General features: G+C 68.3%; 48 protein-coding genes, 2 tRNA genes and 1 pseudogene (1 of these 51 cut by a window edge). 32 read left to right on the top strand and 19 right to left on the bottom strand.

Going from position 1 to position 57,493, the window contains the following annotated elements; genetic code table 11:
* Window positions 1-1,585 carry the final stretch of a DNA repair ATPase gene (locus D7X30_RS28395; protein WP_120566109.1) on the top strand. 3,956 nt of this gene lie to the left of the window's left edge, so the window shows 1,585 of its 5,541 coding nt (coding positions 3,957-5,541); its start codon lies off the left edge, out of view; the stop codon is at window positions 1,583-1,585.
* Between the two features lie 82 nt (window positions 1,586-1,667).
* Window positions 1,668-2,267, top strand: a complete 600-nt coding sequence (locus tag D7X30_RS28390; protein ID WP_120566108.1) for a hypothetical protein — start codon at window positions 1,668-1,670, stop codon at window positions 2,265-2,267.
* A gap of 32 nt (window positions 2,268-2,299) precedes the next feature.
* Here D7X30_RS28390 and D7X30_RS28385 read toward each other — a convergent pair whose 3' ends face one another.
* Window positions 2,300-2,902: an expansin EXLX1 family cellulose-binding protein gene (locus tag D7X30_RS28385; protein WP_120566107.1), complete on the bottom strand. Its 603-nt coding sequence runs from the start codon at window positions 2,900-2,902 to the stop codon at window positions 2,300-2,302.
* A gap of 215 nt (window positions 2,903-3,117) precedes the next feature.
* Here D7X30_RS28385 and D7X30_RS28380 point away from each other — a divergent pair, with 215 nt between their 5' ends.
* Window positions 3,118-3,714, top strand: a complete 597-nt coding sequence (locus D7X30_RS28380) for a hypothetical protein (RefSeq protein ID WP_120566106.1) — start codon at window positions 3,118-3,120, stop codon at window positions 3,712-3,714.
* A 102-nt stretch (window positions 3,715-3,816) separates the two neighbouring features.
* On the opposite strand, the gene D7X30_RS28375 is transcribed toward D7X30_RS28380, so the two are convergent.
* Window positions 3,817-5,646: a von Willebrand factor type A domain-containing protein gene (locus D7X30_RS28375; protein ID WP_120566105.1), complete on the bottom strand. Its 1,830-nt coding sequence runs from the start codon at window positions 5,644-5,646 to the stop codon at window positions 3,817-3,819.
* Between the two features lie 144 nt (window positions 5,647-5,790).
* Between D7X30_RS28375 and D7X30_RS28370 the strand changes: the two genes are divergently transcribed.
* Window positions 5,791-6,282, top strand: coding sequence for a VOC family protein (locus D7X30_RS28370; protein ID WP_120566104.1), 492 nt, complete (start codon window positions 5,791-5,793; stop codon window positions 6,280-6,282).
* Here the strand turns inward: D7X30_RS28370 and D7X30_RS28365 are convergent.
* From D7X30_RS28365 to D7X30_RS28350, 4 genes are all read right to left on the bottom strand, one after another.
* Entirely contained in the window at window positions 6,239-7,366 is a 1,128-nt protein-coding gene (locus tag D7X30_RS28365; protein WP_120566103.1) for a heparan-alpha-glucosaminide N-acetyltransferase domain-containing protein, read from the bottom strand. The genes D7X30_RS28370 and D7X30_RS28365 overlap by 44 nt on opposite strands.
* 68 nt (window positions 7,367-7,434) lie before the next feature.
* Entirely contained in the window at window positions 7,435-9,276 is a 1,842-nt protein-coding gene (locus tag D7X30_RS28360; protein WP_120566102.1) for a hypothetical protein, read from the bottom strand.
* A gap of 154 nt (window positions 9,277-9,430) precedes the next feature.
* Window positions 9,431-9,973, bottom strand: a complete 543-nt coding sequence (locus D7X30_RS28355; RefSeq protein WP_120566101.1) for a DUF3105 domain-containing protein — start codon at window positions 9,971-9,973, stop codon at window positions 9,431-9,433.
* Between the two features lie 33 nt (window positions 9,974-10,006).
* Window positions 10,007-11,107 carry a DHH family phosphoesterase gene (locus tag D7X30_RS28350; RefSeq protein WP_120566100.1) on the bottom strand — a complete coding sequence of 367 codons (1,101 nt, stop codon included), beginning with the start codon at window positions 11,105-11,107 and terminating at the stop codon, window positions 10,007-10,009.
* 117 nt (window positions 11,108-11,224) lie between these two features.
* Between D7X30_RS28350 and uvsE the strand changes: the two genes are divergently transcribed.
* From uvsE to D7X30_RS28320, 6 genes are all read left to right on the top strand, one after another.
* Window positions 11,225-12,160, top strand: a complete 936-nt coding sequence (gene uvsE, locus D7X30_RS28345) for a UV DNA damage repair endonuclease UvsE (RefSeq protein ID WP_233591826.1) — start codon at window positions 11,225-11,227, stop codon at window positions 12,158-12,160.
* 45 nt (window positions 12,161-12,205) lie between these two features.
* Window positions 12,206-14,089, top strand: coding sequence for a M2 family metallopeptidase (locus tag D7X30_RS28340; protein ID WP_120566098.1), 1,884 nt, complete (start codon window positions 12,206-12,208; stop codon window positions 14,087-14,089).
* Between the two features lie 134 nt (window positions 14,090-14,223).
* Window positions 14,224-14,427, top strand: coding sequence for a cold-shock protein (locus D7X30_RS28335; RefSeq protein WP_014397260.1), 204 nt, complete (start codon window positions 14,224-14,226; stop codon window positions 14,425-14,427).
* 76 nt (window positions 14,428-14,503) lie between these two features.
* Complete coding sequence (locus tag D7X30_RS28330; protein ID WP_120566097.1) at window positions 14,504-16,594, top strand: hypothetical protein; 2,091 nt, start codon at window positions 14,504-14,506, stop codon at window positions 16,592-16,594.
* Window positions 16,595-16,636: 42 nt separating this feature from the next.
* Complete coding sequence (locus D7X30_RS28325) at window positions 16,637-17,287, top strand: hypothetical protein (RefSeq protein WP_120566096.1); 651 nt, start codon at window positions 16,637-16,639, stop codon at window positions 17,285-17,287.
* Window positions 17,284-17,529 (top strand): hypothetical protein, encoded by a 246-nt coding sequence (locus D7X30_RS28320; protein ID WP_120566095.1) that lies wholly within the window; start codon window positions 17,284-17,286, stop codon window positions 17,527-17,529. The genes D7X30_RS28325 and D7X30_RS28320 overlap by 4 nt, the downstream gene beginning before the upstream one ends.
* A 46-nt stretch (window positions 17,530-17,575) precedes the next feature.
* On the opposite strand, the gene D7X30_RS28315 is transcribed toward D7X30_RS28320, so the two are convergent.
* Window positions 17,576-18,319 (bottom strand): FKBP-type peptidyl-prolyl cis-trans isomerase, encoded by a 744-nt coding sequence (locus tag D7X30_RS28315; protein WP_120566094.1) that lies wholly within the window; start codon window positions 18,317-18,319, stop codon window positions 17,576-17,578.
* A gap of 236 nt (window positions 18,320-18,555) precedes the next feature.
* On the opposite strand from D7X30_RS28315, the gene D7X30_RS28310 reads away from it, so the two are divergent.
* The 15 genes and pseudogenes from D7X30_RS28310 (at window position 18,556) to D7X30_RS43860 (ending at window position 31,109) form a co-directional block, all read left to right on the top strand.
* Window positions 18,556-18,888 carry a PilZ domain-containing protein gene (locus tag D7X30_RS28310; protein WP_120566093.1) on the top strand — a complete coding sequence of 111 codons (333 nt, stop codon included), beginning with the start codon at window positions 18,556-18,558 and terminating at the stop codon, window positions 18,886-18,888.
* A 203-nt stretch (window positions 18,889-19,091) separates the two neighbouring features.
* Window positions 19,092-19,898, top strand: coding sequence for an LPP20 family lipoprotein (locus tag D7X30_RS28305; RefSeq protein ID WP_120566092.1), 807 nt, complete (start codon window positions 19,092-19,094; stop codon window positions 19,896-19,898).
* Window positions 19,898-20,287, top strand: coding sequence for a hypothetical protein (locus D7X30_RS28300; protein WP_120566091.1), 390 nt, complete (start codon window positions 19,898-19,900; stop codon window positions 20,285-20,287). The genes D7X30_RS28305 and D7X30_RS28300 overlap by 1 nt, the downstream gene beginning before the upstream one ends.
* A 200-nt stretch (window positions 20,288-20,487) precedes the next feature.
* A complete protein-coding gene (locus D7X30_RS28295; protein WP_370038073.1) occupies window positions 20,488-21,627 on the top strand; it encodes an AI-2E family transporter in 1,140 nt (379 codons plus the stop codon).
* On the top strand, window positions 21,624-22,304 hold the full coding sequence (locus D7X30_RS28290; protein WP_120566090.1) for a uracil-DNA glycosylase: 681 nt from the start codon (window positions 21,624-21,626) through the stop codon (window positions 22,302-22,304). The genes D7X30_RS28295 and D7X30_RS28290 overlap by 4 nt, the downstream gene beginning before the upstream one ends.
* 83 nt (window positions 22,305-22,387) lie before the next feature.
* Window positions 22,388-22,459, top strand: a tRNA-Val gene (locus tag D7X30_RS28285).
* A gap of 88 nt (window positions 22,460-22,547) precedes the next feature.
* Window positions 22,548-24,476, top strand: a complete 1,929-nt coding sequence (gene thrS, locus D7X30_RS28280) for a threonine--tRNA ligase (RefSeq protein WP_120566089.1) — start codon at window positions 22,548-22,550, stop codon at window positions 24,474-24,476.
* 101 nt (window positions 24,477-24,577) lie between these two features.
* A complete protein-coding gene (gene infC / locus D7X30_RS28275; protein ID WP_120566088.1) occupies window positions 24,578-25,240 on the top strand; it encodes a translation initiation factor IF-3 in 663 nt (220 codons plus the stop codon).
* A 97-nt stretch (window positions 25,241-25,337) separates the two neighbouring features.
* Window positions 25,338-25,544, top strand: coding sequence for a 50S ribosomal protein L35 (rpmI, locus tag D7X30_RS28270; RefSeq protein ID WP_120566087.1), 207 nt, complete (start codon window positions 25,338-25,340; stop codon window positions 25,542-25,544).
* Window positions 25,545-25,635: 91 nt separating this feature from the next.
* Entirely contained in the window at window positions 25,636-25,983 is a 348-nt protein-coding gene (gene rplT, locus D7X30_RS28265) for a 50S ribosomal protein L20 (protein WP_014397247.1), read from the top strand.
* A 123-nt stretch (window positions 25,984-26,106) separates the two neighbouring features.
* On the top strand, window positions 26,107-27,156 hold the full coding sequence (pheS, locus tag D7X30_RS28260; protein ID WP_120566086.1) for a phenylalanine--tRNA ligase subunit alpha: 1,050 nt from the start codon (window positions 26,107-26,109) through the stop codon (window positions 27,154-27,156).
* Window positions 27,157-27,186: 30 nt separating this feature from the next.
* Window positions 27,187-29,601: a phenylalanine--tRNA ligase subunit beta gene (gene pheT, locus D7X30_RS28255; RefSeq protein WP_120566085.1), complete on the top strand. Its 2,415-nt coding sequence runs from the start codon at window positions 27,187-27,189 to the stop codon at window positions 29,599-29,601.
* A 94-nt stretch (window positions 29,602-29,695) separates the two neighbouring features.
* A pseudogene (locus tag D7X30_RS28250) lies at window positions 29,696-29,974 on the top strand (integration host factor subunit alpha); the annotation flags it as partial.
* Window positions 29,975-30,169: 195 nt separating this feature from the next.
* Window positions 30,170-30,246, top strand: a tRNA-Pro gene (locus D7X30_RS28245).
* 479 nt (window positions 30,247-30,725) lie between these two features.
* A complete protein-coding gene (locus tag D7X30_RS43860) occupies window positions 30,726-31,109 on the top strand; it encodes a hypothetical protein (RefSeq protein WP_147443342.1) in 384 nt (127 codons plus the stop codon).
* Here D7X30_RS43860 and D7X30_RS43120 read toward each other — a convergent pair.
* On the bottom strand, window positions 31,052-31,333 hold the full coding sequence (locus D7X30_RS43120) for a hypothetical protein (protein WP_233591825.1): 282 nt from the start codon (window positions 31,331-31,333) through the stop codon (window positions 31,052-31,054). The two genes, D7X30_RS43860 and D7X30_RS43120, sit on opposite strands and share 58 nt — an antisense overlap.
* Here D7X30_RS43120 and D7X30_RS43855 point away from each other — a divergent pair.
* On the top strand, window positions 31,226-31,480 hold the full coding sequence (locus D7X30_RS43855) for an N-6 DNA methylase (RefSeq protein ID WP_370051754.1): 255 nt from the start codon (window positions 31,226-31,228) through the stop codon (window positions 31,478-31,480). The genes D7X30_RS43120 and D7X30_RS43855 overlap by 108 nt on opposite strands.
* Window positions 31,481-31,582: 102 nt before the next feature.
* On the opposite strand, the gene D7X30_RS28235 is transcribed toward D7X30_RS43855, so the two are convergent.
* Window positions 31,583-36,535 (bottom strand): protein kinase, encoded by a 4,953-nt coding sequence (locus D7X30_RS28235; RefSeq protein ID WP_120566083.1) that lies wholly within the window; start codon window positions 36,533-36,535, stop codon window positions 31,583-31,585.
* A 1,013-nt stretch (window positions 36,536-37,548) separates the two neighbouring features.
* Between D7X30_RS28235 and D7X30_RS28230 the strand changes: the two genes are divergently transcribed.
* A complete protein-coding gene (locus D7X30_RS28230; protein ID WP_147443341.1) occupies window positions 37,549-39,201 on the top strand; it encodes a cyclic peptide export ABC transporter in 1,653 nt (550 codons plus the stop codon).
* A 1-nt stretch (window position 39,202) separates the two neighbouring features.
* On the opposite strand, the gene D7X30_RS28225 is transcribed toward D7X30_RS28230, so the two are convergent.
* Entirely contained in the window at window positions 39,203-40,528 is a 1,326-nt protein-coding gene (locus D7X30_RS28225; protein WP_158619412.1) for a glycosyltransferase, read from the bottom strand.
* Window positions 40,529-40,589: 61 nt separating this feature from the next.
* Between D7X30_RS28225 and D7X30_RS28220 the strand changes: the two genes are divergently transcribed.
* Window positions 40,590-41,528: a glycosyltransferase family 2 protein gene (locus D7X30_RS28220; protein ID WP_158619411.1), complete on the top strand. Its 939-nt coding sequence runs from the start codon at window positions 40,590-40,592 to the stop codon at window positions 41,526-41,528.
* A gap of 38 nt (window positions 41,529-41,566) precedes the next feature.
* Window positions 41,567-43,051, top strand: coding sequence for a GMC oxidoreductase (locus tag D7X30_RS28215; RefSeq protein ID WP_147443340.1), 1,485 nt, complete (start codon window positions 41,567-41,569; stop codon window positions 43,049-43,051).
* A gap of 9 nt (window positions 43,052-43,060) precedes the next feature.
* On the opposite strand, the gene D7X30_RS28210 is transcribed toward D7X30_RS28215, so the two are convergent.
* Window positions 43,061-44,359, bottom strand: coding sequence for a glycosyltransferase (locus D7X30_RS28210; protein ID WP_120566079.1), 1,299 nt, complete (start codon window positions 44,357-44,359; stop codon window positions 43,061-43,063).
* A 249-nt stretch (window positions 44,360-44,608) separates the two neighbouring features.
* Entirely contained in the window at window positions 44,609-45,508 is a 900-nt protein-coding gene (locus D7X30_RS28205) for an MBL fold metallo-hydrolase (RefSeq protein ID WP_120566078.1), read from the bottom strand.
* 193 nt (window positions 45,509-45,701) lie between these two features.
* On the opposite strand from D7X30_RS28205, the gene D7X30_RS28200 reads away from it, so the two are divergent.
* Window positions 45,702-46,682: a LysR substrate-binding domain-containing protein gene (locus tag D7X30_RS28200; protein ID WP_233591824.1), complete on the top strand. Its 981-nt coding sequence runs from the start codon at window positions 45,702-45,704 to the stop codon at window positions 46,680-46,682.
* A 652-nt stretch (window positions 46,683-47,334) separates the two neighbouring features.
* On the opposite strand, the gene D7X30_RS28190 is transcribed toward D7X30_RS28200, so the two are convergent.
* The 4 genes from D7X30_RS28190 to D7X30_RS28175 all read right to left on the bottom strand — a co-directional run bounded on the left by D7X30_RS28190 (window position 47,335) and on the right by D7X30_RS28175 (window position 53,941).
* Complete coding sequence (locus D7X30_RS28190; RefSeq protein ID WP_158619410.1) at window positions 47,335-48,675, bottom strand: polysaccharide deacetylase family protein; 1,341 nt, start codon at window positions 48,673-48,675, stop codon at window positions 47,335-47,337.
* Between the two features lie 152 nt (window positions 48,676-48,827).
* Window positions 48,828-50,171: a nicotinate phosphoribosyltransferase gene (locus D7X30_RS28185; RefSeq protein WP_120566075.1), complete on the bottom strand. Its 1,344-nt coding sequence runs from the start codon at window positions 50,169-50,171 to the stop codon at window positions 48,828-48,830.
* Between the two features lie 155 nt (window positions 50,172-50,326).
* Window positions 50,327-52,585 (bottom strand): kelch repeat-containing protein, encoded by a 2,259-nt coding sequence (locus D7X30_RS28180; RefSeq protein ID WP_120566074.1) that lies wholly within the window; start codon window positions 52,583-52,585, stop codon window positions 50,327-50,329.
* 219 nt (window positions 52,586-52,804) lie between these two features.
* A complete protein-coding gene (locus D7X30_RS28175) occupies window positions 52,805-53,941 on the bottom strand; it encodes a right-handed parallel beta-helix repeat-containing protein (protein WP_120566073.1) in 1,137 nt (378 codons plus the stop codon).
* A gap of 311 nt (window positions 53,942-54,252) precedes the next feature.
* Between D7X30_RS28175 and D7X30_RS28170 the strand changes: the two genes are divergently transcribed.
* Together D7X30_RS28170 and D7X30_RS28165 are read left to right on the top strand one after the other, a co-directional pair.
* Entirely contained in the window at window positions 54,253-54,615 is a 363-nt protein-coding gene (locus tag D7X30_RS28170) for a cation-transporting P-type ATPase (RefSeq protein ID WP_158619409.1), read from the top strand.
* 138 nt (window positions 54,616-54,753) lie between these two features.
* Complete coding sequence (locus tag D7X30_RS28165) at window positions 54,754-55,176, top strand: CBS domain-containing protein (protein ID WP_120566071.1); 423 nt, start codon at window positions 54,754-54,756, stop codon at window positions 55,174-55,176.
* A 106-nt stretch (window positions 55,177-55,282) separates the two neighbouring features.
* On the opposite strand, the gene D7X30_RS28160 is transcribed toward D7X30_RS28165, so the two are convergent.
* The 3 genes from D7X30_RS28160 to D7X30_RS28150 all read right to left on the bottom strand — a co-directional run bounded on the left by D7X30_RS28160 (window position 55,283) and on the right by D7X30_RS28150 (window position 57,392).
* A complete protein-coding gene (locus D7X30_RS28160) occupies window positions 55,283-56,419 on the bottom strand; it encodes a CapA family protein (RefSeq protein ID WP_120566070.1) in 1,137 nt (378 codons plus the stop codon).
* A complete protein-coding gene (locus tag D7X30_RS28155) occupies window positions 56,419-56,595 on the bottom strand; it encodes a zinc ribbon domain-containing protein (protein WP_014397215.1) in 177 nt (58 codons plus the stop codon). The genes D7X30_RS28160 and D7X30_RS28155 overlap by 1 nt, the downstream gene beginning before the upstream one ends.
* 422 nt (window positions 56,596-57,017) lie before the next feature.
* Window positions 57,018-57,392 (bottom strand): transposase, encoded by a 375-nt coding sequence (locus tag D7X30_RS28150; RefSeq protein ID WP_120566069.1) that lies wholly within the window; start codon window positions 57,390-57,392, stop codon window positions 57,018-57,020.
* Window positions 57,393-57,493: the final 101 nt, after the last annotated feature.

The raw sequence follows: 57,493 nt of genomic DNA, 5'->3' as shown, positions 1-57,493 counted from the left end.
GAAGGTGAACGGGCCGGCGCTGGGCCACTCCGTGAAGTCGCTGGATCCGTCGGAGGCGCCCAACGCCACCGCGCGGCAGGAGGTGGAGCGCATCAACCTGTCCTTCGAGATGGGCAACAACGTGATGCTCTACCTCGACGACATCCAGCACACGGACCCGGAGCTGCTCCAGAAGTTCATCTCCCTGTGCGACGGCCAGCGCCGCGTGGAGGGTGTCTGGAATGGCCAGACGCGCACGTATGATCTGCGCGGCAAGAAGTTCTGCGTGGTGATGGCGGGCAACCCGTACACGGAGACGGGCGAGCGCTTCCGCATCCCGGACATGCTCGCCAACCGCGCGGACACCTACAACCTGGGTGACATCCTGGACGGCAAGGAGGACCTGTTCGCGCTCAGCTACCTGGAGAACGCGCTCACCTCCAACCCGGTGCTCGCGCCGCTGGCCACGCGCGACCCGCAGGACGTGCACCGCCTCATCCGGATGGCCAAGGGCGAGGACGTCCCCTCCGGCGAGCTGAAGCACGGCTACGCGGCGGCGGAGCTGCAAGAGATTGTCGCCGTCTTCCAGCGGCTGTTCCGCGTGCAGCAGGTGCTGCTCAAGGTGAACCTCCAGTACATCGCGTCCGCCGCGCAGGACGAGCGCTTCCGCACGGAGCCGCCGTTCAAGTTGCAGGGCAGCTACCGCAACATGGGCAAGATGGCGGAGAAGGTCGTCTCCGCGATGACGGACGACGAGCTGGAGCGCCGCATCGACGACCACTACCAGGGCGAATCCCAGACGCTCACCACGGCGGCTGAGCAGAACCTGCTCAAGCTCCAGGAGATGCGCGGGCGCCTGACGCCGGAGAAGGCGAAGCGCTGGGAGGAGATCAAGCAGGGCTTCGCCCGCGTGAAGCGCATGGGGGGCAAGGAGGACGACCCCGTGGCGCGCGTCACCGGACAGCTGGGCGCCATCGAGGAACAGCTGGGCTCCGTGCGCGACGCGGTGGTGCAGGCCGCCGCGCAGGCGAACGCCCCCAGCGAGGACACGCCCGTGGCCCCGCACCTGGAGGCCCTGCGCGAGGCCGTGCTGGAGGTGGCCCGCGTCAGCCGCGAGGCCGCCCAGAAGCCGCCGGCCCCGGTGCAGGTGGCCCTCCCGGCGATGCCCGCCCCGGTGGCCCAGGCTCCGGCCACGGACCTGGCCCCGTACCTCAAGCACCTGGCGCACCTGCTCAAGGCCCTCACCGAGCGCGTGGCCGCCCAGGCGGAGGAGGCGCCCACGCTGCGCAACGCGCCCATGCCCCAGGCGCCCGCGCCGGACTTCGGCCCGTACATGGCGCAGCTCTCCAAGGCGATTACTGCCCTGGCGGACCGGCCGGTGTCGGTGTCCCTTCCTTCCCAGGCGGAGTCGCTCCAGCGCGCCGCGAACGGCCCGTCTCCGGCGGAGCTGAGCCGGCAGATCGAGCTGGTGGAGGGGGCGCTGCTGCCCCTGGAGCGCGCCGCCCGCCGCAACGTGCAGGGCGAAGGCGAGCGCATCCAGGCGCTCCAGGTCTGGCAGGGGGTCACTGAAGCCCTGGAGCTGCTGCGCGGCATGCTGCGGCGCTAGGGATTGCGAAAAGGGCTTTCAACGTCTGGCATTGCGCACTAGGACGGGGGGCTGTCTGCCCCCAACCCTGGAGTGCAATCCCATGCTGAACCTCAAGTCTGTTGTCTCTCTTTGCGCCGTCGCGGGCCTCACGGCGTGTGGTGCTGGCGTGGAGGGGGAGGACGGCCTCGCCACCCAGGAGTCCGCGCTGGTGACGGGGACGTCCCAGGGCTGCACCTTCACGGTGTCGTCCGCGACGCGGGCGGGAACCTTTCCTCCCATCTATGACGTCACCGTCACTCGCGCGGCGGATGCCACCTGTGCCTTCGGCGCGGGCAGCGTGGTGGTGGGCTCCTCCACCGGCACTTCGCCCACGCTGTCGCTGGCGGCCAACGACCTGGGCGTGGCCGTGAGCTACACGTACAAGACCAGCGTCAGCGGCAGCTCGCCCCAGTCCCTGGGCCTCAAGCACGTGGATCCGGACACGCTGGCCATCGTCCGCTCCACGGGGCTGTCCATCTTCCTGGGCTCGGGCTCCATCTACTCGGGCAGCCTGTCCATCGCGTCCAACGGGACGACGCTCACCGTGTCCGGCACGAAGAGCGGCACCATCTCCGGCCAGACGGGCTCGGGGAACAACTACGTGGCCAGCTACGTGAACTTCTTCACCAGCACCACGGCCCCGTCCATCATGACGTTCTGATGCCGTGACGGACGGGGCGGCGGAGCGCGCGTCTACTTCTGGGGCGCGAACTGCTCCGCCCCGTCCACGCTGCCGTCGTCCAGCACCTTGTCCACGGAGTCCACCAGCTGCTGGCCGTCCTGTGCGGTGACGCGCAGCTGGAAGCGGCCCTCGCCCACGCCCGAGTCGGTGACGAAGTAGTTGTAGCTCTCTCGCTTCAGCGCCTTCCAATCACCGTCGCGCTTCCACTCCAGCTTCTGGATGGGCAGCCGGTGGTTGCGCACCTGGATGGCCGTCCACCAGGGATTGCTGCCGTCCTTGAAGTGGTACTTCACCGGGCCGGCCACGTCGCAGGACACCGGCGTCCAGGTGATGCTCACCCGGCCGTCCTTCTCCTCCGCGATCTTGTCGAAGGCCTTGCGCGACAGGTCCAGGTGGCCCTTATCGCAATCCGGGCACTGGTCCACGATGCGCACGCGCACGTTGCCCTTGGGCCCCACGATGTCCACGCACTGGCCGCAGGCGGCGCTGTTGTCGTACTGCTCGCGGTTCATCGCGGCCACCATCAGGTCGCCGCCCTTGTCGTAGCTGCAGTTGCCGGCACCGGTGGCGTCGTAGAAGGTCGCAATCCCTTTCTGCTCGGAGCCCAGGGCCACGCCCCCGCCAGAGGCGGAGTCCCCGCATGCCCCACAGGCAAGCGAGGTCAGGGCCAACACCAACGCATTTTGCAACGAAGCGGGTCGGTTCATACCGCGCATTATACACGCGTCGCTCCGCGTCAAGGACAGACAGGACTCCGTGTGTTGGTTCTGTCAGACGGGCTTGTTAGCGTCCGGGCCTTCCCCCTCCCCAAAAAAGGAAAGGAATTCCCATGATGAACAAGCTGACGTCCGTGGTGTGTCTGGGCTCCGCCCTCGTGCTCTCCGCCTGTGGTGGTCCGGAGCAGGAGGACGGCGCGGAGCTCGCGCAGCAGCGCGCGCGGCTGACCACGGCGACCTCGCAGGGCTGTGACTACTCCGTGTCCACGGTGCAGATCACCACCTCGCCGCCGCAGTACGAAGTCGTGTTGACCCGCACGGGCGGCACCAGCTGCACCCTGACGACCGGCGCTTCGCAGGTCATCCAGAGCGTCCCGCTGAGCGCGCCGGGCACCGTGTCGCTCGTCGGCTCGAACCTGGGGCTCGCGGTGGGCTTCGTGATGAAGAACGGATGGAGCGGCTCGGCGGCCCACATCATGGCCGTGCGCGCCGTGGACCCCACGACGCTCTCCACCACGCGCAACGCGGACATCTACTGCGACTACATGACGGGCAGCATCAGCACGGGCAGCATCAGCACCACCGGGACCAACCTGAGCGTCTCCGGCACCAAGGCGTGCAAGATCAACAACAAGTCGGGCACCTACTGGTTCGCGAGCTTCACCGACTTCTTCACCACCACCACGCCCCCCGTCATCACCGTCATCTGAAGCACCCCTGAAAAAAGCCCTGCCCGCCACCGGTGCATCCCCGGTGGCGGGCAGAGCCCCCCTTGCTGCGCGTTCCCCGGTGCGTCGTGCTGGGTGCTGCTTTCAGCGGCCGCTGGCCGACGCGGTCGTCAGCGCGCGGGCCTGGCCGATGAGACGGACGAATTCGGTGCGGTCGGAGTCACCGCCCACGGCGCCCTCCGCCAGCTTCTGCGTGGTGGCCAGGCTCCACCCTTCCGCGGCGGGTGCGGCGCGGAGGATGTCCGCGGTGGCGGCCACGGCGACGGCGAAGCGGAAGTCACTGGACGCGGCCTCCATGGACGGCTTCAGCTTGGCGCGGGTGAGCGGGAAGGCCTGCTCCTTGGCCTCCGTGCCGTTGGGCGCCTTGGCGCGGATGCGCACGGTGGCCAGGTCCTGCGCCTCGCCGGTGAGCTCCACCTCGTAGAGCGCCGTCACGGTGTGGCCCGCGCCAATCTCGCCCGCGTCCACCTTGTCGTCGCGGAAGTCCTTGTCCGCGATGTCGCGGTTCTCGTAGCCCATCAGGCGGTAGCGGGTGACGGCCTTCGGGTTGAACTCCACCTGGAACTTCACGTCCTTCGCGATGACCTCCAGCGTGCCGGTGAGCTGCGTCTCGAAGACCTTGCGCGCCTCCTTCATGCTGTCCACGTAGAAGCTGTTGCCGTTGCCCTTGTCGGCCAACTGCTCCATCAGCGAGTCGTGGTAGTTGCCCATGCCGAAGCCCACCGTGGTGAGGGTGACGCCCTCGGCCACGTACTTCTCGATGCTGGCCAGCATGGCCTTGGGGGTGAGGTTGGGGCCGATGTTGGCGTCGCCGTCCGTGAGCACCACCACGCGGGACACCACGCCGCCCGCGGCCTTCTTCACCGCGTGTTTGTAGGCCGTCTCCATGCCGGAGCCCATGGCCGTGCCACCGCCCGCGACCAGCGTGTCCAGCGCCGCGTGGATCTTCTTCACGTCCGTGGCGGGCGTGGGCGCCAGCACGTCCCGCGTGGAGCCCGCGTAGGTGACGAGCGCCACGGTGTCGTTCTCGTTGAGGTTCTTCACCGCGACCTTGATGGATTCAATGGCCAGCGGCAGCTTGTCCGACGACGCCATGGAGCCGCTGGTGTCCACCAGGAACACCAGGTGCGCGGGCTTGCGCTGCGAGCGGGAGACGACCTTGCCCTGCACGCCCACGCGCACGAACTGGCGGCGCGCGTTGAAGGGCGAGGGCGCGCCCTCCAGGTGCACCGTGAAGGCGCCTTCCTCCGGCGGCGTGTAGCGGTACTTGAAGTAGTTGACGAACTCCTCCACGCGCACCGCGTGGGTGGGGGGCAGCTGGCCCTGCTGCAGGTAGCGCCGCGCCATGGAGTAGGAGGCCGTGTCCACGTCCGCCGCGAAGGTGGACAGGTTGTCCTTGTCCGTCTCGGTGAAGGCGTTGGCCTTGTAGGTCTCGAAGACGTTGCCGCCCTCGGCGACGCCCTTGTCACCGTCCATCTCCATCTTGCGCTTTTCCAGGGGCTGCTGGGGCTGAGCCGGGGCGCCACCCAGGGCGCCCGTCGCCGCGCCCATGGTCATGGCGGCCTTGGCCTCCTTCGCCGGAGGGGCGCGCCGCATGGCGGGCTCCGGTGCAGCCAGGGCGTCGGAAGCCTCACGCTCCTCGACCATCAAGGGCGCGGGCGCGGCGGCGACGTCACCGCGCTTCTTGGCGGCCGGGGCCGCGGCCGGGGTGGAGGGCGGCGGAGGCGCCATCCGGGCGGTGAAGTTCTCGTCCTTGGGGGCGCTCTGGGTGGTCGCCGTGGCCTGGGGCTTGAGCTCGTTGCGCGCCGACACGCCCTGCGCCGGCTCCATCGAGGAGCACGCGCTCACGAGGCTGGCACAGAGGAGGGCACCACTGACGAAGGACACGCGGCGCTTCGAGAAGAAGGGGGACATGGGCGGCTCCGGGACGACGGGAGGAAGTCAGCGTGCCCCTGGAAACGGCCGACCTCCGGAATGGGTTTATCCGGTGAATTTTTCCCGGGTCCGGACGTGGGCCGCGCTTGCGTGGGGGGACCCCTTTTGCGACGGTCCCCGGCCATGGAGACGACACGACCGTTCCGGATTCTGGGCATCCAGCAGATCGCCATCGGGGGGCTGGACAAGGGCGCCCTGCGCAAGCTGTGGGTGGACACGCTGGGCCTGACGGCCCACGGCACCTACCGCAGCGAGAAGGAGAACGTGGACGAGGACATCGTCGTGGCGGGCGCGGGCCCCTTCAAGGTGGAGGTGGACTTGATGCAGCCCGTCAACCCCGACGGCCGTCCCAAGGTGCACGACCCGGCGCTCAACCACGTGGGCCTGTGGGTGGACGACCTGGCGGTGGCCGTCAAGTGGCTGGAAGGGCAGGGCATGCGCTTCACGCCCGGCGGCATCCGCAAGGGCGCGGCGGGCTTCGACGTGTGCTTCATCCACCCGAAGGCCAGTGATCAGTTCCCGCTGAGCGGCGAGGGCGTGCTGATTGAGCTGGTGCAGGCCCCGCCGGAGATCATCCGCGCCTTCGAGCAGGCCGCAGCCAACGCGGCGCACTGAGCAGCCACTGGGTGGCGCGCGCGAAGGCCTTCTTCACCGCGCGCTCCACCGGATCCCACGCGACGCACAGCACGAACGTGCACGCGATGAGCAGCGCGAGCAGGCCGGCGTACTTCAGCCACCCGCTGGAGTCGCCCCACAGCTTCTGGAACGAGAAGACGCCGAAGACGCGGTAGTACAGCAGCATCTCGTGGAAGAAGTACGCGGACAGCGACGCGGTGCCAAAGACTTCCAGGAAGCGGCGCGCGCGCGAGGGCTTCGCGTCCGGCGCCATCCGTCCCTCCACCCACAGCATCACGAGCAGCACCGCGCAGACCCACATGAAGCGGGTGGCGGAGTTGGACGGGTTGGTGACGAAGAAGCGGTGCGGTGGGTAGAGGTTGGTGAGCACGCCCGGCATCAGCGTGCCCAGAAGCCCCAGCGCGATGAGGAAGCCCAGGGCTCGCGCCAGGCCCTTGCGGCCCCACGCGCCCGCGATGCAGCCCGCGAAGGCGCCCAGCCACGCGAAGCCCACCCATGGCACCAGCGGGAAGGGGGCCCAGTTGGACTTGCGCAGGAACGACGCCCAGGGCTCGCCCGCGGAGTCGCTGAAGGGCGCCAGCGCGAACGCCACCATCGCCAGGACGAAGGCGGTGCCCGCGAGCACGCGCGGTCGTGAGGCCAGCAGCGCGGCCATGGGCAGGGTGAGCAGCAGGCACAGCCCCACGCAGTGGAGGATGTCCAGGCGCAGCAGCCACACGGGTTCGGAGCGGATGGGGAACCACACCCAGTTGACGAGCGCGGCGACGGCGAACACCTCCGCGATGCGGCGCAGGTTGCGGGGGACACGTTCGTGCAGCGCGCCCGCGGCGGCGCTGCGGACCATGAGCAGCGCCAGCGCGAACCCGGCGGAGAAGATGAACGCGGGGGCCACCAGCCCGTCCACCTTGAGCAGCCGTCCGGTCCACACGCTCTTGCGCAGCTCGGGGGTGAGCAGCACGAGCGCATGGGTCTGGATCATGAAGAGGACGGAGAGGCCGCGCAGCCAGTCGATGGCGCGCACGCGCTCGCGGGAGGCGGGAACGGCGGAGGGCAGGGTGCTCACGGGGGGCGCTACCCTACGTCGGTCCCGCGGGCGGTTGCACGCGCTCGCGGGACCGGGAACTGGTTGGACTACCAGCTGACGGCGTCGAGGTAGACCGTGCCCTTCCACGTGCCCGTCGTCTGGAGCTCCACGCCCAGTTGGTACAGCGGGGTGCTGGAGCCGGAGGGCAGCTTCACGGTGATGGCGTTCCACGTGCCGGCCTTGAGGCTGCTGACGGCGATCCAGTTGCCCGTCCAGCGCCAGTTCGCGGAGGCGCCTTCCAGGGTGTAGGGCTGGACGCCGGTGATCTTGCTGCCAGTGGGCAGCCACAGCTGGAACGTCACCGTCTTCCCGGACGGCACGGCCGCGTTGGACACGGCCACCGTGCCCTTGCCGGACGTGCCGTTGAAGGGCACGGCCAGCGAACGGGTGCCCGCGAAGGCCTTGGCCGTCGTGTTGCTCACGGCGGACAGCGCGGCGCCGCTGGCGGTCCAGCCCTGCGCGCCGGACTCGAAGCCGTACTTCGACGGGTCGGCCGGAGTGCCCGCGTCGGAGGAACCGGTGCCGCCGTCCACGCCGCCGTCGGTGCCACCATCGGGACGAGTGCCGCCGTCGGGGGGGCCCGCGTCGACCGGCGGGGTGCCGGCGTCCACGGTGCCACCATCGGTGGATCCGCCGCCGCCCGGGGGCGGAAGCGTGGTGCCGGCCGCGGGCAGGATCAGTCCACCCGCGTTGAGGAACGTGCCCGCGCGCTGCTTCAGGTAGGGCTGACCGTCGGTGCCCTGGTCGTTCTGGTAGGAACTCTGGCCGCCCGCGCCCGCGCCGTACATCAGGGCGACGACGCCCACGTTGGCGAACTTGCGCCGGTGCGCATCACCGCTCGCGCCGAAGAAGTACTCGGTGCGGTTGTCCTTGTAGCCCTGGCGCGCCCCGCCGCTGTTGTTGATGTTGAGGTGGTTGGAGTTGCCCAGCGGGATCTGCCACAGCATCCAGCGCTTGCCGGAGGTCTGGTTCCAGAGGCGCAGCCACTCCGCGTAGCGGTTGTACGAGCGCGACGTGAGCGACGCCGCATCGCTCATGTCCCACGTGTGATCCGCGCCCTGCGTGAGCCGGTAGAAGTCCGCGTCGCGATCCAGAGGGTCGCCCACGATCACGTCGTAGGTGGCGCCGGTGACGTTGGTGCCCAGGCCCAGCGGCTTGAGGAAGTTGACGACCTTGTCCACCTCCGGCTGGAGCGGATCCGTGAGCGAGTTGAACGCGATGTCCTTGCCGCTGGCCCACGCGGAGATGTGCAGGCCCAGCACGACGTTGTTCGCGCCCACGGCCTTGCGCAGCTGGAGGAACGCCAGGCTCCACCCTGCGACGGTGTTGGGCAGGCCCGCGAGCTCTGGCATCCCCGAGGAGGCGATGGCCGCGGGGGTGTTGGGGTTGGAGGCCGTCTGGAACTGGAGGAAGCCGACCGCGTCCGGCTCCACGTGGAGGATGACCGGGCTGCCAAAGGTCTTCGCGCGCTGGAGGAGCAGCTTCACGTCCTCGAAGTAGGAGCGCATGGTGGAGGCGTTCTTCAGCTTCGCGAGCGTCTCCTGCTCGCCGCCACCCGGCTCACCGAAGAGCTGGTAGTAGGTGACGACGGGGACGTAGCCCTGCGCCTTCGTCTCCGTGAAGAAGCTGGCGGCCCAGCTGCCGTCACGGGCGCCGTAGCCCCAGTTGTCCGCCCAGCCCTTGGTGAAGTAGCGGTAGCGCGCGTCCCACGGCACGTTGCTGTCCCGCATCCAGTTCTGGCCGGCCTCCTCGAAGAGGCCCACCATCAAGCGATTCTGGAATGCCGGGGGCACGGGGCCCTGCACACCCGTGGCGGCCTGGGCGGACAGCGCCCCGAGACACGTCAGCGTCAGCAGCGCCGCGAAGGCGCGTCGAATGGTGTTGGTCATGGAGGCGCTAGTACGCTCAGGCGCCCCCAGTCCTTCCGGTCCTGGCCTGCATCGCCCCTGAGCGGCCGCTCACCCGCCATGCCACCAGTCGCCCCCCGGCCCGCCAGGTGACCGGGCTCCAGGCAGTGGCGTCATCGATGCGTTGCGGGCACGCTCACGGAGGGCAGACCAATCCCGGTTCATTGGCATCCACATCCTGGAGCGCGAGCAGACACGTGAGCGCGTCTGGATCCACGGAGTCCATCAGGTACGTGCGGCGCCACAGCAATGCGGCGAAGCGCTTGGGCAGTTGCGAGTCCGGAGCGACGAGCGCGCGGCGCACGCCATTGCTGCCCACCGCGGCCTTCGCCATCGCGGACTCCAGCTTCGCGACCTCGTCGGCGCAGCCCTCCGGGCAGTTGTAGAGGAACACCGCGTGGCCGTGCTCCAGGTTGTGGATCCACGAACAGGGCGGCTGCTCCGCGGTGTAGCTGCGGCACGACAGCCACGTGGGGCAGTGCAGGCCGGAGTTGGGCGGGTTCTCACCGTTGCCGCACGCGGTGCTGCCGCACGAACTCACGTGATTGGCCGGTGACATGTCTGACAGCGGAAACGAATACCGCTCGCAGGCTTCGCCACCGGGGTTGGGCGGATCATCGTTCGTCGAACCGCAGGCGAGACACAGCGAGAAGAGGAGGGCGGAGAGGGCGCGAGGCATTCACTCCGTCATATCGCAACGGCCCTGAGCGCCTCATCCCGGCGCCACGCCACGCCGCTCCACGTCCCGGCCGCTCAGCCCCCGGAAGCCCAGGGCATCCATCAGGCGCAGGAAGTCCGCGGGAGGCAGGCTGCCACCCGTGGCCCGCGAATGGCCGTGCGCGAACGAGCCCCCCATCGACGGCAGCTCCAGGCCCCGCAGCATCGCGAGCAGGTCCACCGGCTCGCGGCTTCGCAGCACGAAGTTCACGCGGCCGGGCAGGTAGCCCGTGTTGGCGGCGACGACGATTTGGTCCGGCAACCGCTGCACCCAGCGCATGGCCACCAGCGGGTGCACCTGCGCCTCGGAGCTGAACAGCAGGAGCGCCAGGTTGCCCGCGAAGCGCGGCGGCGTCTTCGCGCACCGGGCCACCTCGCGCTGCACCTCCAGGCGGCAGTCGCGCAGCGCGTCCACGCCGGGCACGCGCCCCTCCGCGATGTCCGTCGCGCTGCCCGCGCGCAAGAGCACCTGCATCGCCAGCGGCGCCGCGAACCGGCTGGAGCGGCGGGCCGCGTTGAGCAGCGCCACCGCCTCCGTGACGGACGAGCGCTTCGCCCGCCGCAGCGCGTCCTTGAGGAACGGCATCGGCGCGTCCGCGCCCAGGTCCGCCACCGTCCCCAGCACCGCCAGCCACTCCAGCGGGCCGGGTACGACGAACGAGGACGTGAGCACGTACGTGAGCAGGCTCGTGTTCGCCACGGGCCCATGGCCGTAGGCGGTGAGCACCTGCGCACCGGAGGGGAATGCCTCCGACGCGTGGTGATCCACCACCAGGGTGGGCACGCCGGGAAGCAGCGGCTCCGCGCGGCTGCCCATGTCCAGCACCACCAGTGCCTCGGTGGAGGAGGCTCCCAGCCGCTCTAGGAAGCCCGGGTGGTGGACGTCCTCTCCCTTGCCTGGCAGGCGCGCTGTCGGCCGGGCCCCCAGGGACTGGAGTGCCCGCAGCATCAGCACTCCAGACGTGAGCCCGTCCACGTCCGTGTGCGGGGCCACGAGTACGTGCTTGTCCCGGCACGCTTCCAGGAACTCGCGCGCCTGGTCCATCGCCGCCTCTGGAGCCGGCCAGTGCGCGTCTTTCGTGTGTCCCAGAAGCATGAAGCAAAGCTGTCACTGCCTGTAGCGGCACGGCAGGGCGCGTCCGTCGTGGCTGGTTGCCCTCCGGACGGGCCCCCGCGTCCAGTCGCACGCGCGAGCGTGGCGACCTTTGCAGGCATGGAAGGCCTTTCGACCTATCGGCTGGGCTACGTGGCCCAATCCCTGACGCTGGGCGTGAGCGCCAGCCACACCTGCCGTCTCGCCACCGCGACGCCGCAGCGCCTGGAGGCGCTCGCCGCACAGAACCTGGAGGAGCTGGAGCAGCTGCTGCGCTTCAACGCGGAGCACGGCATCCACCCGTTTCGCATCGGCTCGTCGCTCATCCCGTTCGGCTCGCACCCGGTGAACACGCTGCCGTGGTGGAAGACCTTCGCGGGGACCTTCGCCACGCTGGCCCGCATCGCGCGCCAGTCCCACCAGCGCCTGTCCCTGCATCCGTCTCCGGCCGGCGCGTCGCAGTCCTCGCGCCACGAACGCGTGCGCGACGCCGCCATCGCGGAACTGCGCTACAGCGCGCGCGTGTTGGACCTTTTGGAGGCGGGCCCCGAGTGCCGCGTCGTCATCCACGTGGGCGGTGCCGCCCCCAGCCGCCCGGAAGCGCTGGACGCCGCGCACCGCATGCTGGACACGCTGCCGGAGGACCTGCGTCAGCGGATCACCATCGAACACGATGACAAGGTCTGGACCGATCGCGAGGTGCTGCCGCTGGCTCGCGAGCACGGCGTACCCATGGTGGGGGACAACCTGCACAACGCGGTGCTGCCGTCGGATCCACCCATGTCCGTCGAGGAGCTGGTGCGTGAAGCGTCAGCCACCTGGCGCGCACTGGACCTGCGGCCCAAATTCCACCTGGCGTCACAGAAGGCAGGCGGGCGGCCCGGCGCGCACTCGGACCTCATCGTCCCGGCGGACTTCCGCGCCATGGTGGCCGCGCTCGACGGGCCCGCGGACTTCATGCTGGAGGCGAAGGAGAAGGACCGCGCGGTTTTCGCACTGCGTCGGGAGGCGATGTCTCAGCGTCCACCCAGGGGACAGGGCGCGCGGGCCCCGTGACTTCGCGGGTGCGAGGGCAGGGCACTTCCCATAGTGTCCGCGCCCATGACCCGCACTCCCCAGTCCTTGATGCGCGCGGCCCTGGCCGCCCTGTCGCTCGCGGCGCCCGCCGCCAGCGCGCAGACGACGCCCGCTCCGGTCGCGAAGGCCACGCCCGCTCCGGCCGCGAAGGCCACGCCCGCTCCGGCCGCGAAGGCCACGCCCGCGGAGGCGAAGCAGTTCGCCGAAAAGCTCAACGCGGACCTGAAGCAGCTCTGGACCCGCCAGGCCACCGCCGAGTGGATCAAGAGCACGTACATCACCGACGACACGGAGCGGAACGCCGCCTCCGTCAACGAAGAGGTGATGGCCTACGTCAACAACGCCATCAAGGACTCGCGCCGCTTCGACGGGCTGAAGCTGGACGCGGACACCGCGCGCATGCTGCACCTGTTGCGCGTGTCCCAGACGCTGCCCGCCCCGGCCGACCCCAAGCAGCGCGCGGAGCTGGCCGCCACCGCCGCGAAGCTGGAGGGCCTCTATGGCAAGGGCAAGTACTGCGGCAAGGACGGCAAGGGGAAGTGCCGCGACCTGGAGGAGCTGTCCGACGTCATCGCGGAGAGCCGCAACGCGGACGAGCTCCTGGACGCGTGGACCGGCTGGCACGCCATCAGCCGCCCCATGCGCCCGCTCTACACGCAGCTGGTGAACCTCTCCAACTCGGGCGCGAAGGACATCGGCTTCAACGACCTGGGCACGCTGTGGCGGTCGTCCTACGACATGACCCCGGCGGAGTTCGAGAAGGAGGCGCAGCGCCTCTGGGGCCAGGTCAAGCCCATGTACGACGAGCTGCACTGCTACGTGCGCGGCCGGCTCGCGAAGCAGTACGGCGAAGCGGCCGTGCCCGCCGGCAAGCCCATCCCCGCGCACCTGTTGGGCAACATGTGGGCGCAGGAGTGGAACAACATCTACCCGCTGGTGGAGCCGTTCCCCGGCCAGGCCAGCCTGGATGTGGGCAGCGCCCTGGTGAAGCAGGGCTACGACTCGCAGAAGATGGTGAAGCTGGGTGAGAAGTTCTTCACCTCGCTGGACCTCAAGCCGCTGCCGCAGACCTTCTGGGAGCGCTCGCAGTTCACCAAGCCGAAGGACCGCGACGTCGTCTGCCACGCGTCCGCCTGGGACGTGACGTACGACAACGACCTGCGCATCAAGATGTGCATCAAGCCCACCGAGGAGGACCTGGTCACCATCCACCACGAGCTGGGCCACAACTACTACTACACGTACTACTACAAGCTCCCCGTCCTCTTTCAGGCCGGCGCCAACGACGGCTTCCACGAGGCCATTGGCGACGCGCTCACGCTCTCCATCACCCCGGCCTACCTCCAGCAGGCGGGCCTGCTCAACGCGGTGGAGAAGAACGACAAGAACGTCATCAACCTCCAGCTGAAGGACGCGCTGGAGAAGGTGGCCTTCCTGCCCTTCGGCCTGCTGGTGGACCAGTGGCGCTGGGACGTGTTCAGCGGGAAGGTGAAGCCGGCGGACTACAACAAGAGCTGGTGGGCGATGCGCACGAAGTACCAGGGCATCGCCGCGCCGGTGGCCCGCACGGAGCAGGACTTCGACGCGGGCGCCAAGTACCACGTGCCCGCCAACGTGCCGTACACGCGCTACTTCCTCGCGCGGATCCTCCAGTTCCAGTTCCACAAGGCGCTGTGCGAGGCCGCCGGCATCAAGGGCCCCCTCAACGAGTGCTCCATCTACGGCAACAAGGCCGCGGGCGCGCGCCTGCAGGCCATGCTGGAGCTGGGCGCGAGCAAGCCGTGGCCGGACGCGCTGTCCGCCATGACGGGCACCCGCCAGATGGATGCCACGCCGATGCTGGAGTACTTCGCCCCGCTGCGTCGCTGGCTCCAGGAGCAGAACAAGGGCCAGAAGTGCGGCTGGTGACGTTTGCCTGGTGATGTTTCCTGGGAGTGGACTTCGCCCGGGACGGGCGCTTAGGCTTGTGCCCGTCTTGTAGGGTCGAACTCTGTAGGACCGGACGGCGACTCTTCCTGTCCGCGATGAAAGAAGAACAGCAAATGGCGACTGGTACCGTGAAGTGGTTCAACGACGCGAAGGGCTTCGGCTTCATCACGCAGGACGGCGGCGGCGAGGACGTGTTCTGCCACCACACCGCCATCAACATGGACGGCTTCCGCACCCTGGCCGAGGGCCAGAAGGTGGAGTTCGAAGTCACCAAGGGCCCCAAGGGCCTGCAGGCGCAGAACGTTCGCGCCGCCTGAGCCTGACCGTTTCCTGATTCACCCAAGAAGGTCCGACTCTCACCGGGTCGGGCCTTCTGTATTTTCCGGAGCCCGCATGTCCGCCTTCCGTCTGCGCTTCCTTCCCCTGGTGGCCGCCCTCGGGTGCGCCACGTCCTCCACCTCCACGGCCCCCACGCCGCCAGCCCCTGCCACCGCGTCGGCGACGTCCGCGCCCGTGTCGAAGGCGTCGCTGGCCGCGCTCAAGCAGGAGCTGGTGAATCAGCACGGCGAACCGCAGCGCGCCCGCATCGAGCGCGGCGTGGATCAGGTGGCCGCGCTCTGGCGCCCGGAGGACGGGGACCTGACGGCCTTCGCGCGCGAGCAGTTCCTGCCCACCGGCCCCCAACTGGACGCGACGTTCACGCGCTTCGAAGGGTTGTTCGAACAGTTCGACGGCCACATGAACGAGCTGGGCCGCGAACTCCAGTGGTTCACGGACCTGGACCTGGGCCCGCTGTTGCCGGTGGAGCCGTTGCTCGCGGCGTATGACCCGTCCGCCAACGTCACGTCGGACCTGTTCAACGCGAAGCCGGGCTTCGTCGTGCTGCTCAACTTCCCGCTCACCACGCTGGCCGAGCGCGTGAAGGAGGGCCCGTCGTGGACGCGGCGCCAGTGGGCGGAGGCGAAGCTCGCGTCGCGCTTCAACCGGCGCGTGCCCGCGGCGGTGGAGCAGAAGGTGTCGCAGGCCATCGCGGACGCGAACCTCTACATCGCCGAGTACAACGTCTGGATGCACCACCTGGTGGACGCGAAGGGCCAGCGCCTCTTCCCCCAGGGGCTGCGCCTCATCAGCCACTGGAACCTGCGCGACGAGCTGAAGGCGGACTACACGGATCCGCAAGGGCTGGCGAAGCAGCGGATGATCGTCCAGGTGATGGAGCGCATCGTCACGCAGAGCATCCCCGCCGCCGTCATCGACAACCCGCGCGTGGACTGGGATCCGTTCACCAACAAGGTCACGGTGGCGCCGCCGGAGACGGTGGAGGCGAACGCGCCCCAGCGAGCCACGAAGGCGGACGCCGCGCCGGAGCCGGACACGCGCTACGCGCGGCTGCTCGCCACGTTCAATGCATCGCGGAAGGTGGACCCGTATTCGCCGGTGGCGCCCACGCGCATCGCCCGCGCCTTCGAACTGGACCGGGGCCTGCCGGAGGAGCGCGTGCGCGCGCTGCTCACCCAGATATTGGAGTCACCGCTGGTGCCTCGCGTGGCGAAGCTCATCGAGTCCCGCCTGGGCCGCCCGCTGGAGCCGCAGGACCTGTGGTACCCGGGCTTCCGTCCGGGCTCGAAGGTGCCGGAGGCACAGCTGGATGCGCTGACGCGCAAGCGCTACCCCACGGCGGACGCCTTCGCGCGCGACATCCCGCGCATCCTCCAGGGCCTGGGCTTCACGCGGGAGAAGGCGGACGTGCTCGCGTCGTACATCCGCGTGGACGCCTCCCGAGGCGCGGGCCATGCCCAGCAGGCGCTGCGCCGGGGCGACTTCCCCCGCCTGCGCACGCGCGTGGAGAAGGGGGGCATGGACTACAAGGGCTACAACATCGCGGTGCACGAGCTGGGGCACAACGTGGAGCAGGTCTTCAGCCTGTACCAGGTGGACCACACGCTCCTGTCCGGCGTCCCCAACAACGCCTTCACGGAGGCACTGGCCTTCGTCTTCCAGGCGCGCGACTTGGAGCTGCTGGGCCTGGGCCAGCCGGACGCGGCCAGCGAGCGCGAGCGGGTGCTCAACGACTTCTGGCAGACGTGGGAGATCGCCGGCGTGGCGCTGGTGGACATGGCCACGTGGCACTGGATGTACGAACACCCGGACGCCACGCCCGCCCAGCTGCGCGACGCGGTGGCCGGCCTGTCGCGCGACGTGTGGAACCGCTACTACGCGCCGGTGCTGGGGCGGAAGGACAGCCCGGTGCTGGGCATCTACAGCCACATGATCAGCTACCCGCTGTACCTGCCGGACTACCCGCTCGGGCACCTCATCGCCTTCCAGATTGAAGGGCACCTGAAGCAGCACGGCCCGCTGGGCGCGGAGTTCGAGCGCATGGCCACCTTCGGCTCCGTCACCCCGGACGAATGGATGCGCCACGCCACCGGCGCCCCCGTCAGCGCGGACGCATTGTTGCGCGCCACCGAAGCCGCACTGTGATAGTTCGGGCATTCCCCATTTCACTCATCTGGAGGATTGACCTTGAATTTCATCTCTCGTGCGCTGGTGCTGGGTTCCCTGTCGGCGATGGTCGGCTGTGCCACGACGAAGGGCGGCACGAAGACCCCGGACACGACGGAGCCGACGCCCGGTACCGCGTCGCTGGTCGACTACTGCGACGACACGCAGAAGGCGATCTCCAAGGAGGCGGACACGCTGGCCAGCCCCTACGGGATTGATCAGCACCTGGACAAGAACTTCCCGGACCGCAAGGTGTCGTGGCTGATGACGGACAGCGCGTACCAGAAGTTCGTGGTGCAGACGGGCGCGAAGAACTTCGGCCGCTGCAACGACGTGGGCTGCTACCTGTTCGCGGCGCCGTCCGCGTCCATCCACGGCGCGGTGGAGAAGGCGAAGACGGCGGACGGCAAGCATGACCCGGCGGTGCTGGGCCAGGCGCTGGGCCTGCCGGCGAAGAACTTCGAAGGCCCCCTGCGGATGATGACGCTGGACCTGGGCGCGCAGAAGGTCTGCACGCGCCTGCCGGTGGACGCGGATCCGGGCGTGTGGAAGTGCCAGACGCCGGAGGACACCGACTGCTTCAAGTTCGGCGGCTACACGTCCGGCGGCGCGCCTGAGGTGATGGTCATCAACGCGCCGGTGGCGGACACTCAGGTGGCGGAGATTCCGTGAGCGACGAGGAGGTGCTCCTCCAGAGCCCCCTCCTGTACCGCGTGCTGCGCGAACGGGACGGGGCGCTGTCCATCGAGGTCGTGGTGGGCGGCATCGTCCAGTTCGAGGTGCGCGTGCGCCTGAACGCGGAGGAGACGGAGTCCTTCCATAAGGAGGGACGCGCCTTCGCGGACCGCATGGCCCAGGCCATCATGGCCAATCCGCCCTTCGGTGGCCGGTCCGTGAAGCTGTCCGCACCGTGACGCCTTCGCGGGGACCCGCCGCATGCGGGTCCCCGTCGCAAGGACGCTACGGTGTGGCGGCGGTGTTGCCGGGGATCTCCACCAGCTCCACCTCGAAGGTGAGCACGGCGTTGGGCGGGATGCGCGAGCCCGTGGGCGGGCGCTCTCCGTACGCGGTGCTCGCGGGGCAGGTGAGCTTCGCCTTGCCGCCGACCTTCATCTTCTGCACGCCCTGGGTCCAGCAGGGGATGACGCCGTTGAGCGGGAACTCCACCGCCATGCCGCGCTTGTAGGAGCTGTCGAACTCCGAGCCGTCCACCAGCGTGCCCTGGTAGTGCACCTTCACGGTGTCGATGGCGCGGGGCGACTTGCCGGTGCCGGCCTTGAGCTCGCGGTAGATGACGCCGGAGGGCAGCCGGGTGGCCCCGGGCTCCTTGGACGCGCGATCCAGCGTGGCGACGTTGACCTGGGCCATGCGCGCCTTGGCGAGCGTCTGGAGCTTCGCCGCGTACTCCTTCGGATCCACCGCGGGCGGAGTGCCGGCGACCGCGTCCTGGATGCCGCGCTGGAGCAGCGCCAGCTCCTCGGGGGTGAGGGCGAGCGCCGTCACGCTCTGGCCCAGCGAGAGGCCGAGCGAATAGATGGTCTTCTGATCATCCGTCTTGAGCTCCAGGGGCGCCTGGGCGGGGGCGGCCTTCGCGGCGGCCTCGGGCGCGGCGGCCGGCTTGGAGTTCTTCGTCGGGGCCTGGGCCAGGGCGAGGCCCGGAGCACCGAGCATCAGGACCAGGGCTGCCTTCCACTGCATACGCATGCTTCCGCCTTTCACGAGAATGGGGGCGACTATAGGGCCGCTCGAGCGCCGTGGGTCATCCGTGCGCACAGGCCAACGCGAAGAATCCAGCGAGCGGAAAACCACGGCGCACGCAGGCCTGCCTGGGGCGCGGGAAGGCCGCCGTTTTCTTGCGCGCATGGCGTCTGAACGTACTGTGCCTTCAGGTCGCTGCACCCCCGCAGCAGCCTGTTGCACCAGCTGGAGGTCATGAGCCAATGAGCGAGAAGCGGAAGGCCAATCGGGCGCCCCTGGACATCTACCTCAACAAGTACATGGGCGGCGTGCCGTACATGACCCGGGCCGCGGACATCAGCCAGGAAGGCGTCAGCCTCTCCCGCCTCATCGAGCCCCAGCACGACGCGCGCCGCGTGGGCCTCCAGTTCCAGCTCCCCGGCTCCGAGGAGATCATCTACGCCGAGGGTGAAGTCGTACGCGAGTGGAAGGAACTGGGCCGCAAGGAGCAGTCCGGCGTGCGCTTCACGCTGCTCACCGAGCGGCACCGCAAGATGATCGACGCCTACGTCGACCGTCACACCGAAGGCAACTGACACGAGGCGTTACCCTCCGCGTGCGTCACCGCGATTGCGCGGTGCCACCGGCGGTTCGCGGTACCCCGCGCCGGGCTCATCAGGCGGATCCGACTGTCTCCGGGTCGCCTTGACTTCGCGCGAAGCGCCCCCCTTGAATGACCGGAGAGGTTCCCTGTGCGCTCGCCGATTTTTCGCGGCGGCGACAACGGGAGGAGTGCTCCGTGAGGCGTTCGCTGTGGGGATTGTTGCTGGTCGTGCCGCTGACGGCGCTGGGCCAGGGCAAGGACGCGAAGGTCGCCGCACCCGACGCTGGACCCGCGCGTGGCGCGGGCAAGCCGGGCATCAACTGGGAGGGCCAGATCCTGCGCGCCACGGGCGCCGGAGCTCCCGACCTCAAGGCCGCCAACCCCGGGCAGGCGCGCCTGGGCGCCGAGCGCGCCGCGAAGCAGGACGCGTTCCGCAACCTGCTGGAGCAGGCCAAGAGCATCCAGGTGAGCGCGGGTCGCACGGTGGGCGACGAGCTGGCGCGCGACGACGTGAAGGGCCGCGTCGAGGGCGCCATCCGCGGCTACAAGGTCGTGGCCACGCGCTACTTCTCCGACAGCGGCGTGGAGATGGACGTGGAGCTGCCGCTCGCGGCGCTCTCCGCGGCGCTGACGCCCGCGCAGGATCCGGCCATCGTGCTCAACGCCGATGGCGCGGCGAAGTACACGGGGCTCGTGGTGGACGCGAGAGGGCTGGGCGCGAAGCCGGTGCTCGCGCCCCGGTTGGTGGACGCGACGGGCAAGGCGCTCTACGGCGCGACGGTGCTCACGGAAGAGGCGCGCGGCACCGCTGGCGTCGCGGCCTGGTTCAACAGCCTGGACGAGGCCCGGAAGGCCTCGCGCGTGGGAGACAAGCCCCTGGTGGTGAAGGCCGCGCAGCTTCAGGGCTCCGACCTGGTCCTGAGCGCCGAAGGCATCCGCGCGCTCACCGAGGCGAACACGCGCTTCCTGGCCGAGGGCCGGGTCGTCATCGTCACGCAGTGATGTCCGTGAGCTCCTTCCGGACGACGGTCGTGCTCGCGTTGGCGGCGATGCTGACGGGCGGCTGCGCGGCGAAGCAGGAGCAGCCCGCGACGGTGGCCCGCGCGGAGCAGTTGATGGCGTCCAATGCCGCCAAGCGCGGCGACCTGGTGCTCCGGTGCGAGCCCTCGGACGCGCAGATCCTGCTGGACGGTGTGGAGCAGGGGACGTGCAGCGACTTCGCCGGGGTGTCGCGGAGCCTGCGGATGGCGGACGCGAGCTTCCACCAGGTGGAGGTGAAGAAGCGCGGGTTCTATCCCTACACGACCTACTACCAGCCCAGTGGAGCGCGGGTGACGTTGAAGGTGAAGCTCCGGCCCCTGGCGCCCGAAAGCGGCGGCGTCCCTCCCTGAGCGGGGCCGTCAAGGCTGGCGCCCTGCACCACGAGGTGGCGGGCGACGCCCCGGGCGCACTCAAGGACCGCAATCAGGGGCCGAAGACGCCGTAGGATGGGCGGGGACAGGAGGCGGTCATCGGACGTCGCAAGAGAGGCAGTGAGCGCGCGGTGAAGGGGGCCCCCCAGCCCATCGCGACCCCGGAGGTGTCCCCGGTCCTGCACGTCGTGCACCCGGAGCCCGTGCCCCCGCCCGGCGACCCCGCGGCCTTGGACGAAACGGAGGCCCGCAGGGTCGACTTCGTCTGGTCCGGCGTGATGGTGGGCTCGCTGGCGCTGGTGTTCGCGCTGCTGTCCGTGTTCGGCGGGGTGGCGGTGCCGGTGCTGCTGGCGCTGACGGGCGCGTACGCGTTCAACCCGTTGGTGACGCTGATGGAGAAGCGCGGCGTGGACCGCACCTGGGGCACGTCCATCCTCTTCTTCGCGGGCACGCTCCTGATGGTGGGCGCGGGCCTGTACCTGGTGCCGGTGTTCCGCGACGAGGCGGCGAAGCTGCCCGGCTTCTTCCAGCGGGCCAGCACCCAGGTGGTGCCGCAGGTGGAGTCGCTCTTGGGCGTGTCGCTGCCGGACCTGGTGAGCCAGCGCACCGCGGAGCTGGGAGAGAAGGCCTCCGAGCTGCTCCAGAGCGCGGGCCCCACGGCGGCGCGGCTGGTGGCGAGCTTCGCCGGCAACACCGCGCGCTTCGCGGCCACGCTGCTGGGCCTGTCGGTGGTGCCGGTGCTGGCGTTCTTCTTCCTCCAGGACTACCCGCGGCTCATGGGCCGCATCCAGGACCTCCTGCCGCGCCGGTCCGTGGCGCTGGTGACCCAGCGCTTCCGCGAGGTGGACGAGGTGCTGTCCGCCTTCGTGCAGGGCCAGCTCACCGTGGGCGCCATCCTGTCGGTGCTCTACGCGGTGGGGCTGTCCGTGGCGCGCATCGACCTGGCCATCGCCATTGGCCTCATCGCCGGCTTCGGCAACATGGTGCCCTACCTGGGCACGGGCATCGGCGTGGTGCTGGCCGTGCTGGGCGTCCTCCTGTCGTGGCAGGGGCCGTGGCAGCTGGCGGTGGTGGCGGCGACCTTCATCATCGGGCAGCTGGCCGAGGGCTTCGTCATCACCCCGCGCGTCGTGGGGGAGAAGGTGGGCCTGGCCCCCGTGGCCGTCATCATCGCCGTGCTCGCCTTCGGTGAGCTGTTCGGCTTCGTGGGCATCCTCCTGGCCGTGCCGGCGAGCGCCATCCTCAAGGTCGTCCTGAGCGTCGTCCTCCAGCGCTACCGCCGCACGCAGCTCTACAAGGGGAGCGTGCAGGCGCCGTGACGAAGCTGGAGAAGCTGCACCAGGAGATCATCGCGTGCCGGGCCTGCCCCCGGCTGGTGGAGTGGCGCGAGGAGGTGGCCCGCGTGAAGCGGCGCGCCTACCGCGACTGGGACTACTGGGGGAAGCCCGTCCCCGGCTTCGGCGACCCGAAGGCCCGGCTGATCATCGTGGGTCTGGCGCCCGCCGCGCACGGCGCCAACCGCACGGGGCGGATGTTCACCGGGGACCGCTCCGGGGACTTCCTCTACGCGGGGCTGCAGCGCGCGGGCTTCGCGAACCAGGGCCACAGCGAGCACCGGGACGACGGGCTGAAGCTGACGGACGCCTTCATCGTCGCGGCTGGCCGGTGCGCGCCGCCGGACAACAAGCCGCTGCCGGAGGAGCTGGCCCGCTGCGCGCCGTTCCTGGACCGGGAGATGGCGCTGTTGCCCGGACGGGTGCTGCTCGCCCTGGGGGCCATCGGGTGGAACGCCGCGCTGGCGTCGGCCGCCCGCACGGGCAGTCCGCTCCCCACGCCCCGGCCCGCCTTCGGCCACGGCGCCGAGTTCCGGCTGCCGGACGGCCGGTGGCTCGTGGGCAGCTACCACGTCAGCCAGCAGAACACCCAGACGGGGAGGCTCACCCCCGCCATGTTCGACGCGGTGATGAAACGCGTCCGCGCGTTGTTGGAGACGTGAGCGCGGGGAAGAGAAGGCCCTTTGCTCATGTTCCTTGACAGGTGTGGGAGCCCGCTGTTATTCCCCGCGCCCATCCGCACGACGGGTCGTTAGCTCAGCGGTAGAGCACTACCTTGACACGGTAGGGGTCAGTGGTTCGATCCCACTACGACCCATCATCAGTAAGTGTTCCATCTCGCGGGCGGCAGGCTTTCTCAAAAGCCTGCCGCCCGCGGTTTTTTCCAGCGCAGGGGTTTATCCGCCATGTCCGAATCCATCACGGTGACGCTCCCCGACGGCAGCCAGAAGCAGACCGCCCGGGGCACGACCATCGCGGACTTCGTGAAGGGCAGCATCGGCGTGGGGCTCGCGAAGGCGGCCCTGTTCGCCCGGGTCAACGGTCAGGACATGGACCTGACCCGGACCCTGGACGAGGACGCGAAGCTGCAGATCTTCACGTCCAAGAGCCCGGAAGGCCTGGACCTCATCCGCCACGACGCCGCGCACGTGGTGGCCAGCGCCGTGCAGAAGCTGTTCCCCGGCACGCAGGTGACCATCGGTCCCGCGACGGAGGAGGGCTTCTACTACGACTTCTTCCGCGAGAAGCCCTTCACGCCGGAGGAGCTGGAGAAGATTGAAGCGGCCGCCAACGCGGAGCTCAAGCAGGACGCGCCCTTCGTCCGCACTGAGATCTCCATGGAGGACGCCATCAAGCTCTTCGAGGAGAAGGGCGAGAAGTTCAAGGTGGAGATCGTCAAGGACATCGCCGCCAAGGGCGCCAAGACGCTCACGCTCTACACCCACGGCGACTGGGTGGACTTCTGCCTGGGGCCCCACGCGCCCAGCACGGGGAAGATCGGCGTCATCAAGATCCTCTCCTCCAGCGGCGCGTACTGGCGCGGCGACCACCGCAACCCCATGCTCCAGCGCGTGTACGGCACGGCCTTCTTCGACAAGAAGGCGCTGGAGGCCCACCTCACGCGCATCGAAGAGGCTCGCAAGCGCGACCACCGCAAGCTGGGCAAGGAGCTGGATCTCTTCCACTTCCACCCGTACTCGCCGGGCGCGGCCTTCTGGACGCCCAAGGGCACCGCGCTCTACCAGACGCTGTCGGACTGGATGCGCTCGCTCACGGCCGGTGACGGCTACGTGGAGATCAAGACGCCCCTGATGTTCAACAAGGGCCTCTGGGAGACGAGCGGCCACTGGGGCAAGTACAAGGAGAACATGTTCCTGGTGCTCGACAGCGAGTCCGGCGAGCACGACTTCTCCCTCAAGCCGATGAACTGCCCGTCGCACCACCTGTTCTACGGCTTCAAGAAGCACAGCTACCGCGACCTGCCCCTGCGCCTGCACACCCAGGACGTGCTCCACCGCAACGAGGCCGCGGGCTCCCTGGGCGGCCTCACCCGAGTGCGCCAGTTCGCGCAGGACGACGCGCACATCTACTGCATGGAGAGCCAGATCACCGACGAGGTGCGGCGCTTCGTGCAGTTGTTGGATCGCGTCTACAAGGCGGTGGGCCTCACCTACGCGGTGAAGCTGTCCACGCGCCCCGAGCAGCGCCTGGGCGACGACTCCCTCTGGGACCGCGCGGAAGGCGGCCTCAAGGCGGCGCTGGAGTCGCTGGGCCTGGCGTACGAGCTGGCCCCTGGTGACGGCGCCTTCTACGGCCCGAAGATCGACTTCGCCGTGTCCGACAGCATTGGCCGCAAGTGGCAGCTGGGCACCATGCAGCTGGACTACCTGGCCCCGGAGCGCTTCGACCTCACCTACGTGGGCGAGGACAACGCCGCGCACCGCCCGGTGGTCCTCCACCGCGCCATCTTCGGCTCCTTCGAGCGCTTCACCGCCATCCTCATCGAGCACTTCGCCGGCGCCTTCCCAGCGTGGCTGGCCCCGGTGCAGGCCATCCTCGTCACCGTGGCGGACCGTCAGATGGACTACGCCCGCAAGGTGCGGGACGACCTGCGCGCCAAGGGCTTCCGCGTGGAGCTGGACGAGCGCGGCATCACGCTCAACGCGAAGATCCGCGAAGCCCAGCTGCAGAAGATCCCCTTCACCCTGGTGGTGGGCGACAACGAGGTGGAGGCCGGCGCCGTGGCCCCCCGCCGCTACGGCGGCGAGGACCTGAAGACGATGAAGTACGCGGACTTCGAGGCCCTGCTGGTCAAGGAAGCCACGCTGCCCTGAGTTGTGTAGGGGACTTGACTCCCCGTCCGGGCTGGACTACTTGCGCGACTTCCGGGGATTGAGGCACGCCCTCATCCCCTGAGTCGTCGGAGGGTCCTCCCATCGTTCGCGATCAGAGAACCAATCGCCGTATCCGAGCCCGCGAGGTCCGAGTCGTCGGACCGAACGCCGAGCAGCTCGGAGTCATGTCCCTGGAAGCAGCCCTGGCGCGCGCCCAGGCGGACGGTCTCGACCTCGTCGAGATCTCCCCCATGGCCAAGCCGCCGGTCTGCAAGATCATGGACTACGGCAAGTTCAAGTACGAGGAGAAGAAGAAGGCCTCGGAAACGAAGAAGAAGCAGGTCGTGGTCCACCTCAAAGAGGTGAAGCTCCGCCCCAAGACGGAGGAGCACGACTACGAGTTCAAGGTCCGCAACGTCCGCCGGTTCCTGGAGGAGGGGAACAAGGCGAAGATCACCATCCAGTTCCGGGGTCGTGAAATCACCCACAAGGAGCTGGGGAGCGCGATCCTGGACGATGTGACGAAGGACCTGAAGGAAATCGCGGTGGTGGAGCAGAACCCCCGGATGGAAGGGCGCCAGATGTTCATGATCCTGGCCCCCAACCCGAAGGTGGCGCAGCGTGCCCGCGACCTGGCCCGCCAGCAGGTGGAGGCGGCCGGGAAGAAGCAGGAAGGCAGGCCGGCGGACGTCAAGCCGGCGGTGGCGGCAGTGGTTTCTGCGTTGGCTGTAGGAAACGCTACCCCCATCGCATCAAAAGAGTGATAGAGGCTTTCGCCCAAAGCGTCCGGGAACCGTGTGTCCCGGTCCGCCGTCAGTCACGAAGACTGCCGGCCGACAGGCAGAAGGAAGGTTTGGGATCATGCCCAAGTTGAAGACCCGCAGCGCCGCGAAGAAGCGCTTCCACGTGAAGAAGAGCGGCCAGGTGAAGTTCGGCAAGGCGTTCAGCAAGCACCTGTTCACCTTCTCCAAGACGGCCAAGCAGAAGCGCGGCAACCGTGGCACGGGCCACCTGCGCGACATGGACGCGAAGAAGGTCATCAAGGAGCTGTTCCCCTACGGCGCCTGAGTCGTCCTCGGGTTTGAACCAATCGTGAGTCCTGGCGGAGCGGCGTGATGCCAGCGCCCCGGGGCTCCCTTCCAGAAGTCAGGAGTGTGTCATGCGCGTCAAAAAGGGTTTCAAGGCTCGTCGTCGTCGTAATCGCATTCTCAAGCTTGCGAAGGGCTTCCGCGGCCGTCGCAAGAACTGCTACCGCCGTGCGAACCAGGCCGTCGAGCGCGCCCTGGACTACGCCACCCGCGACCGCGCGGTGCGCAAGCGCAACTTCCGCTCGCTGTGGATCGTCCGCATCAACGCGGCCGCCCGCACCGTGGGCCTGTCCTACTCGAAGCTGATCGCCGGCCTGGCGAAGGCGAAGATCTCCCTGGACCGCAAGGTCCTGTCGGATCTGGCCATCGCGGACCCCGCGGGCTTTGCCGCCATCGCCAACATCGCGAAGGCAGCCTGAGACACGGCCGGCGGTGACGCCGGCTTCCGAAGCTGAAACGGGCTGCCTCCACCAGGGGGCGGCCCTTTTTTTTGCCCGGCGCCAGAGGCGACCGGGGCGTGAATGGAAGGCGGGAAGAGGACCATGCGAGACCGGTTGCAGGCGTTGGCGGACGCGGCGCGCCAGGAGATCTCCGGCGTGTCGGAGCCCTCGCAGGTGGAGGCGTTGCGCATCCGCTACCTGGGCAAGAAGGGCGAGCTGTCCGCGGTGCTGGGTGGCATGGGCAAGCTGCCCCCGGACGAGCGGCGCGCCCTGGGAGAGATCGCGAACACCGTCAAGGCGGAGCTGGAGCAGCTGCTGGCGGACGCCACGAAGCGCGCGGAAGAGTCCGCGCTGGAGGCCCAGCTGAAGGGCCCCAGGCTGGACGTGACGCTGCCCGGGCGCGCGGTGCTGCCCGGCGGACGGCACCCGGTGTCGCGCACGATGGAGGACATCGTCCGGACGTTCGCGCGGCTCGGGTTCGAGGTGGCGGTCGGCCCGGAGATCGAGCTCGACTACTTCAACTTCGAGGCGCTGAACCTGCCCAAGGACCACCCCGCGCGGGACATGCAGGACACGTTCTACGTGGACGAGCCCACGCTGGGCCACGCGAAGAAGGCGGACAGCCCGTCGCTCTTGCGCACGCACACGTCGCCGGTGCAGGTGCGGCACATGCTGTCGCGCAAGCCGCCCATCCGCGCGGTGATGCCGGGCCGGGTGTACCGGCGGGACTCGGACATCACGCACACGCCCATGTTCCACCAGGTGGAAGGCCTGCTGGTGGACAAGGACGTGAGCTTCGCGGAGCTGAAGGGCACGCTGGACGCGTTCGTGAAGGCGTTCTTCGGCTCGGAGACGCGCACGCGCTTCCGCCCGTCGTTCTTCCCCTTCACGGAGCCCTCCGCGGAGGTGGACGTCACCTGCGCGTCGTGCGGCGGCAAGGGCTGCCGCGTGTGCAAGCAGACCGGCTGGCTGGAGGTGCTGGGCAGCGGCATGGTGCACCCGAACGTCTTCACCGCCGCGGGCTACGACCCGAAGGAGGTGACGGGCTACGCGTTCGGCATGGGCGTGGAGCGACTGGCCATGCTGCGCTACGGCATCGACGACCTGCGGATGATGTTCGAAAACGACGCGCGCTTCCTCGCGCAGTTCTGATTCCGGCCCACCAGGAAAGAGGACAACCCTGTGAAGATTTCAGTGAAGTGGCTGGGTGATTACGTCGCGCTGCCGCCGTCCGTGGACGAGCTGGCGCGCAAGCTGACCGCGGCGGGCCTGGAGATTGAGGGCGTGGAGCGCCCCGGCGAGGGCCTGCGCGGCGTGGTGGTGGCGCAGATCCGCGAGTCGGTGCAGCACCCCAACGCGGACAAGCTGTCCGTCACGCAGGTGGACATCGGCGGCTCCGCGCTGTTCCAGGTGGTGTGCGGCGCGAAGAACTTCAAGGTCGGCGACAAGGTGCCGCTGGCCACGGTGGGCGCGAAGCTGCCCAACGGCATGGAGATCAAGCAGGCCGCGCTCCGGGGCGTGGACAGCTTCGGCATGCTCTGCTCCGCGAAGGAGCTGGGCATCACCGAGGACTCGTCCGGTCTGCTCATCCTCCCCGCGGACACGAAGCTGGGCCTCCCCATCGCGGAGGCGCTGGGGCTGGATGACTCCGTGCTGGAGGTGAACGTCACCCCGAACCGGCCGGACGCGTTGAGCCACCTGGGCATCGCGCGCGAGGTGGGCGTGGTGACGGGCGCGCAGCTGAAGTTGCCGCAGCCGAAGCCCGCCGAGTCCGGCAAGCCCGTGACGGAGCTGGTGAAGGTGCGCATCGACGCGAAGGAGCGCTGCTCGCGCTACGCGGCGCGGGTGGTGGAGGGCATCACCGTCCAGCCGTCGCCGCAGTGGATGCAGGACCGGCTGAAGGCGTGTGGCGTGCGCGCCATCAACAACGTGGTGGACGTCACCAACTACGTGCTCCTGGAGTACGGCCAGCCGCTGCACGCGTTCGACCTGGAGAAGGTGGCGGGCCAGGAGATCGTCGTTCGCACCGCGAAGGCGGGCGAGAAGCTGCGCACGCTGGATGACAAGGAGCGCACGCTGGACGCGGACGACCTGGTCATCGCGGACCGCGACCGGGCGCAGGCGCTGGCGGGCGTGATGGGCGGCGGCGACAGCGAGGTGACGCAGGGCACGAAGCGCATCGTCATCGAGTCCGCGCACTTCCACGGATCGGGCGTGCGCCGGTCCGCGAAACGCTACGCGCTGCACACGGAGGCGTCGCACCGCTTCGAGCGCGGGGCGGACCTGGACGCGGTGCTGCCGGCGTTGGACCGGGCCGCGCAGCTCATCGCGGAGCTGTCCGGTGGCACGGTGGTGCCGGGCCGGGTGGACGTGCAGCCCGAGCCCCTGGCGCCGCGCCGGGCGACGCTGCGCTACGCGCGGGTGGAGAAGGTGCTGGGCGTGGCGGTGCCGGAGGCGGAGGTCCGGCGCATCCTGACGGCGCTGGGCTTCAAGTCCGTGGAGGAGTCGCAGGGGCAGACGACGTACGAAGTGCCGCGGGCGCGCGTGGACGTGGAGCGCGAGGAGGACCTGATGGAGGAGGTCGCCCGCGTGTACGGCTACGACAACATCCCGGCGCGGCTGCCGCGAGGGCTGGAGACGCTGGCGCCCGAGCCTCTGTCCATGGAGGCCGAGCGCCGGCTGCGCCACGCGCTGGGCGGCGTGGGGCTGTCCGAGGTGGTGAACTACTCGTTCGTGGCGCCGAAGTCGCTGGAGGTGCTGGGCGGGAAGGAAGCGCCCATCGCGCTGATGAACCCGCTGAGCGTCGAGCAGTCGGTGATGCGCACGAGCCTGCTGCCGGGCCTCCTGGAGAACCTGTCGCGCAGCGTGCGCCACCAGGTGGAGTCGGTGGGCCTCTACGAGACGGGCCGGGCGTACTTCCGGGATGCGCAGGGAGGGCAGGGCATGCGCCCGGCGGCTCGCGAGGTGCCGCGCGTGGCGGGCCTGGTGTGGGGCCTGCGTGGCGGTGGCCGGAGCTGGACGCAGAAGGACTCGCGCGTGGACTTCTACGACGCGAAGGGGGCGGTGGAGGCGCTGCTGCACGCACTGCACGTGGAGGGCGCGGCCTTCACCCCGGCGGAGGCGCCCGCGTACCACCCGCGGAGCTGCGCGCAGGTGGCGCTGAAGGACGGGACGGTGCTGGGTCTGGTGGGCGAGGTGCACCCGCGCGTGACGAAGGTGCTGGGCCTGCCGGAGGGCGTGTTCGTGTTCGAGCTGGACACGGATCCGCTGTACGCGGCGGCGCGGCTGGTGCCGCAGGCGGCGGCGTTGCCGAAGTACCCGGCGGTGCTGCGGGACCTGGCGGTGGTGGTGCCGCTGGAGCTGCGCAACGAGGAGGTGCGCCGGGTGATCCTGGAGGTCGGGGCGCCGCTGGTGGAGGACGCGCTGGTGTTCGACGTCTACACGGGCAAGCCCATCCCCGAGGGGAAGAAGAACCTGGCGTACGCCTTGAGGTACCGCTCGCCCGAGCGGACGCTGACCGACGCGGAGGTCACGGCGGCCCACCAGCGCATCATCACGGAGGTGAACCAGCGGCTGGGAGCGGCGCTGCGCGCCTGAATTCCTGAATGAAGTCAGGACGTTGACACGGTTCGGGGAAGGCTGACACCATGCCCCGCGTTCACCGGCCAATCACGGGTGCCAGAGGACTCGCATGACGAAAGCGGACATCATCGAGGGGGTCTACGAGAAGGTCGGCTTCTCCAAGAAGGAGTCGGCGGAGATCGTCGAGCTCGTCTTCGACACCGTGAAGGAGACGTTGGAGCGCGGGGACAAGATCAAGATCTCCGGGTTCGGAAACTTCCAGGTGCGCCAGAAGAAGGCGCGCGTGGGGCGCAACCCGCAGACGGGCAAGGAGATCGAGATCAGCGCCCGCCGGGTCCTGACCTTCCGGCCGAGCCAGGTGTTGAAGAGTGCCCTGAACGGCGAGGCACCCCCGGAGAACCACGCGGAGATCGACGCGCAGGAAGAGGCGGCGGCGGACGCGGCGGAGGCCCGGGGCGAGGACTTCGACGAGGGAATGGAAGAGGGCGACGAGTAGGTTTTTTTCACCGGTACCTGTCACCTCGCGCTTGACCCAAGAAAGCGGCGAGGGCATAAGGCAGCACCGTTTCACGACGGCGGTTCTCGGGGCGTAGCGCAGCCTGGTAGCGCACTTGCTTGGGGTGCAAGTGGTCGCAGGTTCAAATCCTGTCGCCCCGACCAAATAGAGGCCCTGGAGTTTCCGGTGCAAGCCGGTGACTCCAGGGCCTTTGTTTTTTGCGCTTGAGGACTTCAGCGAAAAGCGGAGCGGGCTCGGCGCCAGCAGCACGCGAGGCCTATGGAATGGCTCCGCTGGTGCTTGGGGCAATCTTTTCGCATGTGAATGGAGGCGCATCCGGGCAGGGGCCCTCGCCCCAGACCTCATGCCGCAGTGAGAAAACGGGGGGCACATGTCTCCAACCCTTCCGACGCGCGGAGCGAGCAGTTTGTGCGTGAGCATCCCGGTCCAGCTCTTCTCCGGGTATGATCTCGGTCCTCCCTGCTGGATGGTGCACAAGGGACATGTCGAACGACGCCCTCTTCAAGACCCTCCAGGACGCCATGCGCCAGGAGCCTGGAGTCGACGGGGATGCCTAGCGGCTCAGCCAACTCGCCTGGATGCTCTCCCTCAAGGTCTTCGACGACCGCGAGCGGAGCGCAAGTTGTTCGACGACGGTTACCTCTCGCCCATTCCCGAGAGATTCCGATGGCGCCGCCGATGGGCCAGGGACTCTGAGCTGTTCGGCAATGCGCTGATCGATTTCATCAAGCACGACCTGTTCAAGACGCTCAAGCAACTGCCGGTCTCCGAGAAGAACGAGGCCCTAGCGAACGTGGTGCGCGCCGTCTTCGCGTGTCAAAGACCGAGGCAACGGATCGCGTCGGGGTCGGCTGAACGGATCGCATCCACTGATCCTTCAGGACTGGCCGCTGGCGGCCGGTTGCCCTGCGCCCGCGCGCGGAGGGAGGGTCAAGGGCGCAGAACCGTTCAGGTTTCGGCGAAGCCGACCCTTGACGCTCCCGAGCACGCGGGCTCCTTGGTCTGATCGAAACCGCGATCCGAGAGGGTGACCCGCGAGCGATCCGACAGGGCGGCCCATGACACTTCGCGGACACCCACAACTGCATGAACTCGGGTGTACGACTGCGGCAGGCCCTCGATGTGATCAATCAAATTGATTTCAACCGTGCGGTTGGACGCCAGCAACTCGGCGATGTCTACGTGCAACTGTTGGCGACTCTGCCGAATGCGGGGCACGCGGGCGAGCATTACACCCCGCGTGCGCTGACGCGATTCATTGTGGACCGCATAGACCCGATGCTGGGGAGAAGGTTCTCGACCCAGCCTGCGTCGCAGGCGGATTCCTCGTCACGGCACGACGTCCACCGGACGGTTACGCCTGCTCGCTGCCGATGAGCCATGCGAAGTGCGGGAGAGTCGCGGAGCCGGGGCATGCTCAACCAGCCCAGGCGTCAACTTCCCTGACATGGGAGCGGTGTAAGGAACTTGGTTTCGGGCTCAGTCGACCGCCCCTACTTTGACGACCAGCCGAGCCAAGTCCCCAAAGGCTTTCAGGCCGAGGCATTTGCCCACTTGGGTTGCGCCCTCCAAAACTTCGGGCACAAGCTCCGCTTCCGACTTGCCCAGTCGTTTCAGCAGTCGGCCGCGACTGGTGCCGCCGTGGTTGCGGAAAGTGCGCAGTTGGTGCAGCACATCAACTGCGGGAGTAGCCAAGTCCTTTATGGACTCGTCCTTTGTATGTTTGACGTTGCCCAGCGTCAGCTTGTCCCCATCGCGGCTGCTGGCCTCGAGAAGCTGATTGCTGAGGTCCGCCACCACCGTGCACCTGTCCAGTACGTCGGGATGGAGGCCGATGGCCACCGCCTCAAGTGAGGGGCGCATCTTCTCTAGAATCTCCCGGTGGAGGGGCGACGCCTTGGCGAGTCCCACGGTCTCTCCATAGCGCTGCCAGGCGCGATTTCGGATGTCCCCCAAGCTGGCCTTGACCGCCACATCCTCCAATGCCAGCCCAAGCTCGCGGGCATTCATTCGGCTCTCGGGCCGCGGGTTGGTGGTGCGCTCCAGGACGCCAGGAAGTCCGAAGCGATTGGCCTCCGGGCGCAACAGCTTGCGCAGCGTGCAGCCCAGAGCGAATACATCTGCCGCTGGCGACCACTGAGGAACCTCGGCGCAAACCTCCGGGGCGACGAACTCACCTGACAGGCGAGTGTGCCGTGCACTTTGGGCGAGTGTCGCCAGTCCGAAGTCGATGAGGATCGGCCGCATGTCCTCGGCATGGAGGATGATGTTCTTTGGCCGGATGTCCCGGTGTAGAACCGCCGCTGAGTGCAGCCAGGTCAGTGCCCGGCAGAGCTTCGCGCCGATGTCGGCAACAGCCCTCTCCAGGAGGGCTCCCTCCCGGTTGGACAGGTCGAAGCCGTCAATCCATCGGTAGATCTGGACAGCTCGCGAGTCGTTGCCCTCAAGGAGGCCCACCTCCAGAAGGTCGAAGACGAACTCTGAGCCAGCCGTCCGCCGTGTGACTCCCCCCACGACAGCGGCCAGTGCATGGGATCCCTGGATGAAGCGGCTCCGTTCCTCATCGCCGGCCAGGGTGGCTTCGCGCCAGACCAGGGTGTCGTTGCCATCTTTGAAGCGATACAGTCGCGCCTGTCCTCCCTCCGCAAGGGGCTCAAGGGGGCTGCGCGTGGGACGCACGCGCTTGACGGCTGCCAGCAGAAGCGCGTTACGGGCCGCCGTATCCACCACGAACCCATTCCGGGCTGCACCCACCAAGTATGCTTCGGTAAGCTCGGAGCGGAAGCGCGTGCCTTCCACGATGTGCTCCGAGCGCAACGTCCCCACAATTTCGCGCACCCGCTCCACATCGAATACGAAGCGGCTCAGGCCACCAACTGCCTGCGCGCTCGTCGCCCATTCGGTCAGTTTGTCCGCAGATCGCCGCACCGCATCTTCGAAAGGAAGCCCCTCGTGCAGCCAGTGGGCGAGGGCCGCCGCCACGGGGTATGTGGGGCCGGGCACCCAATCGTTGATGGACTCTGCCTGATTGAATGCGTCGCGCAGGGATGAGGCTACGGCGCTGGCCTGCCCGTCGCGCAATTCGGTGATGAGTTCGTTTTCGACTTCCACCACATCGTCGAAGGACACCCAGCAGCGCCCGTCCCGGCGTACGTTGCGTACGAGGCGTTCCAGGATGTCTCGCAGTACGAGAAGGTTGCTGGCCACCCGGGAAATCTCCCGACGAGCACCCCGCGTTGTTTCGAGGGTGCGTCGTGTCACTTGCAGAACCAGTCGGTTGAGGCCCTCCTCGTCGATGTTGCGCACCTCCAGCGGGCGCAACTTGCCCATTAGGTTGACGCCTGCCCGCTCGACCATTCCTGGAAGCCCTATGAGTCCGAAGGAAAGACGGGCTCGACTCTCGTCGGCGACAGCCCAGTTTTCTTCCAGCAAGTCCTTCAGCCAAGTGCCGATGGCCTGACCGCGCCGCTCGCGGGGAAAGAAGAGTTGCGCCTCATCCAAGAGGATGAGGACGGTGGATTTGCCTTCCCGTGCCGCCGCGCGCCGGACGTGGTCGAAGGCGTTGGCTTGCGGCAGCCCATCGGCTAGGTGGGTGAGGTCGACTGCGGAACCCACCGCTGCCTGGAGGCTGTCGGAGACAGCCTTCCAGAGCTTGGCGTAATCCAGTTCGACACCGTCATGAAACTGCGTGCAGAGGATGGACTCCGGAACAAGGAGGTCATCACGGGAGGCGTGGGTGCGCAGGTATCGCACCAGCGTTGTCTTACCGAAGCGGCGTGGCGCCTCGACAGCGAAGGACGCGCCCTGCGCGATGCGCTTCTCAAGCGTCTCCCGGTGCGTCTGCGGCCCAACGGGATGCTGCGTGACGAAGTCCGGATTGCACTCCTCCGTCCAGTGGACGTCAGGCAACTTCGGTTCTGGTTCGAGGACATCCCAGGAGAGCGTTGTGGACTTGGCGAGGGGTGTGCGTGTTTCAGCATCGTAAATGGACACGACGACTTCGAAGCGCTCACGGGCCCGGAGTTTGCGGATGGGAATCCGGAGCCTGAAGGTGGTGACGTAGCGCCCCTTGCGTTCGAAGTCCGGTCGCCAATCTCGTGGACGCAGCGAGAGTCGCTCTGGGGAGGGCTGTGGCCACTCGCGTGGCCATGCATCACGTTGCCCCGTTGTCACTCGGTACTCCAGCAGCACGTTGTAGGCCTTATTGTCCTCGGTCTCCAGACTCAGGGGCACAACGGTTTCAACGTAAGGAGCACCCTCCACCAGCCGCAGCCCGGGAAGCGCCTTGCGCCCGGACTCGCCCGTCCAGTTGTGCTCGATGGAGAGGGCCTCGGTTGGCATGGGGAGCGGTGCGGCTTGGCGACTCACGGTGCGTTGCAGTTGCAGCAGGGTAACGTCCTCGGCGGTGCCGAGGGCCGCTATCAGTTGTTCAGTTGCACGGTGGTAACTGCGCGCCGCAGCCTCACGTTCCTCAGTTCCACGGACGAGACCAACGACTTCCACGACACCGGCGAATACGCCGGGGGCCAGTTTGTCGCGCAGACGCTCCAGAAGCTCGACGGCTCTTTGGAGACGGGAGGGCTCCTCCTGGTTTTCGAGGGCCTCACGCACCCACCTGTGGTGCTCGGTTGGAATGGCGTCTAGAGCTCGCTTTGCCTCCAATAGGCGGCGCAACTCGCGCTCTAGATGCAGGTCCTCCTCTCCGGGATTCGCTGGAGCTTCGAGGCTGGCAATGGAGGCGGGCAGTTCCGCGTTGGCCTCGTGCAGCGTGCGCAGGACGAGTCGCACGCGTCTCCGGATATGGGGTGATACGAGGGCCCGCAATTTCGCGGGGACGGCCCCCGCCTCAACTTCGGAATTCGGCTTGGGCAATTCCTCGGATTGCCAGCACCAAGCTGGCAATAGCTCAAGTGCCTGTAGCCGTTGCGCCATGTCGGCAATCTCGTTGAGTTCGTCAGGAGGGGTGCTTCCGGCCATTCGCAGCAGGGAGTCCACGTGCTCCCCGAGCGCCGCCTTCGCATCGTTGTAGGCGGTACGGGCGTAGGGAATGTCCTGCGCAAGTTGCTCTGGGTAGGGGAGTGCTTTGCGCCACCGCTCAAGGCGCTCCTGCAGGTTCCCGAGATCCTTCACGAGAGCCAAACAGCCATCGGCCGTGGAGATGTAGTCGGATGCGGACTCCAGTTCCCGCGCAGCGCGGCGGATGTCCTCAGCCACTCCCTGCAACTCCTCGGTGCTAGCGCAGCCCAATCCAAGCACCCAGACATCGAAGGCGGAGGGCTGAATGGACGCTGGCGCGGTCGGGGGTTGCGGCGAGGTGGGCAGAGGAGCATGTGCGGGAGCAGGAGGCGAGGACGCGGAGACGGGGACGTCCTTGGCGGGTGCTGAAGCTGCCTCGGCCTTCTGCTCCGCGCTTGCATGCTCAAAATGTAGGTTCCAGGCCCAGCGGGCCACTGCCGCTAGGGGCTCATCGTCACGGTCGACATGTGCGACGAGTTCATCAAGTCCGGAATCCGTCGTGCCAAGGCTGCGGATGGCATTGACAACGGGCGCCTCCCACTCGCGCGCTACGGCATTGTCCTCGGCCTTCTTCTTGAGGAAGGGAGCTGCTTCGCAGAGCTCAAGTCGCACGTTCTCGGGGGAGAGGCGCTTGAGGGCGGACGCCCACAGTCGCGCCCGGACGGACTCCGGTAGCGGAAGCGCGGAGTACATCTCAAGGAGTTCCTGGATGCGCTGCGGCTTGTCGACGTGCGTGGTTACAAATCGGTTGAGGGCGGGGATGCCCATGCCGAGCGCCATTGCATCGAGGTTGGCGCGGGATGCCTGGAACCGAATCCGCCCGTCGAGAATGGCGCGGAATCGCGCAGGGAAGGATGGCTCAACGCATTCGTGCAACCGGAAGCGCACCCACAGGCTACGCAGGCGCAGTTGGTAGCCCTCATCTGTCACTATCTCGGTGTCGGGGCCAGGTCGCACCCGAGCACAGAATGCGGACATACGTGCGATTACATCCAACAGGGCTGGTGAGGGCGGTATCGTGCCGTCATCTCCTGCAATGGAGGTACGCGCCTCGCGCAGGAATGGCAGCGGATCCAGCAGTCCCTTCGGAGATTCCCGTCCCTGGAAGCGGGAGAACTGCGCTTCATGAACCTGGGGCTCCCCAAAGCTGCGAATGGCGCCTTCGCTGGCCGTGCCGTAAATGAGCAGCGTGTCTCCTGCCTCTCGTGCATGCATCAGACCGGCGTGGAAAGTCCGGGTGCGGCCGAGGACGCCCACCCGGAAGCCTTGCTCGTTGCGCGGCAGGATCACGAACTGAATGCGCGTACCGTCAAACGTTACGTCATTGAAGAGTTGTTCCGTACCGGCTGAGCGTTTCGAGACCTCGGGAAAGTGGTCGGCCAGGAGACGTTCGGTGAAACGGACGTAGTGCTCCATGCGCTCAATCTCTCCGAGCCCAGACGGACTCTTGATACCGGTGCTGAGGCAACCGATTGATTGGTCACCCTAGGCCAGCCGCTGCAGCGGGCTCGACCCAACCCACAACGGATGCCACGGCTGTGAACCGGAACAGGGTAGCAGGACATGCATCTAACCCGGGAGAGCCGTAGAGGAGGGCCCGGGGAGGCTGGATGGGGCTGTTTCCACCCATCAGAGCCATCTTCACTGGCGAGGCGCTGGGACGCTCTTCACAAGGTGCTCTCCCGGCATCTATGCGCTTCCAAGCTGAACACCACGAGGGCTGCGAGTGCCACCGCCTGCTGCGTGCCTTGGAGGCAACCTCCTTCTGTTGCCAAGCCTGATCCCCACTGAAGAGGTCCGGCTCGGCTTCAGTGGTCCCATTCCTGGAGACTACTCACGGCTTCAGGTCGCCCCTTGTGACCCTTCCCAGCTCGTTCTGTGGAATCGCGCAGGAGCTGATTCATCGCATCCTCCTTAATCCGAACCGCGTTGGAGACTCAGATGTGGGGCAATGTGCCCTGCTCGCACAGCCGGTGCGCGGTGGCCCAGCAAATCCCCATCCTCTCCGCGACTTCCCGGACCGTCAGCCGCCGGCCGGAACCCGAGGCCACCAGCGCTACCGGGGCAGGGCTCAGCAGCAAACTAGCAGCAATGGTCTTGGGTCCTGCAGTACTGGGTGGGACGGCTGGACAATCCCGGCCGAGGAAACACGAGTGTTTAAAGGGGGTTGTGAAGGGGACGTTGGACTGCTCTAAGGGGTCCTTGAGGTGCAAGTGGTCGCAGGTTCAGCTCCTGTCGCCCCGACCAAAGAGAGGCCCAGGCGTTCCCGGTGCGAGCCGGTGACTCCAGGGCCTTTGTTTCTGACTCAAGGCCTTCATCCGCAAACCAGCGAATCCAGCAAACTGCGGCAGGCCCGGAGAACTCATGTAGAGTCCCTCACGGAATCCGGTGCAGGCCCTCGCCTCCGAGGCGTGCCGGGCCTGTCACCCATGAAATTCCTCGCCCTCCTGTTCCGGACGTCCTCCACGTCGCTCATCCTGGTGACGCTTTGCGGGCTCCTGTCGGGCGCCAGCAACGCGGGGCTCATCGCGCTGATCAACCACGCGCTCGCGTCCCAACTGCAGGTGAGCTCGGCGGTGGCCCTGGGCTTCATGGTGCTCGGCGTGCTGACGCTGCTGTTGCGCTACGGGACGCAGGCCCTGGTCAACAAGCTCAACGGGGACGCGCTCTTCGACATGCGCATGCGGCTGGCCCGTCAGGTCGTCGCCACGCCGCTGCGGCGCCTGGAGGAGCAGGGCATTCCCAACGTGATGACCGTCCTCACGGAGGACCTCTTCGTCATCAGCACCGCGTTGGGCGTGTTGCCTCGCTTCCTCACCAACATCGCCATCGCGCTGGGCTGCTGCGTCTACCTGGCGTGGCTGTCCTGGCAACTGCTCGTCGGCTTGTTGCTCGCCATCGCGCTGAGCGTGGTGGGCTACCGGCTCCTGGCCCGGAGCGCCATCCTGGATCTCCAGCGCACTCGGGAGCACCAGGGGGCGCTGTACAAGCAGCTTCGCGGCCTCACGGAGGGCATCAAGGAGCTGAAGCTGCACCAGGAGCGACGCGCCGCGTTCCTCACGGAGGAGGTGGAAGCCACGTCCTCACTCGTGCGCGCGCTGCAGATCCGGATCGGCAACGTCTTCGCGGCGACGGGGAGCCTGGGGATGCTCCTGTCCTTCGCCTTCGTGGGGGCGCTCATCTTCGTGATGCCGGGCCTGGGCTGGGTGCAGCCGTCGGTGCTGGTGGGGTACTGCATCGCGGCGCTCTACCTCCAGCAGCCGCTCCAGTCCGTCATGGAGACGCTGCCCATCCTGAGCCGCGGGGATGTGTCGTGGACGAAGGTCCACCAACTGGGGCTGACGCTCGACTCCCTGGGCTCCGATGCACCCGCGCTTCCCGAACGAGGACACCGCGCGACGTTCCAGACCGTCGAACTCGTGGGCGTCACCCACACCTATTACCGCGAGGAATCCGATGGGCACTTCGTGGTGGGACCCATCCATCTGCGCATGCACGCCGGGGAGCTGATCTTCCTCGTGGGCGGCAATGGCAGCGGGAAGACCACGCTGGCCAAGCTGCTCACGGGGCTGTACCAGCCCGAGGGCGGGCAGATCCTCGTGGACGGTCAGCCCATCACGGAGCAGACGCAGGAGTCCTACCGGCAGTTGTTCTCCGCCGTGTTCTCGGACTTCTACCTGTTCGAACGGCTGCTGGGGCTCGTCGGCGAAGGCACCGCCTCGCAGGTGCAGCACTACCTGTCGCTGCTCCAGTTGTCGCGGAAGGTCCGGATCGACGGCGGCGTCCTCTCCACCACCGAGCTGTCACTGGGGCAGCGCAAGCGGCTGGCGCTGCTCACCGCCTACCTGGAAGACCGCCCCATCTATCTCTTCGACGAGTGGGCGGCGGATCAGGACCCCGCGTTCAAGGCCGTGTTCTACACGGAGCTCCTTCCGGAGCTGAAGCGCAAGGGCAAGACCGTGGTGGTCATCTCCCACGACGACCGTTACTTCGGCGTCGCTGACCGCGTCCTCCGGCTCGACGCCGGGAAGCTGGTCGCTCCCGCCGAGTCCGCCCCGGCCCTGCAGGAGCGCGCCTCCTGACTCAGGCCGCGAGCCGCTGCCCTTGGAGCAGCTGCTCGAGCGTCACCGCGCCACGGCTGGCCGCATCGGCTTCCAGGAAGGTGCGCTGCATGGCCCGGGTCCGGGCCTGGAACGCAGGGGTGCCGAGGAGCTGATCCAGCTGCGCGCCCACCTGCTCCGCCGAGGTATCTCGGATGTTTCCCCTCAGTCCGAGCCCATGGTGGACGACGCGCGCGGCGTTGCCCGGCTGGTCGAACATCAGCGGATACACGAGCATCGGAACGCCCAGGCAGATGCATTCCTTCACGCTGTTGAGCCCGCCATGGGTGATCATCAGCGACGCCTGCTTCAACGCGGTGAGCTGGGGAACCCAATCCACCACCGTGACATTGGGAGGCAGCGGGCCGAAAGCGTCCGCCCGCAGCTGCTTGCCCACGGCCATGAGCAGCCGGAGCCGGGGCCTGCGCGCGACGGCGGAGATGACGGACTGGAAGAAGGCCTGGTGTCCACGCAGCCGGTCGCCATGGCTCCCCAGTGAGCACAGGATGATCGGCGAATCGTCCTGGGGAAGAGCCAGGCGCAGCGGAGGCTCCGCCCGGTCGAGATCCACACACGGCCCCAGGTAGTGGACGTCCGCGGCCGAGCGGCGGAAGTCGAACTCCGGCGCGCTCATCACCAGCGTGGGGACCTGGAAGTGCGGGCCGATCTGCAGATGGGTGTTGAAGCTGGCGCGGGGCGCGCCGGGGTGCTGGCGATAGAAGGCGCGAAGCCGTTCGCGCATCTTCTCCTCGAACGGCAGGAAGGTGCGCAGGTACTGCCATTGCCATGCGAGCCGGATGCCGAGCCGCGAGCCGACACTTCCCGTTGGGACGTGGTGTGAGTTCAGCGGAGGGACGGCGACATCCCTGTTCAACGCGAGGTTGGTGCAGAGCTGGAACGCGGGCACGCCGGCCTTGTGGGCCGCCAGCACGGGCAGCGGGAACGTCGCATCCACGAGCAGCAGGTCGGCCCTCGCCTCGCGCAGGCGCGCCTCCAGCGTGGTCCCGAAGAGGGCCTCCGTGATGCGGAGCCCGTGCCGGTGGATCACCTCCCGGATGATGTCCTTGCGCGCCTGGGGGGAGAGCCCCGGGGCGGCCAGCTGTGCATCCAGCTCCGCCTGGCGCCCCCTGGGCATCGCCTCTTCGTGGATGGGGATGAACGGCCAGGGCCGCTCACACAGGAAGGCTTCCCCATCCGGCGGCGCCATGTAGACGAGCTCGTGTCCCCGGGACATCAACTGCCTCGCGAGGCCGAAGGTCGCGTGGATGTGGCCGGCCTCCGGCAGGGGAAGAAAGACGATTCTCGCCATGACTCCTGAAGGTAGCAGGGTGGTAATCTTGGTGAAACCGGAAGAACGAGAGCGCTCCGCGATGAAACCCTCGGTGTCCGTCATCATCCCCGCCTTCAACGTCGAGGCGTATCTGGGCGCTGCCATCGACTCGGTGCTTGAACAGACACAGCGGGATGTCGAGCTCATCATTGTCGATGATTGCTCCACGGACGGGACCGCGGAGGTCGCCGGGCGGTATCAGGACGCGCGCATCCACGTCCTCCGGAACGCGAAGAACGAGGGGCCTTCCCAAAGCCGCAACGTCGCCATCGACCACGCCACGGGGGAATGGGTCGCCATCCTGGATGGCGATGACTGGTGGAAGCCTCGGCGCCTGGAGTGCCTCCTGGCGCTGGCGGAAGCACACCGCGCGGACATCGTCTGTGATGACCTGCTGCTGGTCCCGGAAGGGGAGCGGAATCCCTCGGTGACGTTCTTCCAGACGCAGGCCCGGCGGCTGGGGCGGATTGATCAGCCGTTCGAGGTGAACGCCCTGAAGATGGCCGTGGATGACTACGGGTTCTTGAAGCCTGTGTTCCGCAAGGCCTTCTTGAACGCGCATGCGCTTCGCTACAACCCGGCCCTGTGGGCCGGTGAGGACTTCGACTTCCTGCTCCGGTGTCTCCTCGCGTCTGGCCGGATGGTCGTGTCGCAAGAGGCGATGTATTTCTACCGGAGCCGGCCGGGTTCGTTGACCTCGGATCCCGTGCGGTGCCTGACGCGCATCATCGACATGGCTGATGCGCTGACCGCTTCCCTGGACCCCCGGACGCAGGGCGAGGTCATCGAGGCGATGGGCCGCTATCGCGAGTGGAAGCTCCGGGAGCGGGAGGATGCGCGGTTCCGCGCGCCGCTCCAGAAGGGAGCCTGGGGGGAGTGCATGTCATTGGCATGGAGGAACCCCGCGAAGCTCCCACGGTACATGCCGATGGTGGGGCGGCAGCTCGTTTCACTGGCCGTTTCCAAGGCCCGTCGCTGAGTGGCTGACAAATCTTTCACAGAGCGTGGGTGGGGAACGTGAGCTGGGTCAAGTCTGGGTATGACGTGGTCATCATTGGCAGTGGCCCGGGCGGGAGCACCCTGGCCCAGGGGCTGGCGCGCCGTGACTGCAACGTGCTGGTGGTCGAACAGGGCGAGTACCTGAAGCCGGACCCTGCCCGGAGCGAGCAGCAGACGACGTTCATCGCGGACTACCAGCGGCGCGGGATCCGCTACAACGTGGGCGGCGAATCGAAGTTCTACGGCGCGGCGCTCTACCGCCTGCGGGAGAACGACTTCAGCGCCAGGCAGACGGAGCATGGCGAGTCCACGGCCTGGCCCCTCTCCTACGCCGACCTGGAGCCCTACTACGACGAAGGCGAACGGCTCTATTCGGTCCATGGCTCGCCCGAAGGCGACCCCTCCGAGCCGCCTCGCTCCAGGCCCTTCCCCCACGGGCCCATCGAACACGAGCCCTTCATCGCGGACGTGGTGAAGCGGCTCCAGGGCTGCGGCGTTCCCGTGGGCTACATCCCCAAGGGTGTGGACCGGGGCCCCAACGGCCGATGCGTCCTGTGCTCGACCTGCGACGGCTACTTCTGCCATCGCGACGCGAAGATGGACGCGGAGGTCGCCGCGCTCCGGCCCGCCCTCAAGACGGGCCGGGTGGACCTGTGCACCGGTACGGACTGCCTCAAGGTCCTCACCACGCCGGACGGCCGCCGCGCCACCGGTGTCCTCCTGCGCCGCGGAAGCGAGGAGGTCACCGTGCACGCGGACGTCGTCGTCGTGAGCGCGGGCGTCAGGGAGTCGCCGTTGCTGCTCTGGCGCTCGAGGAACGACGCCCATCCGAAGGGCATTGGAAACGCCAGGGGCGCCTTGGGGCGGTATCTGGCGGGCCACACGAGCGGCTTCATCTTTCCCTTCCTCGGGCTGCGCCCCATTCCGGAGCTCCACCAGAAGACCTTCGCCATCAACGCCTTCTACGGCGCGGCGGAGGATTGGCCCTATCCCCTGGGCGTCATCCAAGCGACGGGCCAGATTCCCATCTGGCAGCACGTGCATCCGCTCACCGCTCCGTTCGTGAAGTTCGTCGCGCGCCGCAGCCTGGTGTGTCTGTTGATGACAGAGGCCGTGGGCACCGCGGAGTCCGGGTTCGACTTCAACGAAGAGCAGATCGCCCGCGTCCACAATCCCAGACCCAGCCGTGAGACGTACCGGAAGCTGCGGAAGACCGCTGTCTCGCTCTTCCACAAGGCCGGGTTTCGCTGGGTCCATGCATCGGAGCACTTCGATGCGCCCTGGCACACGGTGGGGACGGCGCGGATGGGGGTGGATCCCGCGAGCTCGGTGCTGGATGCGGACTGCCGCGTCCATGGCATGGACAACCTGTACGTGCTGGACGCGTCCAGCCTGCCCACCGCCGGGGCGGTCAACACCACGCTCACCATCATCGCGCTGTCGCTCCGCGCCGCGGAGACCATCGCGCGGGTCCAGCGCAGGCCCCGGGTGGAAGTGGCGTGACCCGCGGGTTCAGCTCGCCCGCTTGACCGCGGGCTGGGGGCCGGGCAGCAGTTGCTCGATGACGGCCATCTCCGCCTCCGCCTCGCGGAAGCGGCTGCTCATCCTCGCGAGCGCCTGGGCATGGGAGGCGCTTCCCACCACGGAGTCCAGCAGTGAGAGCAGGGCGCGGGGCGTCAGCTGCTTCACGGCCCCCTGGACTCCGAGCCCATGGTGCACGACGAGCCGGCTCACGTCCGGCTGGTCGTCCTTCATGGGCAGCGCCACCATGGGGACACCAAAGTAGATGCACTCCTTCACGCTGTTGAACCCGCCATGGGTGATCATGGCCGCCGCGATGCGCAGCAGTTGGAGCTGGGGCGCCTTGCGCACGGCCACGAGCTGCGCCGGGCCTCCGTCGAACTCCGCCGGGTCGAGCACGGACCCCACGGCGAGGACGAACTGCCATCGTGGCCGCAGCGCCGCCGCCTCGCTCACCGTCTTCATCACCTGACGGGCCAGGCCGGATGAGGCCAGCGTGCCCAGCGAGAAGAAGATGAGGGGCTGGTCCTCCTTCAGCCGCTCCCAGGGAAACGCCGGCTCCTGGCGTTCCAGATCGATGGAGGGGCCCAGGTGGAGCACCGGCTCGCGCCCGGCCGGCATGTCCGGCGTGGCGAACTCCCTGGGGAAGAGCACCACGTCGCGCAGCAGGGGGAGCTGGAAGGGTGGGAAGTCCACGGGCTCCATCGGGCAGCCATGCTTGAGCGCAAGCTGCCGGTGGAACTCCTGGAAGCGTGGCACCAGGCCCGCGCGCGCGAGCACGACTTCAAGCGGGCGCAGCACGGGCCTGAGCGCGCTGCTGAGAGGCTTACCTTTGCTCGTCGGCAGCAGGTGCAACAGGTGCTGGGGGAGGGTGGTGTTCAGCCGCGCCACGGAGACGCCATGGCCATGGCACACGATGGGCAGATCCATCACCCGGTCATCGCAGAGGACGAGGTCCGGGCCGAGGGCGTCCAGCAGCCTGTCGTATTCACCCTCCAGGGTGGCCTGGAGCACGGCATTGCGGCGCTGGATGTGGTCACGCGCGAGGTTGCGCAGCTCCCGGCCGCGCGAATGGGATGCCCTCGTCGTCATCTCCGCCACCAGGCCCTTGGGGAAGAGGGACGTGAAGACAGGGATGAGCTCGAAGCCCTCGGCCTGGAGCGAGGACTCGATATCCGGCAGGGAGCAGTAGACCACCCGGTGTCCGCGGGCCCGGAGCGTCTTCGCCAGCTTCAGCGTGGGGTTGATATGCCCTGCGAGCGGAAGCGGAGCGACGAGGATTGTGGCCATACGGCCTCCAATGTGTCCCGGCTTGAGTCCCCCGGAAAAAGCGGCGCGGTTATACTTCGAGTGAAGGCGTGTCGACAGTCCTTGGAAGGCCCTTGGCTGTAGCGAAGGGCTCAAGTCTTGTCGCTGCACCGCATCAGTCCCACTGGTGGACGAGGGCCCCGTCACCCTCCATATCCAGCCGCGTCCCGGTCCTCGGACTGAGCACCACCGAAACGAGGCCGGGTTGCCGCCCGGCCCCAAGGGAGCGGGTCAGGTCCGGGCCTGCCAGGTCAGCCACTCTCCCGGACGTGCCAGCTCCACGCTCACCTTCCGCTTGCGCGCGGAGGCCAGGAGCAGCGCTTCCGCGTCTGGGACCTCCTGGTAGTCATCGGAGGCGGCGACGCCGTAGTGGATGGGCACGAGGAGCCGTGCTCCCAACACCACGGCCGCGGCCACCGCCTGCTCGGGCGTCAGGACGGCATGCACTTCGCTCACGGGCTTCCGCCAGCCGAAGCGCGCCCCGTTGATGGGCAGGAAGGCCGCATCGAAGGGGCCGAACTGACGCCCGATGCGCCACCAGGACCCGTGCCATAGCGTGTCGCCGCAGTGGATGACGCGGCGGCCTCCGCCCGAGACGATCCACGAAACCTGGGGATCCCCATAACCGTCCGCCGCGGGGACGGCGGTGGCGGTGAAGTCATTGAGCAGGATGGGCTCGTAGAGCGGAGCGGACCGCACGCGGAAGCCCGACGCGGCGGCCGCCACGGCCACGTCCGGGGCGCACACCAGCGTCCCGGTGTCCCCCAACGCCTGACGGACGGCCACCGGATCGAAGTGGTCGGAATGGCGATGCGTCACCAGGACGAAGCGGCTCCCGCTGCTCACGTCCATCGGGACGAGCGGGTCCTTCAGCGCCGCCCCCCATACGGTGGGGTCGATCAACGGGTCCACGAAGAGCGTGTCCTGTCCGAGCCGCAGCCGCACTCCGGCCCAGGCCAGCCGCTGGGCACGAAGCACGGCGCTGTCGACAGGCTTCGCCGCGCGGCCCGTGCCAGGGGGCAGCAGGACCGCGCCCACTGAAAGCGCAGCCGCCGCACGCAGGAAGTCCCGGCGGCCCGTCCGCTCGGGCCGGGCCAATCTGTCCCGGCTCTCGCTGTTCGAGGGGATCATCGGCTGCTCCCCCTCGATGCGCTCAGACGACCATGGCGGTACGACAGGGCTCTGCGTCCTCGGGGAGCTGTCTGTGTGGGGCATCGTCCGTCCTCCTGGCATTGGGACGCCAACGTTAAGGAGGGGCTTGCCATGAGCACAGCGAAACGATTTCGCGATGATGCTGAATCCTGTTCATGTGAAGCTGCCCGGCATGCTCGAGCTCCGTCACTTCAAGCTGATTGCCGCGGTCGCCGACACGGGAAGCCTGGCCGCGGCGAGCCGGCAGCTTCACCTCACGTCCTCGGCGCTGAGCCACCAACTCCGCGACGCCGAGGAGCGCCTGGGCGTGCAGCTCTTCCAGCGCCGCCAGCGACGCCTGCTTTTGACTGGCTCGGGAGGGAAGCTGCTCCTCTCCGCACGGCGGGTCCTGAGCGAGGTGGCCCAGGCCGAGTCGGTCTGCCGCGCGCACCCACAGGATGATCTGCTCCGGCTCAGCACGGGCTGCTACACGGTGTATGGCTGGCTGCCGCCCATCCTGGGGCGGTGGCAGGCCGAGCACCCACGCGTCGAGCTGCGCATCGTCCTGGAGGCCACGCGTCAGCCGCTTGGGGCGCTGCTGAATGGCGAGCTGGATCTCGCCTTGACCCCGGACGTCCCGAAGCAGGCCCGCCTGGCGCAGACGCCGCTCTTCGAGGACGAGCTCCTGCTGGTGGTCCCCGCGGACCATGCGCTGGCGCGGCGGGGACATGTCACGGCGCAGGACCTGGTGCGGGAGCACCTGCTCACCTATGCCGCGCCCCGCGAGCAGCTCGATGTCTTCACACGCGTGCTCTGGCCCGCGGGCCTCGAGCCGCACCGGGTCTCTCCCGTGCCCCTCACCGAGGCGCTGATCGAACTGGTGCGTGGCGGTATCGGCGTGACGGCGCTGCCCGAATGGATGCTGCCGGACCAACGCCACGGGCTGCGGACCGTCCGGCTCACCCCTCGGGGAATCCGCCGCCGCTGGAGCGCGGTCACCCGCGCCTCCCGCCAGCGTCCCGCCCCGCTGACCCACTTCATCCAGCTCCTCCGCGAGCGCTTCGCCCTCCAGGGCAAGGCAGGGCCGCGGGCCTCCTCACGGAGAGAAACGCCCGCCGCGACCGCGCGCGGTCCAACTGCCGCCGTAACCTCCGCAACTCGCTCCGGCGGATGATCCGGGAGAACCTCCCGATCAGCCACCAGTACCGCCGGAAGCGTCTCCACGAGGCCGCGTCCGTCGCCGTCACCCTCAGCTCGACACCCAGCCACGCGCCGCCTCCTTCGCGTGGCTCCACCCGCACGTTCCAGGCGAGCTTGCCGAAGCCGGGCTCGCTGAACGCCGTGAAGCCCCCAGGCGTCACGCCCACGAAGTCGATGCGCGGTCGCCAGAAACGCCCGATGGCGCCGACCACCTGCTCGCGTCCGGTTTCCTCGCCCAGCAGGAGGAAGCCGTTCCCCGGCGCCACGATGTCATCGATCCGCATGTGCGGGGACCGCCGCACCGGTCTGCCACGAAGACGCGCGAGGATGCGCTCGGGGAGCAGCCGGAGTGCGAAGAGCCAGCGGATGAACGGGACGTCGTGCAGATCCATCGCTCGCACGGCGGCCCAGGCCCTCTCGGGGCTCGCGGCGGTGGCGACCCGGTCCACCTCGCGCAGCGCGCAGTCGGGCATGAACTGGTGGATGAGCGTCATGCCTTCATCAGATGTGCTTCGCGCCCCGGTTCGGCAAGCAGGGCGGGCAAGCGAGTGTACGCACCCGCGGGGCCACGCGGTGCGAGGGCCGGGGCTCACTTCCTTCACTCAAGGGACCGGCGGCGGTTCGGGCTAGAGCGGCGCGAAGGGACTCGGGCCGAGGTCCTCGAGCCTGAAGTCATCCATCGTCAGCGTGCCGACGCGCTCCAGGGCCAGCCCCACGCTCAGCCCCCGGCCCGCGGCGGGCGCGGGGGGCGTCGTCCACTCGGCGTAGCCGTAGGTGCCGCGCGTGGGCAGCAGGGCGCTCTGTGCCCACCACACCCAGCCGCCCGAAGCGTTGCGGTAGTACGCCTTGAAGAGGGGCGCGGCCGTGGCCTTGTACCAGGCGGACACCTTGTAGCGGTGGCCCGTGGTGAGCGGCGGCGCGCACGCTCCGAGATCCTGCAAGGAGATGAGCTTGCGATCCCCGCTGGAGTAGCTGGTGAGGCTCAAGCGCTGGGCCCAGCTCCCTGAATGGGCATCCGCGGTCCGCAACCAACTGTAGGAGTTGGCGCCATAACCGCCGCGCTGCCAGCAGTCCGGAGCTCCGTCCCCGTTGCTGTCGGTCTCCAGGGACGGATTCGCCAGCAATTGCGTGGGAGGTGGTGTGCCCGCGTCGGGCAGTGGGGGCCCGTTGACGGGCGGCTTCACCGCGCCCCCGATGACCTGGTCCACCGTGCGTACGAACGTGCCTCGCGAAGCGCGCGCCGCGAGCCAGTCCAGGAAGGCCGTGAAGGTGGACACGTTGATGCCGTAGGTCTCGGACGACGGGCACGGCCCCGGGCAGATTTCGTGGAAGGCGATGGGCACCCAGCCACCGCCGGCGGACTCGGCGCGGAGCACCAGCCCCTGCAGGTCCGCCAGCGTCTGGGTTCTCTGGATGGAGCCGTGGTTGCGAATGGCGAAGGCGTCCTGCGGCGGAACGGTCTCCGCGTACGGGCAGCTCGTGCAGCTGTCCGGCGTCCGCAGGCCGCCAGACTCTCGCGCGGAGTTGTAGTTGCAGCCGATGACGACCTGCTCGGTGGTCGCGTCCCGGGCTCCGGACGGGTAGGCGAATGACGTCACCCTCAGCCCCGCGTTCATCAGGGCCACGCGGTCGTCACACACCTGTCGGCGCTGCGAGTCCACGTCCAGCGGGGGGAGCTGGACATGCGACACCGTGTGGCCGCCCACCTCGTGGCCGGCGGCCTGGAAACTCCGGAGCTGAGCAAGTGTCAGGTAGCCCGGGATGCCGAGCCGCCCGCTGCTGACGAAGAAGGTCCCGCGCAGGCCGCGCGCCTCCAACAAGGATGCCGCGTTGACCTGGCTGGCCCTCGCGTCATCGAAGGTGAGCGAGACAACGAGCTGCCCCGGCTCCAGGACGAGGCGCGGTGACTGCTGCTCCAGCGCCTCTTCGGGCTCGGAAAGCGCGGAGCCCTGGCATGCCAGCGCCATCAAGAATGGAAACACAAACAATGCCAACCCGAACGCGCGGGCAGGCCGGGAGGAGCGGAGGAACGGGGGCATGGTGCCCGCCAAGGTGCGTGCTCTCCTCTCGCCGACAAGAGGCCCGGAAGCATGGCGCGGCTGCTCACGGGTGAGCGCAATCAGTGCGCTGCCAGCTGCTCGCGCAACCCGGCGACCACCTGCTCTTTCGCGGCGCTCAGCGCGGGACTCACGTCCACCGGATGGGGAGGCCGTGCAGGCTCCAACCCGCGCACTTCCAGCGGCAGGCGCGTCAGCTCCTCCCGCGCGTGCATCCGGAGCGCCGTTAGCGGGGGAGAGGCACCCTCCAGCCGCCGGCCCGCGTGCATCACCTGCCGCAGCAGGGGACGCCCCGGCAGCACCTCTTCATTGCGCGCGAGCACGTCCCGGCTCGCCACGCCGTCCCGCTCCTCGCGAAACACCTGCTTGCGTCCGGGCAGCAGCACCTTGCCCGGTGACAGCTTGAGCCGCCCCCGGCCCGCGTACTCCACCAGCTTGTAGGCCATGTCCAACGCGGGCGCGTCCTCGGACACCCCCATGGCCGTGCCCACGCCGAAGGCATCAATGGGAGCTTGATGCGACAGCAGCCGCGCCACTTCGTCCTCGTCCAGCCCACCGCTCGCGAAGATTCGCACGCGCTCCAGCCCCGCGGCGTCCAGCAGCGCGCGGGTCTGGTGCGAGAGCGACGCCAGGTCCCCTGAATCCAGCCGCACCGCTTGCACGTGGAAGTCCGGCCCGAGCTCCCTCGCGAGCGCCACCACCTTCCGCACGCCGTCGAGCGTGTCGTACGTGTCCACCAGCAGCGTCGTCTCCGGGAAGCGGTGGACGTAGGCGCGGAAGGCGGCGAGCTCGTCGTCGTGCGCCTGGATGTAGCTGTGCGCCAGGGTGCCCGCCACGGGGATGCCGTAGCGCTGCGCGGCTTGAAGGTTGGACGTGGCGCTCACCCCGGCGACGTGGGCCGCGCGCGCCACCTTGAGGCCCGCGTCCTCGCCATGCATGCGCCGCACGCCGAAATCCACCACGGGCCGGCCACGCGCGGCCTCCACCACCCGCGCCGCCTTGGAGGCCGCCAGCGTCTGCAGGTGCACCTGGTTGATGAGATACGTCTCCACGAGCTGCGCCTCGGGCAGGGGGGCTACGACTTCCAGCAGCGGCTCCTGGCCGAAGACGGGGGTGCCTTCGGGCACGGCGTGAACGTCCCCGCTGAAGTGGAAGTGCTCCAGCCAGTCCAGCAGTTGCCGGGAGAAGCGCCCCAATGACTCCAGCCAGGCGAGCTCCTCTGGGCAGAAGCGGAGCGTCTCCAGATAGGTCAGGGCCTGCTCCAGGCCGCACGCCATCAGGAAGTTCCGGCGCGCGGGCAGCCGGCGGACGAAGAGGCTGAAGGCTGCTTCCTCGTGGAGCCCCTCGGCGAGGTAGGCGTCCACCATCGTGAGCTCATAGAGGTCCGTGAGGAGTGCCGGCACCATGGGTTTCCTCCCTTCCGCGCACCCTCATGAAGGTATTGCCGTCGACTGGGCGCGGAGCACCGTGACGGCGAACCGCACCGTCCCGGTGTCCCCCTCGGCATCCATTCAGCCCGCGCACAGCGCTGCCGCGAGCACCCGGTGTGGCGTAGCGCGCCTCACGGCGTGTAGACCTCCGCGGACTCCGATTCCTCTTCGGTGTTGGGAGGTGTCCCGGCGATGAGCGCCCTGCCGTCGGCCAGCGCCGTCACCGTGTATCCAAGACGGGGGATGGCCGGCGCAGGGGCCATGCTCCACGTGCCCGAGCCTGGCTCATACAGCTCCGCCACCTCCGGGCCCACGACGAGCACCCTGCCATCCACCAGCCGCACCGCCGGACCACCGATGGGTTCGAGCGGAGCACCCGTCAGGCTCCAGGTGTTCAGGAAGGGGTCATACAGCTGCGCCGTCCTGCCCGCTGTGATGAGCGCCTTGCCCTCGCGCAGCACCACCGGCTGCTGGCCTCCCAGGGGCGCGAGCGGGGCAGGGGCCGGGCTCCAGGTTCGCGTGGCCGGGTCATACAGCTCCGCCGCGGTGACTCCCGGGGCGAGCACCTTGCCCGTGGGCAGCAGCGACGCCGTGGAGAAGTGGGGTTCGGCCATGGCTCCCGCCGGACTCCAGGTGCCCGTGTTCGGGTCGTACACCTCCGCGGACGTGAGGTAGCCGTTGATGTCCTCGCCTCCCGCGACGAGCACCTTGCCGTCCCGCAGCCGGGTCGCCAGGTGCCTGGAGCGGCCCTGGGCCATCGAGCCTGTCCGGGTCCAGGTGTTCGTGGCCGGGTCGTACAGCTCCGCCCCTGCGGAGAATCCCTCGACGCCCTCCAGGCCTTCGCCTCCCACGACGAGCACCTTGCCGTCCAGCAGCAGCGTCGCCGAGTGGAAGAGGCGGCGCGCGTTCATGGGCGCGCCCGCGCTCCAGGTGTTCGTGGCCGGGTCGTACAGCTCCGTCGTGTCGAGATAGAAGCTGCGTTTCTGGGCGCTTCCTCCCGCGATGAGCACCCTGCCGTCCTGAAGCAGCGTCGCGGTGTGGCCCCACCGGGGCCCGCCACCCATGGGGCCGGTCGGATCCCACTGCCCCACCAAGGCACAGTCCGGCAGCCCCTCCACCGTGAAGCTCCGGCTGACCGTGAGCTCGAAGGCATTCGTCACGGTGACGGTAACGGTTGGAGTCGTGCCCGGGCGGATACACGCGGGCGCCGTCCAGGTGACGCGGCTGTGGGTGCCCACCTGCGTGGCAGCGCCTGTCGTGCCGACACTGGAGTCCCAGGCGAAGCTGAGCGCGGAGCCCTCGGGGTCGCTGGCCACCACCTCATACGTGAGCACCTGGCCCGGGCTCGCCGTGTCCGAGGAGCGGTAGGAGCGAAGGATGACGGGCTCGAGGTGGTTGACGGGAGGAGTGCTGGTGACGCACAGGGCGACGGTGCCCGTGTTGTGCCCGCCGCGTCCGTCGGAAACGGCGACGCTCAGGCGGCAGTTGTTGCAGGCCTCGGCCGGAGCGAGCGAAGGCGTGAAACGAGCACTGGGGGTGGACGCGTCGACCCAGGTTCCCGCGCACGACGCGCTCCAGGCGTAGGAGAGGGTGTCCCCGTCCGGATCCGACGCCGTGACGGACACCGACGTCGGCTGCCCGACGACGAGCTGCGTGGGCGCGGCGTCGAGCGAGGACACCTCCGGTGCGCTGTTGAAGAAGATGGACAGCTCGGCCTCGCCTTCCCCCTCGGGCAGGACGTTGACGACCAGGAGCGCGCTGGAGGCCAGACCGCGCGAGTCCGTCACGGTGAGCGTCAGCGTCTGGATGCCGGTGGACGTGGGCGCCGTCCACGAAGTGAAGCGCTCGGTCGTCGAGGCGAATGTGCCCGCGGTGGCGCTCCATGCGTAGCTGATCGTGTCCTCCGGGTTCGGGTCATGCGCTGAGGAGAAGAGGGAGACGGTGCCTCCGGCCGCAACGGTGCTCGGGTTCGCCGCCACGAAGTCGATGATGGGCGCTTCGTTGTCGAAGGGCGGCGGAGGATTGACTTGCTGGAGGGTGATTGCGACGAGGGTCGTCTGGTTCGCGAGGATGGAGACGCCGTCGGCGGAGCCTGAGAAGAGCAGGGTGCCGGAGGCGTCATAGGCGCGCGCGGCGAAGGCGCGGTCGGTGCCCGCGGGGATGTTGCCGATGGTGCCGCCCCACACGCCGTTCGTGGGCGCCAGGTCCACCCAGACAGAAGGAATGTCCGGTCCGCCCGAGGCGACCGCGACACGGGCGATGGTGGCTGAGAGGGATTGGGGCACCGAGACGGCGAACCGTGCCGTCCCGGTGTCTCCAGCGGAATTCCCACAGCCCGCGCATAGCACCGCCGCGAGCACCAGTATCAGGTGAAGGCCTGCTCTTTTCATGTGCGTCCCCCCTCGCCGCGAGCGTGAGGCTCGCGAAGCAGCCGCGGCGGATGAGAGGACTTGGGATGGAATGCGAGAAGTCTCACCCTGCCTGCGACTGGGTCGACTATCCAGGATGGATGGCATTGCTTCTATGACCCGGACAGGTGGTTCCCCGTCCTTGGGCTGACGCGCGGAGCGCCTTCGAGTGCATCTGGCGCGGCGTGTTTCAGGGCGCTGTCAGTGGGAAGCGCAGGTGAGGCCCACGCAGTTGCCCGCGCCATTGTCTCGCGCGATGTTTCCTCCTCCGTCGAAGGCGGTCGGCGCGAAGAGGCCAAAGCCCGTGTTGCCCAGGGCGACGTTGTTGAGCACCGTGGGCTTGCCGGGCGCCTCGACCCGGAGGCCGTCGCCGTCGTTGCTCAGGAACTGGTTGCCGCGGATGATCCCCGTGAGCACGACGGGAACCTGCCAATCGCGGCCGGTCAGCGACAGGCCGTCCGCGTTGTCGAAGAACGTATTCCCGTGGATGTAGACCGTATCGGCCGCCGCCTGGAGCCCCGCCCCGTTGCTGATGACCAGCGAGTCGAGCATCGAGAGCTTTTGCGGCTGCCAAACGGGAACCTCCGGCGGCGCGAGGGCGGTGTTGTTCTCGATGAGTGTGTTCTCGAACCGCATCTCATCGCATTGGCGAAAGCCACCGTCATTCGGGATGGTGCTCACGGAGGCGTTCCACGTGAGCGTGCTCGACCTGAAGCGGACGCGGCCCTGCCTGCAGAAGACAGCCAGCTCGTTGGACGTGAAGGTGGAGTCGAGCACGTCGATGTCATGGAAGTCCACGTACATAGCGACCTCGTTATGGGTGAAGACGGAGGACCTCACGTCGAATGAACCGGTGGATCCGTCGGGTTCACCGTCCAGCCCGACGAAGTTCCCCCTCAGGCGGCACTCCGTGATGAGGAACCGCATATCGACGACGCCGTTGAAGATGGCGGCTCGGTTGTCCAGGAGCGCCAGTTGATGGAGTCGTAGGTTCCGCACGCCCGAGGATTCGGTGGTCGCGACGCCCTTGCCGAAGCCCTGGATCGTGCCATTGCGCACCATGCTGTTGGTATCGACCGTGATGCCGACAGACTCCAGATTCTCCGGACCGGTGCGGCGGATGGTGTGTCCGCCCAGGTCGAGGACGATGCCTTCGCCGGCGATGCGGAGCGCGAAGGGGGCCGTGCCCGGGCAGGAGAGGTCGCGCGTGAGCTTCGTGGAATGGGTGAGGGTGTCACCGCAATGAACGGTGGTGCCTCCGCTGGCCTGGGCGGCGGGCGCCCCCATGAGCAACGTGGCCGTGGCGACGGCGACGGCGAATCCATGCGCCTGCTTCATGCTGCCTCCCTGGGCCGAAGGAATCCGGCCGCAGGCGGACAGGCTAGGCATTGCGCTTCCGGTGGCGTCCCTCCCGGCAGTGGCGGTGCGCCCGCTGGGGCATGACAGTCTGCTTGCGTGGGAGGGTGGGGCGGCGCGGGCCTTGATCACGAAAGGGGGCCAGGGGACAGGCGTGACGCCGTGAGGTCGCGGGTCCCCGGAGGGCTCCCTTGTGTCCCGCACCCGCCATTTCCATCTCAGACGGGAACCCATCCGCGGAGGGCGCCTGGCGCATGTGGCGCTTCCACGCCTTCCTGCCCCTACGCGGGCCCATGAAGATCCATCACCTCACGGTGGCCGAGAGCCTGCGCAGCCTGGACAGCCGCGCCGACGGGCTGGCCAGCGCCGAGGCGGAGCGCCGCCAGCACGAGTTCGGCGTGTCGCTGGTGCTGGCCATGGCCCGGCGCAACGTCGTCGTGCGCGACCTCGTCTCCGTGGCGACCCTGGGATCGGCGACCGTCATCGCCCGGCTGAAGGGCCTGGGCTTCCAGAGGTACGTGTCCAGATCCTCCAGCAACCGGTCCGTCATCTTCGTGGCGTCGGGCCTCCATCGAGTCCTCCGAGAAGACGATCGTCAAGCCAGAGGCACACGCCACCTGGAACCGTGGGGACACGACCGTCAGCGTCCTGGATGAGCACGCGAGCCTCTGCGCGCCAGGGGTTGCATCCGGGCGCGGGCGTGCGCTGCGTCCTTGTGAGGAGGACGCGCGCGGGAAGGCCCCGCCACCACGCCGTGTGACTCGACGCACGGCCGCGACGTCCGGGGAGGCGCCATGTCGCTCGCAAGGTTCTGCCGTAAGCCGGTGGCCATCATCCAGTCCACGCAGAGCGTGGCCGAGGCCGCGGAGACACTTCGCGACCAACACGTGGGCGCGCTCGTCGTGGTGCAGGAGGACCTGCGTCCGGTGGGCATGCTGACGGACCGGGACATCGTGACCCGGGTGCTGGCCGCGCGGAAGGACGCCGCCGCCACCTCCGTCGCGGACGTCATGTCGCCCAAGCCCTTCGTGGCTCGCCTGACGGATTCCATCGACATGACCCTCTTCGCCCTCCGGCAGCACGGCGTGCGCCGCTTGCCCATCGTGGACGAGCAGGGACGCGTGGCGGGGCTTGTCTCGCTCGACGACCTCTGGGTGCTGCTGTCCGCGGAGCTGGACCAGACGGCCGCCGTCGTGCGCGACAACCAGGGGCCGTGAGGCGGCTCCCTCGAGGAACGCTGGATGGGCGGGCGAGCCGAGCGCATCAAGGGGCGCGCGAACCCCCGCTGCTCCGTCCAACGGTCGTCCCACTTCGCGGCGGAACTCACCCCCACTGGAGGACAAGGGCCCCGTCACCCTCCAGCGCCAGCCGCGTCCCGGTCCCCAGTCGGCGCGCCTCGCGGTCCATGACACCGCACAGCCATTCGGCGTCCCTCAGCGTGGCCCGGTGGGGCCGGAGTTGACGCAGCTGCATCGGGACCATGCGCAGGCTCACGAGCTGGCCGCTCATCGGATCCACTGACGCCAGGTACATCAAGGTCAGGTCCGGTCGGTAGTCCTCGTGGCCGAGGATGCCCTCGTAGTCGTTCAGGAAGTCGCCGCAGCCGTGGAGGATGAGGCGGCCGTGGTGGACTTCGATGCCGCGGGGGTGGTGTGAGGAGTGGCCGTGGACGACGTCCACGCCAGCCTCGTCGATGAGTGCATGGGCGAAGTCCCGCTGCGCCCGTGGCACCGTGTAGCCCCAGTTTTCGCCCCAGTGGATGGAGGCGATGACGATGTCGCCTTCGCGCTTGATGGACGCGACCCGCTCGCCCAGACGCCGCGCCGTGGCGAGGGACAGGTCGGGTAGCAGGTCCACGCCCGGCCTGTCTCTTCCCGCCGCCCATGCTGGCGGGATGCCGCTGCTGTCGTCTCCGAACGAGAACACGACGACCCGCTTCCCAGCTCCTACCTCCAGGCAGGCGGGGCGTCGGGCCTCCTCCAGGTCTTCTCCCAGCCCCGCGGTGGCGATTCCCATGCGACGGAGGGTGGTCAGCGTCTCCGTCAGCCCCGGGTAGCCCCAGTCGAGCACGTGGTTGTTCGCCAGCGCGCAGCAGTCGATGCGGGCCGCCGTGAGACAGGCGGCGTTCTGCGGGTGCATTCGGTAGTGGATGCCCTTGTCGGGCCACCACTGCTCGCTCGTGGTGATGCTTGTCTCCAGGTTGATGATCCGGACGTCGGGCTCGGCCTGCTCCAGTGCGGCGAGCGCGTCTCCCCAGATTTCACCGAAGCCGACGGGCTTTCGGATGGGGCCGTTGCGCTCTTCGGCGAGCGCGACGTAGGCCCGGGCATCCTTCAGGTAGAACTCATGGATGCCGGGTGGAGCAGGCTGGGGCAGCACCTGATCAATACCCCTGCCTGTCATCACGTCGCCGCAGAGGAAGAGGGAAATCAGCCTCTTGTCCTGGTCGCCAGGAGTCATCAGTAGGTGAGCGACTTCTTGGTGGTCACGGCATGGGCGGAAGAGATGCGCTTCTCCACTTCTTTCGCGTCGTGACCGCGCGGGCACTTCGGCGCTCGCTCGTCGTGCTCCTTCATGGACATGAACGCGGTGAAGGGCTCCTGGCACTTGCGGCAGAAGAACTCGTAGATGGGCATGGCGTGCTCCCCCTGAAGGCGCGTCGGTGCTGACCGAGGCGCGTGGCCTTCCAGGAAAGATGCGGTCCGCCACCGGCAGGTTGCTAGTGTGTTCAGCCCTGGCCTCCGGATGTGATTGGGCGCCTGGGCCAAGGAGCATTGCCGCCGGATTGGCGGTCGCCCGGAGAGGCTCGGAGGAGCACGCCGCGCCGGCGACCGCGCCCACACCACCGCCGCGATGCTCTGGGTGCTCGGCCATTGTCACAGGCCGGTAGGATCGCTCAGCTTGATGGTCTGATTGCTCGCGAGGAACGAGCTGGCGCCGAACGGGGTACACGCACTCTCGCGACGTGCCGCCCGCTTCGATGACCTTGCGGACGCGCTGGCCCTGGCTGGCCCATTACCAACCCACAGACTTCACCCGGTCATGGGATTAATCCCCTTCAGGTAAGTCCATGAAGGGAGAGCCCTGCGTGGGCAAAGAAGCCACGCAGGGCCGCATGATGGCGGCCGAGGCGGCCAAATGCAGCGCGCACCTGGCGCAGGAGTTCCTCCGTCGACTCGGGCGTGGAGTTGAGCATGGAGCGCTTCACCTGACTGTTGCAGCCCTCCTCGGGATTGAGCTCTGGCGAGTAGGCGGGAAACGACTCCAGGACGAAGTCGCTGGCGTGAGACTCGACGAAGCGCTTCACCTCGTTTGAGCGATGGGCGCCCAGCCTGTCCCACACCACCACCAGCGGGTGGCCCACCTTACGGCGGAAGTAACGCAGGGCCGCCACCACCTGGGCGCTATGAGCGTCACCCGCTTCGGTGGACAGGTTGACTACGCTGCCTGCCTCGAAACCTCAGCCAGTCGCTCGTACTCGGCTGGACTCGCATAGCCAAGTGAGGAGTGACGGCGCCTGCGGTTGTAGAACAC

Origin of the sequence: Corallococcus sp. AB011P (assembly GCF_003611605.1) — a bacterium.
In the GTDB taxonomy this organism is placed as follows: domain Bacteria; phylum Myxococcota; class Myxococcia; order Myxococcales; family Myxococcaceae; genus Corallococcus; species Corallococcus coralloides.
The sequence above is the reverse complement of the archived record's forward strand: the minus strand, read 5'-3'. Positions and strand labels throughout refer to the sequence as shown.

Coding starts and splice junctions, on each gene's coding strand:
- D7X30_RS28340 (WP_120566098.1), top strand. CDS start 12,206: ATGACCCGCACTCCCCAGTCCTTGATGCGCGCGGCCCTGGCCGCCCTG.
- rpmI (WP_120566087.1), top strand. CDS start 25,338: ATGCCCAAGTTGAAGACCCGCAGCGCCGCGAAGAAGCGCTTCCACGTG.
- D7X30_RS28330 (WP_120566097.1), top strand. CDS start 14,504: ATGTCCGCCTTCCGTCTGCGCTTCCTTCCCCTGGTGGCCGCCCTCGGG.
- D7X30_RS28200 (WP_233591824.1), top strand. CDS start 45,702: ATGCTCGAGCTCCGTCACTTCAAGCTGATTGCCGCGGTCGCCGACACG.
- D7X30_RS28155 (WP_014397215.1), bottom strand. CDS start 56,595: ATGCCCATCTACGAGTTCTTCTGCCGCAAGTGCCAGGAGCCCTTCACC.
- D7X30_RS28375 (WP_120566105.1), bottom strand. CDS start 5,646: ATGTCCCCCTTCTTCTCGAAGCGCCGCGTGTCCTTCGTCAGTGGTGCC.
- D7X30_RS28310 (WP_120566093.1), top strand. CDS start 18,556: ATGAGCGAGAAGCGGAAGGCCAATCGGGCGCCCCTGGACATCTACCTC.
- D7X30_RS28180 (WP_120566074.1), bottom strand. CDS start 52,585: ATGAAAAGAGCAGGCCTTCACCTGATACTGGTGCTCGCGGCGGTGCTA.
- D7X30_RS28315 (WP_120566094.1), bottom strand. CDS start 18,319: ATGCGTATGCAGTGGAAGGCAGCCCTGGTCCTGATGCTCGGTGCTCCG.
- D7X30_RS28335 (WP_014397260.1), top strand. CDS start 14,224: ATGGCGACTGGTACCGTGAAGTGGTTCAACGACGCGAAGGGCTTCGGC.
- D7X30_RS28205 (WP_120566078.1), bottom strand. CDS start 45,508: ATGATCCCCTCGAACAGCGAGAGCCGGGACAGATTGGCCCGGCCCGAG.
- D7X30_RS28380 (WP_120566106.1), top strand. CDS start 3,118: ATGATGAACAAGCTGACGTCCGTGGTGTGTCTGGGCTCCGCCCTCGTG.
- D7X30_RS28190 (WP_158619410.1), bottom strand. CDS start 48,675: ATGGCGCTGGCATGCCAGGGCTCCGCGCTTTCCGAGCCCGAAGAGGCG.
- D7X30_RS28210 (WP_120566079.1), bottom strand. CDS start 44,359: ATGGCCACAATCCTCGTCGCTCCGCTTCCGCTCGCAGGGCATATCAAC.
- uvsE (WP_233591826.1), top strand. CDS start 11,225: ATGGAAGGCCTTTCGACCTATCGGCTGGGCTACGTGGCCCAATCCCTG.
- D7X30_RS43120 (WP_233591825.1), bottom strand. CDS start 31,333: ATGCTCGCCCGCGTGCCCCGCATTCGGCAGAGTCGCCAACAGTTGCAC.
- D7X30_RS28185 (WP_120566075.1), bottom strand. CDS start 50,171: ATGGTGCCGGCACTCCTCACGGACCTCTATGAGCTCACGATGGTGGAC.
- D7X30_RS28175 (WP_120566073.1), bottom strand. CDS start 53,941: ATGAAGCAGGCGCATGGATTCGCCGTCGCCGTCGCCACGGCCACGTTG.
- pheS (WP_120566086.1), top strand. CDS start 26,107: ATGCGAGACCGGTTGCAGGCGTTGGCGGACGCGGCGCGCCAGGAGATC.
- D7X30_RS28220 (WP_158619411.1), top strand. CDS start 40,590: ATGAAACCCTCGGTGTCCGTCATCATCCCCGCCTTCAACGTCGAGGCG.
- thrS (WP_120566089.1), top strand. CDS start 22,548: ATGTCCGAATCCATCACGGTGACGCTCCCCGACGGCAGCCAGAAGCAG.
- D7X30_RS28360 (WP_120566102.1), bottom strand. CDS start 9,276: ATGACCAACACCATTCGACGCGCCTTCGCGGCGCTGCTGACGCTGACG.
- rplT (WP_014397247.1), top strand. CDS start 25,636: ATGCGCGTCAAAAAGGGTTTCAAGGCTCGTCGTCGTCGTAATCGCATT.
- D7X30_RS28165 (WP_120566071.1), top strand. CDS start 54,754: ATGTCGCTCGCAAGGTTCTGCCGTAAGCCGGTGGCCATCATCCAGTCC.
- D7X30_RS28350 (WP_120566100.1), bottom strand. CDS start 11,107: ATGCTTCTGGGACACACGAAAGACGCGCACTGGCCGGCTCCAGAGGCG.
- D7X30_RS28230 (WP_147443341.1), top strand. CDS start 37,549: ATGAAATTCCTCGCCCTCCTGTTCCGGACGTCCTCCACGTCGCTCATC.
- D7X30_RS28300 (WP_120566091.1), top strand. CDS start 19,898: ATGTCCGTGAGCTCCTTCCGGACGACGGTCGTGCTCGCGTTGGCGGCG.
- D7X30_RS28170 (WP_158619409.1), top strand. CDS start 54,253: ATGAAGATCCATCACCTCACGGTGGCCGAGAGCCTGCGCAGCCTGGAC.
- D7X30_RS28355 (WP_120566101.1), bottom strand. CDS start 9,973: ATGCCTCGCGCCCTCTCCGCCCTCCTCTTCTCGCTGTGTCTCGCCTGC.
- D7X30_RS28235 (WP_120566083.1), bottom strand. CDS start 36,535: ATGGAGCACTACGTCCGTTTCACCGAACGTCTCCTGGCCGACCACTTT.
- D7X30_RS28390 (WP_120566108.1), top strand. CDS start 1,668: ATGCTGAACCTCAAGTCTGTTGTCTCTCTTTGCGCCGTCGCGGGCCTC.
- D7X30_RS28225 (WP_158619412.1), bottom strand. CDS start 40,528: ATGGCGAGAATCGTCTTTCTTCCCCTGCCGGAGGCCGGCCACATCCAC.
- D7X30_RS28160 (WP_120566070.1), bottom strand. CDS start 56,419: ATGACTCCTGGCGACCAGGACAAGAGGCTGATTTCCCTCTTCCTCTGC.
- D7X30_RS28370 (WP_120566104.1), top strand. CDS start 5,791: ATGGAGACGACACGACCGTTCCGGATTCTGGGCATCCAGCAGATCGCC.